The 55404-nt window shown below is 67.3% G+C and carries 53 protein-coding genes (2 of these 53 only partly in view); 21 read left to right on the plus strand and 32 right to left on the minus strand.

Annotated elements, in window-relative coordinates; all coding sequences use genetic code 11:
- The 3 genes from ACF8O7_RS00435 to ACF8O7_RS00445 form a co-directional block, all read left to right on the plus strand.
- Window positions 1-242: the 3' portion of a hypothetical protein gene (locus tag ACF8O7_RS00435; RefSeq protein WP_392441973.1), read on the plus strand. The gene continues 592 nt to the left of window position 1, outside the view; only the last 242 of its 834 coding nucleotides appear in the window; its start codon lies off the left edge, out of view; the stop codon is at window positions 240-242.
- Window positions 227-1270, plus strand: coding sequence for a right-handed parallel beta-helix repeat-containing protein (locus tag ACF8O7_RS00440; protein WP_250440131.1), 1044 nt, complete (start codon window positions 227-229; stop codon window positions 1268-1270). The genes ACF8O7_RS00435 and ACF8O7_RS00440 overlap by 16 nt, the downstream gene beginning before the upstream one ends.
- Before the next feature lie 661 nt (window positions 1271-1931).
- Window positions 1932-2480, plus strand: coding sequence for a right-handed parallel beta-helix repeat-containing protein (locus ACF8O7_RS00445; protein ID WP_392442027.1), 549 nt, complete (start codon window positions 1932-1934; stop codon window positions 2478-2480).
- A gap of 29 nt (window positions 2481-2509) precedes the next feature.
- Here ACF8O7_RS00445 and ACF8O7_RS00450 read toward each other — a convergent pair whose 3' ends face one another.
- Both ACF8O7_RS00450 and hrpA read right to left on the minus strand, forming a co-directional pair.
- The gene (locus tag ACF8O7_RS00450; protein WP_392441976.1) at window positions 2510-3160 is read right to left on the minus strand and encodes a cysteine hydrolase family protein; all 651 of its coding nucleotides are present in this window, start codon (window positions 3158-3160) and stop codon (window positions 2510-2512) included.
- A 266-nt stretch (window positions 3161-3426) separates the two neighbouring features.
- Window positions 3427-7515: an ATP-dependent RNA helicase HrpA gene (gene hrpA, locus ACF8O7_RS00455; protein ID WP_392441979.1), complete on the minus strand. Its 4089-nt coding sequence runs from the start codon at window positions 7513-7515 to the stop codon at window positions 3427-3429.
- Window positions 7516-7729: 214 nt separating this feature from the next.
- Here hrpA and ACF8O7_RS00460 point away from each other — a divergent pair, with 214 nt between their 5' ends.
- The gene (locus ACF8O7_RS00460) at window positions 7730-8896 is read left to right on the plus strand and encodes a metallophosphoesterase (RefSeq protein ID WP_284466137.1); all 1167 of its coding nucleotides are present in this window, start codon (window positions 7730-7732) and stop codon (window positions 8894-8896) included.
- 3 nt (window positions 8897-8899) lie between these two features.
- On the opposite strand, the gene ACF8O7_RS00465 is transcribed toward ACF8O7_RS00460, so the two are convergent.
- Window positions 8900-9631: an ABC transporter substrate-binding protein gene (locus ACF8O7_RS00465; RefSeq protein WP_016453259.1), complete on the minus strand. Its 732-nt coding sequence runs from the start codon at window positions 9629-9631 to the stop codon at window positions 8900-8902.
- Between the two features lie 279 nt (window positions 9632-9910).
- On the opposite strand from ACF8O7_RS00465, the gene ACF8O7_RS00470 reads away from it, so the two are divergent.
- Entirely contained in the window at window positions 9911-10618 is a 708-nt protein-coding gene (locus tag ACF8O7_RS00470) for a hypothetical protein (protein WP_034367446.1), read from the plus strand.
- The gene (locus ACF8O7_RS00475) at window positions 10566-11312 is read left to right on the plus strand and encodes a Fic family protein (RefSeq protein ID WP_280047947.1); all 747 of its coding nucleotides are present in this window, start codon (window positions 10566-10568) and stop codon (window positions 11310-11312) included. Before ACF8O7_RS00470 ends, ACF8O7_RS00475 begins: the two co-directional genes overlap by 53 nt.
- Window positions 11313-11347: 35 nt before the next feature.
- Here the strand turns inward: ACF8O7_RS00475 and ACF8O7_RS00480 are convergent, their stop codons facing one another.
- The 3 genes from ACF8O7_RS00480 to ACF8O7_RS00490 form a co-directional block, all read right to left on the minus strand.
- Window positions 11348-12493 (minus strand): AAA family ATPase, encoded by a 1146-nt coding sequence (locus ACF8O7_RS00480; RefSeq protein WP_280047948.1) that lies wholly within the window; start codon window positions 12491-12493, stop codon window positions 11348-11350.
- 35 nt (window positions 12494-12528) lie between these two features.
- Window positions 12529-13383, minus strand: a complete 855-nt coding sequence (locus ACF8O7_RS00485; RefSeq protein ID WP_280047949.1) for an RNA ligase family protein — start codon at window positions 13381-13383, stop codon at window positions 12529-12531.
- 411 nt (window positions 13384-13794) lie between these two features.
- Window positions 13795-14652, minus strand: a complete 858-nt coding sequence (locus ACF8O7_RS00490) for a LysR family transcriptional regulator (protein WP_016448234.1) — start codon at window positions 14650-14652, stop codon at window positions 13795-13797.
- 120 nt (window positions 14653-14772) lie between these two features.
- On the opposite strand from ACF8O7_RS00490, the gene ACF8O7_RS00495 reads away from it, so the two are divergent.
- Window positions 14773-15156: a tautomerase family protein gene (locus tag ACF8O7_RS00495; protein WP_016448235.1), complete on the plus strand. Its 384-nt coding sequence runs from the start codon at window positions 14773-14775 to the stop codon at window positions 15154-15156.
- A 50-nt stretch (window positions 15157-15206) separates the two neighbouring features.
- Here the strand turns inward: ACF8O7_RS00495 and ACF8O7_RS00500 are convergent, their stop codons facing one another.
- Entirely contained in the window at window positions 15207-16091 is an 885-nt protein-coding gene (locus ACF8O7_RS00500) for a LysR family transcriptional regulator (RefSeq protein WP_016448236.1), read from the minus strand.
- A gap of 132 nt (window positions 16092-16223) precedes the next feature.
- Here ACF8O7_RS00500 and ACF8O7_RS00505 point away from each other — a divergent pair, with 132 nt between their 5' ends.
- The gene (locus tag ACF8O7_RS00505; protein ID WP_280047950.1) at window positions 16224-17213 is read left to right on the plus strand and encodes a tripartite tricarboxylate transporter substrate binding protein; all 990 of its coding nucleotides are present in this window, start codon (window positions 16224-16226) and stop codon (window positions 17211-17213) included.
- Between the two features lie 13 nt (window positions 17214-17226).
- Entirely contained in the window at window positions 17227-18858 is a 1632-nt protein-coding gene (locus ACF8O7_RS00510) for a gamma-glutamyltransferase family protein (RefSeq protein WP_288898576.1), read from the plus strand.
- Window positions 18859-18881: 23 nt separating this feature from the next.
- On the opposite strand, the gene ACF8O7_RS00515 is transcribed toward ACF8O7_RS00510, so the two are convergent.
- Together ACF8O7_RS00515 and ACF8O7_RS00520 are read right to left on the minus strand one after the other, a co-directional pair.
- Window positions 18882-19877, minus strand: a complete 996-nt coding sequence (locus tag ACF8O7_RS00515; protein WP_063325725.1) for a tripartite tricarboxylate transporter substrate binding protein — start codon at window positions 19875-19877, stop codon at window positions 18882-18884.
- A 26-nt stretch (window positions 19878-19903) separates the two neighbouring features.
- Window positions 19904-20794 (minus strand): amidohydrolase family protein, encoded by an 891-nt coding sequence (locus ACF8O7_RS00520; RefSeq protein ID WP_392441986.1) that lies wholly within the window; start codon window positions 20792-20794, stop codon window positions 19904-19906.
- 70 nt (window positions 20795-20864) lie between these two features.
- Here ACF8O7_RS00520 and ACF8O7_RS00525 point away from each other — a divergent pair, with 70 nt between their 5' ends.
- The 5 genes from ACF8O7_RS00525 to ACF8O7_RS00545 all read left to right on the plus strand — a co-directional run bounded on the left by ACF8O7_RS00525 (window position 20865) and on the right by ACF8O7_RS00545 (window position 24547).
- Window positions 20865-21836: a LysR family transcriptional regulator gene (locus ACF8O7_RS00525; protein WP_392441988.1), complete on the plus strand. Its 972-nt coding sequence runs from the start codon at window positions 20865-20867 to the stop codon at window positions 21834-21836.
- A gap of 24 nt (window positions 21837-21860) precedes the next feature.
- Entirely contained in the window at window positions 21861-22127 is a 267-nt protein-coding gene (locus ACF8O7_RS00530) for an antitoxin (protein ID WP_043790233.1), read from the plus strand.
- Entirely contained in the window at window positions 22124-22570 is a 447-nt protein-coding gene (locus ACF8O7_RS00535; RefSeq protein WP_392441991.1) for a type II toxin-antitoxin system VapC family toxin, read from the plus strand. Before ACF8O7_RS00530 ends, ACF8O7_RS00535 begins: the two co-directional genes overlap by 4 nt.
- Window positions 22571-22633: 63 nt before the next feature.
- Window positions 22634-23839, plus strand: coding sequence for an MFS transporter (locus ACF8O7_RS00540; protein WP_016448243.1), 1206 nt, complete (start codon window positions 22634-22636; stop codon window positions 23837-23839).
- Window positions 23840-23917: 78 nt separating this feature from the next.
- Complete coding sequence (locus ACF8O7_RS00545; protein WP_034367434.1) at window positions 23918-24547, plus strand: DUF4124 domain-containing protein; 630 nt, start codon at window positions 23918-23920, stop codon at window positions 24545-24547.
- 63 nt (window positions 24548-24610) lie between these two features.
- On the opposite strand, the gene ACF8O7_RS00550 is transcribed toward ACF8O7_RS00545, so the two are convergent.
- Genes ACF8O7_RS00550 through ACF8O7_RS00565 form a run of 4 tightly spaced genes read right to left on the minus strand, consistent with a single transcriptional unit; the run spans window position 24611 to window position 29483 of the window.
- A complete protein-coding gene (locus tag ACF8O7_RS00550; RefSeq protein WP_349335624.1) occupies window positions 24611-25756 on the minus strand; it encodes an ABC transporter permease in 1146 nt (381 codons plus the stop codon).
- 1 nt (window position 25757) lies between these two features.
- Entirely contained in the window at window positions 25758-26972 is a 1215-nt protein-coding gene (locus ACF8O7_RS00555) for an ABC transporter permease (RefSeq protein WP_034399486.1), read from the minus strand.
- Between the two features lie 13 nt (window positions 26973-26985).
- Window positions 26986-28035, minus strand: coding sequence for an HlyD family secretion protein (locus ACF8O7_RS00560; RefSeq protein ID WP_016448246.1), 1050 nt, complete (start codon window positions 28033-28035; stop codon window positions 26986-26988).
- Window positions 28032-29483 carry a TolC family protein gene (locus tag ACF8O7_RS00565; protein WP_392441995.1) on the minus strand — a complete coding sequence of 484 codons (1452 nt, stop codon included), beginning with the start codon at window positions 29481-29483 and terminating at the stop codon, window positions 28032-28034. The genes ACF8O7_RS00560 and ACF8O7_RS00565 overlap by 4 nt, the downstream gene beginning before the upstream one ends.
- 283 nt (window positions 29484-29766) lie before the next feature.
- Between ACF8O7_RS00565 and argA the strand changes: the two genes are divergently transcribed.
- Window positions 29767-31113, plus strand: coding sequence for an amino-acid N-acetyltransferase (gene argA / locus ACF8O7_RS00570; RefSeq protein WP_392442030.1), 1347 nt, complete (start codon window positions 29767-29769; stop codon window positions 31111-31113).
- 172 nt (window positions 31114-31285) lie between these two features.
- Here the strand turns inward: argA and bla are convergent, their stop codons facing one another.
- Complete coding sequence (bla, locus tag ACF8O7_RS00575) at window positions 31286-32197, minus strand: class A beta-lactamase (RefSeq protein ID WP_034367430.1); 912 nt, start codon at window positions 32195-32197, stop codon at window positions 31286-31288.
- Between the two features lie 109 nt (window positions 32198-32306).
- Between bla and ACF8O7_RS00580 the strand changes: the two genes are divergently transcribed.
- From ACF8O7_RS00580 to ACF8O7_RS00590, 3 genes are all read left to right on the plus strand, one after another.
- Complete coding sequence (locus ACF8O7_RS00580) at window positions 32307-33164, plus strand: LysR family transcriptional regulator (protein ID WP_012206374.1); 858 nt, start codon at window positions 32307-32309, stop codon at window positions 33162-33164.
- 93 nt (window positions 33165-33257) lie between these two features.
- Window positions 33258-33929, plus strand: a complete 672-nt coding sequence (locus ACF8O7_RS00585) for a glutathione S-transferase (RefSeq protein ID WP_392441997.1) — start codon at window positions 33258-33260, stop codon at window positions 33927-33929.
- 106 nt (window positions 33930-34035) lie between these two features.
- Window positions 34036-34683, plus strand: a complete 648-nt coding sequence (locus ACF8O7_RS00590; RefSeq protein ID WP_013801705.1) for a LysE family translocator — start codon at window positions 34036-34038, stop codon at window positions 34681-34683.
- 35 nt (window positions 34684-34718) lie between these two features.
- Here ACF8O7_RS00590 and ACF8O7_RS00595 read toward each other — a convergent pair whose 3' ends face one another.
- The 7 genes from ACF8O7_RS00595 to rpiB form a co-directional block, all read right to left on the minus strand.
- Window positions 34719-35675 carry a sugar-binding transcriptional regulator gene (locus ACF8O7_RS00595; RefSeq protein ID WP_043822792.1) on the minus strand — a complete coding sequence of 319 codons (957 nt, stop codon included), beginning with the start codon at window positions 35673-35675 and terminating at the stop codon, window positions 34719-34721.
- Between the two features lie 45 nt (window positions 35676-35720).
- The gene (locus ACF8O7_RS00600; RefSeq protein WP_180319177.1) at window positions 35721-36842 is read right to left on the minus strand and encodes an alcohol dehydrogenase catalytic domain-containing protein; all 1122 of its coding nucleotides are present in this window, start codon (window positions 36840-36842) and stop codon (window positions 35721-35723) included.
- A 48-nt stretch (window positions 36843-36890) separates the two neighbouring features.
- On the minus strand, window positions 36891-37871 hold the full coding sequence (locus ACF8O7_RS00605) for an ABC transporter permease (protein WP_180319176.1): 981 nt from the start codon (window positions 37869-37871) through the stop codon (window positions 36891-36893).
- 48 nt (window positions 37872-37919) lie between these two features.
- Window positions 37920-38684 carry a GolD/DthD family dehydrogenase gene (locus tag ACF8O7_RS00610; RefSeq protein ID WP_180319175.1) on the minus strand — a complete coding sequence of 255 codons (765 nt, stop codon included), beginning with the start codon at window positions 38682-38684 and terminating at the stop codon, window positions 37920-37922.
- On the minus strand, window positions 38681-39736 hold the full coding sequence (locus ACF8O7_RS00615) for a substrate-binding domain-containing protein (RefSeq protein WP_272206797.1): 1056 nt from the start codon (window positions 39734-39736) through the stop codon (window positions 38681-38683). The genes ACF8O7_RS00610 and ACF8O7_RS00615 overlap by 4 nt, the downstream gene beginning before the upstream one ends.
- 62 nt (window positions 39737-39798) lie before the next feature.
- A complete protein-coding gene (locus ACF8O7_RS00620) occupies window positions 39799-41307 on the minus strand; it encodes a sugar ABC transporter ATP-binding protein (protein ID WP_046238525.1) in 1509 nt (502 codons plus the stop codon).
- 2 nt (window positions 41308-41309) lie between these two features.
- Window positions 41310-41783, minus strand: a complete 474-nt coding sequence (rpiB, locus tag ACF8O7_RS00625) for a ribose 5-phosphate isomerase B (protein WP_012206383.1) — start codon at window positions 41781-41783, stop codon at window positions 41310-41312.
- A gap of 294 nt (window positions 41784-42077) precedes the next feature.
- Between rpiB and dhaL the strand changes: the two genes are divergently transcribed.
- Window positions 42078-43874 carry a dihydroxyacetone kinase subunit DhaL gene (gene dhaL, locus ACF8O7_RS00630; RefSeq protein ID WP_392442004.1) on the plus strand — a complete coding sequence of 599 codons (1797 nt, stop codon included), beginning with the start codon at window positions 42078-42080 and terminating at the stop codon, window positions 43872-43874.
- Between the two features lie 3 nt (window positions 43875-43877).
- On the opposite strand, the gene ACF8O7_RS00635 is transcribed toward dhaL, so the two are convergent.
- From ACF8O7_RS00635 to ACF8O7_RS00665, 7 genes are all read right to left on the minus strand, one after another.
- Window positions 43878-44384, minus strand: a complete 507-nt coding sequence (locus tag ACF8O7_RS00635) for a disulfide bond formation protein B (RefSeq protein WP_392442007.1) — start codon at window positions 44382-44384, stop codon at window positions 43878-43880.
- 98 nt (window positions 44385-44482) lie between these two features.
- On the minus strand, window positions 44483-45610 hold the full coding sequence (locus ACF8O7_RS00640) for a sulfate/molybdate ABC transporter ATP-binding protein (RefSeq protein ID WP_016448258.1): 1128 nt from the start codon (window positions 45608-45610) through the stop codon (window positions 44483-44485).
- Window positions 45611-45646: 36 nt separating this feature from the next.
- Window positions 45647-46645 carry a sulfate ABC transporter permease subunit CysW gene (gene cysW, locus ACF8O7_RS00645; RefSeq protein ID WP_016453281.1) on the minus strand — a complete coding sequence of 333 codons (999 nt, stop codon included), beginning with the start codon at window positions 46643-46645 and terminating at the stop codon, window positions 45647-45649.
- A gap of 1 nt (window position 46646) precedes the next feature.
- On the minus strand, window positions 46647-47552 hold the full coding sequence (gene cysT, locus ACF8O7_RS00650) for a sulfate ABC transporter permease subunit CysT (RefSeq protein ID WP_013801696.1): 906 nt from the start codon (window positions 47550-47552) through the stop codon (window positions 46647-46649).
- A 74-nt stretch (window positions 47553-47626) separates the two neighbouring features.
- Window positions 47627-48628, minus strand: coding sequence for a sulfate ABC transporter substrate-binding protein (locus tag ACF8O7_RS00655; RefSeq protein ID WP_013801695.1), 1002 nt, complete (start codon window positions 48626-48628; stop codon window positions 47627-47629).
- A 157-nt stretch (window positions 48629-48785) separates the two neighbouring features.
- A complete protein-coding gene (locus tag ACF8O7_RS00660; RefSeq protein WP_047326869.1) occupies window positions 48786-49421 on the minus strand; it encodes an alpha/beta hydrolase in 636 nt (211 codons plus the stop codon).
- Window positions 49422-49531: 110 nt separating this feature from the next.
- On the minus strand, window positions 49532-50461 hold the full coding sequence (locus tag ACF8O7_RS00665) for a LysR family transcriptional regulator (RefSeq protein WP_016448262.1): 930 nt from the start codon (window positions 50459-50461) through the stop codon (window positions 49532-49534).
- 175 nt (window positions 50462-50636) lie between these two features.
- Here ACF8O7_RS00665 and ACF8O7_RS00670 point away from each other — a divergent pair, with 175 nt between their 5' ends.
- The gene (locus ACF8O7_RS00670; RefSeq protein ID WP_016448263.1) at window positions 50637-51275 is read left to right on the plus strand and encodes an FMN-dependent NADH-azoreductase; all 639 of its coding nucleotides are present in this window, start codon (window positions 50637-50639) and stop codon (window positions 51273-51275) included.
- 87 nt (window positions 51276-51362) lie between these two features.
- Here ACF8O7_RS00670 and ACF8O7_RS00675 read toward each other — a convergent pair whose 3' ends face one another.
- Window positions 51363-52478, minus strand: a complete 1116-nt coding sequence (locus ACF8O7_RS00675) for a hypothetical protein (protein ID WP_267178933.1) — start codon at window positions 52476-52478, stop codon at window positions 51363-51365.
- A gap of 341 nt (window positions 52479-52819) precedes the next feature.
- Here ACF8O7_RS00675 and ACF8O7_RS00680 point away from each other — a divergent pair, with 341 nt between their 5' ends.
- Window positions 52820-53224: a hypothetical protein gene (locus ACF8O7_RS00680; RefSeq protein ID WP_017407339.1), complete on the plus strand. Its 405-nt coding sequence runs from the start codon at window positions 52820-52822 to the stop codon at window positions 53222-53224.
- A gap of 89 nt (window positions 53225-53313) precedes the next feature.
- Here the strand turns inward: ACF8O7_RS00680 and ACF8O7_RS00685 are convergent, their stop codons facing one another.
- From ACF8O7_RS00685 to ACF8O7_RS00695, 3 genes are all read right to left on the minus strand, one after another.
- Window positions 53314-53862 carry an NADPH-dependent FMN reductase gene (locus ACF8O7_RS00685; protein WP_012206394.1) on the minus strand — a complete coding sequence of 183 codons (549 nt, stop codon included), beginning with the start codon at window positions 53860-53862 and terminating at the stop codon, window positions 53314-53316.
- A gap of 84 nt (window positions 53863-53946) precedes the next feature.
- On the minus strand, window positions 53947-54777 hold the full coding sequence (locus tag ACF8O7_RS00690) for a MetQ/NlpA family ABC transporter substrate-binding protein (protein ID WP_017407338.1): 831 nt from the start codon (window positions 54775-54777) through the stop codon (window positions 53947-53949).
- 62 nt (window positions 54778-54839) lie between these two features.
- Window positions 54840-55404, minus strand: the 3' portion of a protein-coding gene (locus ACF8O7_RS00695; protein WP_012206396.1) for a methionine ABC transporter permease. It continues 101 nt past the right edge of the window; only the last 565 of its 666 coding nucleotides appear in the window; its start codon lies off the right edge, out of view; its stop codon occupies window positions 54840-54842.

The raw sequence follows: 55404 nt of genomic DNA on the forward strand, positions 1-55404 counted from the left end.
GATTTTTGAAAGAGACCATTAATAAACTGATTAAGGATGGAAAACTTAAACTAACCAAAAACACAGAAAATAGCGAAAAAACCAGAATTGTGGAAATAAATATAGAAAAGGGAGGTAGCGATGAATATAAAATAAAAGAGGCAGAGAAAAATAGAGGTAAATACTTAGAAAACCTTGCAGGTCAAGAACATAAATATCCAGGCGTTTGCTTGCCAGGCAGTAAAATATGCAAAGAAGTATAGTTTTTCTCTATTTTTCTGCTTTTGCTTGCATTGTCTTTGCAAGCTGCCAAGCTTTCCCCAAGAAACCACTCACGACGGAAGAATGGGCAGCGCGCCGCCATCCACCTAGCGACAAGGGCCCGCTGCCTGAGGGGTGCAAGCCCGTCAAGTATAGAGGTGGCTACTACCCTATCACGGAAGCTTTTGAAGGTTCTGGCCGTCACTGCGTCATTCATGACTTTGTGCAGCGTAAAGCGCGTGACTGGATCGAAGGGGGAATAGAACGTGGTAACCCACGAGGTGCAATTTTAGATTTCTACCACAGTAATAATGCTGACCTTGATTTGCGAGGACATCTTGTTACAGGAAGACCATTTAATAATAATAGCGGCATTGGAATATTATCTGGTGGAGAGGTAGTTTTCAATCTAAGAGTTCATAATGGAATAATAGAAACTCCAGGTCTATCGGGTATTGGCGTAGAACTTTCTCCTAAATTGGGTGCACGCAATAGAATTGAGAAACTGGAGGAAGACTTTCCTGTAATAGAAAATTCCAGATGGAACATCGAAACCCAAAAATTCAATAAAATCCCTTGGGATTATTTCCCTCCCACCTTCTACACCGCAGAAAACCTCCAAATCAAATCCGGCGGCCGCGCCGTCATCATGGCCGGCTCCGACAACGTGGTGCGCAACAACACCATCGAGGTCGATGGCCGCACCGCCGTCTACCTGTACGGCCCGCGCTCGCTGGTGGAGGGCAACACCTTCATCGTGCACATGGATCTGCGCGATAAGGCGCCGCTGCCCGCCATCCTCAAGCTGCGCGATGCCGATGGTTCCATCATCCGCAACAACCGCTTCATCGTGAAGCGCAGCGGGCTGTTCAGGAAGAAGGAAGAGGAACCCCAGGCCGGCATCAACCTGCTGGAGTCCAAGGACGTAGTGATCGAAGGCAATGTTTTTGAAGAGGTCACATTGCCGGTGCGCAAGGATGCGGCCAGTACCACAACGGAAAGTGGAAACATTTCAAAAGGCAGCCCCTGACGGAATGAAGGTATTCGACGGCCATATGCGGCAACCCACTCAACCGGATCGATCCCACCGGGCTGTACCAGGAGGACATGCACTACTACATTGAGAGACAAGCCAACTCTAATCGGGAAAAATTTCTTGGAGGGCTCGTTGGGCAAGAAGAAAAATATCCAGGCGTCTGCTTACCCAGTAGTATCATATGCAAACCAGTATAAAAATTAAATCACTGACATTCATCTTGGCAATTTTATCTTCCGGACTCTCCCAAGGCATGACTTGGGAAGAATGGGCGGAAAGTCGCCATCCCCCCAGCGACAAAGGTCCATTGCCAAATGGCTGCAGTCCCGTCAAATATCGAGGTGGCTTTCATCCTATTGTTGAGTATGTCAGAGGGAGGGGGAATCACTGTGTAGTTCACGACTTTGTACAAAGAAAATTAAGAGATTTCATTAATGGCAGAGTACGCGGGTCACCAACAGACGAGGCTGGTCAGGGCAGTGTAATTAGTTTCTCGGAAGACAGCCATTCCAACATTGATCTAAGGAAACATCTTATATCTGGCAAGCCGTTTGAAAATACCCGCGGCATAGGCATGAATAGCAAATCACTGACTCACTTGGCAGTTCACAACGGAAAAATCGAAACGCCCGGTCCACTAGGTATTGGAATAGATATGGCACCTTATATAGAAGGTCGTCATAGGCTACAGGAGTTGACAGAAGATCGTCCAGCAATCAAAGAAGTCGGCTACAGCCGTACATTCGCGGGTATTTGGGATTACACCCCACCCACCTTCTACACAGCAGAAAACCTCCAAATCAAATCCGGCGGCCGCGCCATCATCATGGCCGGCTCCGACAACGTGGTGCGCAACAACACCATCGAGGTCGATGGCCGCACCGCCGTCTACCTGTACGGCCCGCGCTCGCTGGTGGAGGGCAACACCTTCATCGTGCACATGGACCCGCGCGACAAGGCGCCGCTGCCCGCCATCCTCAAGCTGCGCGATGCCGATGGCTCCATCATCCGCAACAACCGCTTCATCGTGAAGCGCAGCGGGCTGTTCAGGAAGAAGGAAGAGGAACCCCAGGCCGGCATCAACCTGCTGGAGTCCAAAGGCGTTGTGATCGAAGGCAATGTGTTCGAGCAGATCGCCGTGCCGGTGCGCAAGGATGCGGCCAGTACCGCGACGGAGTACGGCAACGCCGTGGATTCTCGCTAGGAGACGATGCGCGGGCCCTGCCTGCAGGCTCAGCGCAGGGGCAGCTGCACCACATGCGCGGTGGGCATGACATCGCCGAACACATCCTCGATCTCGGCCAGCGCGGCACGGTGCAGGCTGTCGGCGTCCACGGATTCGCCATTGCTGCGCGTGATGGCACGTGTGGCCACGGCGTCGCTGGCCACGACGACCTCGAAGCCCAGCGGCGCGGCATCGCGTGCGGCGCCGGCCACGCAGGCGTGCGTCATGAGGCCGCAGATCACCACGGTGGTGATGCCGCGCGCACGCAGCTGGTCGGCCAGGTCGGTGCCGACGAAGGCGCTGACGCTGCGCTTTTGCACCACGGTGTCGCCCGCGCGCGGCTGCAGGCCGGGGTGGAACTGGACGGCGCTGCCATTGACGGCGAATACGGGCGCACCTTCGGGGGCAATGTGCTGGATGTGGAACACGGCAACCTGCCCGGCATCGGCCCATTGCAGCAGGCGCCGGGCCTGCTCCAAGGCCTGCGGGCCGCGCGGGATGGGCAGGCGGCCGCTGAAGTACTCGTTCTGGAAGTCGATGACCAGCAGCGCCGTGGCACCCCGTGGCAACTGGCTGCGCCCCGGCGCGCCTGACAGGGCGCGGAGGGTGGGATGGCTGGTGGATTGGGTGGCCTGGCTGGCCTGTTCTGCGAGGGACATGCAGTGCTCCTGAAAACGGGAAGTGGTTGATGCCTGCAGTCTAGAAACGCAAAGGGCCCACCACAACGCCATGGGGCGGCCAGCATCTGTGCAGGTTCTGCACAGATCGCCCGTGCTTTGAAAAATGCCCCATCTCTGTGATGGCGCAAACGGCCTTGGGCCTTGCATCGCTCCAACCGGCTGCGTGCCGGTGAAGGTAGCGATGCCGCGTTGAACCATGGCCTGCGGCCCTCCCGATCACGGAAGGGCCGCAGGCCGGCACGGCGCTAGTTCTGCAGCTGCTGCCAGACCTTGTCCAGCCGCTTGATGCTGACCGGGTACGGCGTGCGCAGCTCCTGGGCGAAGAAGCTCACGCGCAGCTCCTCCAGCATCCAGCGGTACTCCTGCATGCGCGCATCGATGTGGCCCTTGCGCTCGGCCACCAGGCGCCAGTAGCGCTGCTCCAGCGGGCGCAGCTCGGCCAGGCGGCTGGCGTCGCGCGCAGGGTCGGCGCGGTACTTGTCCAGCCGGCTGGTGATGGCCTTGAGGTAGCGCGCGTAGTGCTGCAGCTGGGTCCAGGGCGCGGCCGCGATGAAGTTCTTGGGCACCAGGCGCTGCAGTTGCTGGGCGGCGTCGGCCGTGGCGTCGGGCGCGTTCTTGGTGTCCTTGATCTTGCGCTGGGCCGCCGCGTACTCGACCAGGATGGTGGAGGCCATGCGCGCCACCTCGTTGGCGATCAGCGTCAGCCGGCCGCGTCCGTCCTGCACGCGCTGCTTGAACTGCGCGTCGTTGGTGGGCAGCGGCTCCTGCAGGAAGGCGCGGTCTATGGCCACGTCGATGATCTGCTCGCGCAGTTCCTCCTGCGTGCCCAGCGGCATGTAGGCGACGGCCATCTTCTGCAGGTCTGGAATGTTCTTTTCCAGGTACTTGAGCGCATCGCGGATCTGCAGCGCGAACAGGCGGCGCAGGCCCACGCGGTGGCGCGCGGCCGCGACCTCGGGTTCGTCGAAGACCTCGATGCCGACGGCATCGCCATGGTCGATCAGCGCCGGAAAGCCGATCAGCGTCTGCCCGCCCCGGCCGATCTCCATCAGCTCGGGCAGCTCGCCAAAGCTCCATTCCTTGTAGCGGCTGTCGGCGGGCTGGCTGGGCTTGGCGTTGCTGGCGGGCTTGGCCTGGTCCGCCTTTTCAGGCTTTGCTGTCTTGTCCGGCCTGGCGCCAGATTCCGCCTTCTTGCCGGCTTCGGACGCGGCGGCAGGTGGGGCCGCAGCCTCGGTGACCGAAGCCACCTTCAGCGCGGCCAGCGCCTGGAAGGCGCCGCGCGCCTTGGCGCCCAGTTCGGCCTTGAGCGCGCCCAGGTTGCGGCCCTGGCCCAGTTGGCGTCCATGCTCGTCCGTGATGCGGAAGTTCATGAACAGGTGAGGGCTGAGCATGTCCAGCTTGAAGTCGGCGCGCTTGACGTCCAGCGAGGTCTCGTCGCGCACCTGCTTGAGCAGGGCATCGATCAGCGATCCCTGGCCCCAGCGCTCGGGCGTGGTGAAGAGTTCGGCCAGGCGCTGGGCGCTTTCGGGCAGGGGCACGAAGCGGCTGCGCGGGCGCTGCGGCAGGCTCTTGAGCAGGGCCTGGAGCTTGTCCTTGAGCATGCCGGGCACCAGCCATTCCACGCGCTCGTCGCTGACCTGGTTGAGCACGAACAGCGGCACGGTGACGGTGATGCCGTCACGCGCGTCGCCCGGGCTGTGCAGGTAGCTGGCCGTGCAGTCCACGCCGCCGAGCTTGACCACCTTGGGAAAGGCCTGGGTGGTGATGCCGGCAGCCTCGTGGCGCATCAGTTCGTCGCGCGACAGGCGCAGCAGGTCGGCGTTTTCCTTGGCCGCCTCGCGGAACCAATGGTCGAAGGTGGCGCCGCTGAACACGTCCTTGGGGATCTGCTGGTCGTAGAAGGCGTAGATCAGCTCGTCATCGACCAGCACGTCCTGGCGGCGGCTCTTGTGCTCCAGCTCCTCGACCTTGCGCACCAGCTTGAGGTTGGCGGGCAGGAAGTGCCAGCGCGTATCCCACTGCCCCTCCACCAGGGCCTGGCGGATGAAGATCTCGCGCGCGGACTGCGGGTCGATGCGGCCATAGCTCATGCGCCGGCCGTTGTAGACCACCAGGCCGTAGAGCGTGGCGCGCTCCAGCGCCACCACGTCGGCCTGGTTCTTGGACCAGTGCGGATCGAGCAGCTGCTTCTTGAGCAGGTGGGCGCCGACTTCTTCCAGCCACTGCGGATCGATGGCGGCGATGCCCCGGCCGTACAGGCGCGAGGTTTCCACCAGCTCGGCCGCAACGATCCAGCGCCCCGGCTTCTTGGACAGGTGGGCGCCCGGGTGCGGATGGAAGCGGATGCCGCGCGCGCCCAGGTAGGCGTCGCTTTCATCGCCCTTGTAGCCCAGGTTGCCCAGCAGGCCGGACAGCATGGACAAGTGCACGGCGTCGTAGCCCGCGGGCTCGGTGTTGACCTTCCACTTGTGCTCGTTGACCACGGTCAGCAGCTGCGAGTGGATGTCGCGCCATTCGCGCACGCGGCGGATGTTGATGAAGTTCTGGCGCAGCAGCTGCTCCCACTGGCGGTTGCTGAGCTTGTGCGAGGGCTCGTCATCCGTGCCAGGACCGGTGTCCTGCGGATGGAAGGCCGCCAACGCCTCGGCCGCCGGGGCGGCCACGCTCTGCCCGCCGCTGCGCTGGGCCACGGGCAGGAAGGCGGCATTGCGCGCCGACGGCTTGGCGGCCGGTGCCTGGGCCGTGGCCATTTCCTTGCGGTTCTTGGCCACCACCTTGCCACCGCGCGCATCCTGCAGCCATTTCCACAGGCGCAGGTAGCCGCTGAATTCGCTTTTCTCGTCGTCGAACTTGGCGTGCTGCTGGTCGGCCTGCTGCTGGGCCTCCAGCGGCCGGTCGCGCACGTCCTGCACGGACAGGGCCGAGGCGATGACCAGCACCTCGGCCACGGCGCCGCGCGTGCGCGCCTCCAGGATCATGCGGCCCACGCGCGGGTCCAGCGGCAGGCGCGACAGCTCGCGGCCCATGGGCAGCAGCTCGCCGCGCTCGTCCACGGCACCCAGCTCGCCCAGCAGCTGGTAGCCGTCGGCAATGGCGCGGCCCGAGGGCGCTTCGAGGAAGGGAAAGTTCACCACGTCGCCCAGGCCCAGCGACTTCATGCGCAGGATGACGCCGGCCAGCGAGGAGCGCAGGATTTCAGGGTCGGTGAAGCGCGCGCGCGTGCCGAAGTCGGCCTCGTCGTACAGGCGGATGCAGATGCCGTTGGCCACGCGGCCGCAACGGCCGGCGCGCTGGTTGGCCGCTGCCTGGCTGATGGGCTCGACCAGCAGCTGCTCGACCTTGCTGCGGAAGGAATAGCGCTTGACGCGCGCCGTGCCCGCATCGATCACATAGCGGATGCCGGGCACGGTCAGCGAGGTCTCGGCCACGTTGGTGGCCAGCACGATGCGCCGGCCCGTGTGGCTGTCGAAGATGCGGTCCTGCTCGGCCTGCGACAGGCGCGAGAACAGCGGCAGCACCTCGGCATGGCGCAGCACGGGCTGCTGTGCCAGGTGCTTGCGCAGGTGGTCGGCCGCCTCGCGGATCTCGCGCTCGCCGGGCAGGAAGACCAGGATGTCGCCACCCGCGCCGCCGGCCCACAGCTCGTCCACGCCTTCGGCGATGGCGTCGTTGAGGTCATGGTCGCGCTTTTCCTCGAACGGGCGCCAGCGCATCTCCACGGGGTAGGTGCGGCCCGAGACCATGATCACCGGCGCAGGCCCCTTGGGTCCTTCGAAGTGCCTGGCAAATCGCTCGGCATCGATGGTGGCCGATGTCACCACCACCTTGAGGTCGGGGCGCCGGGGCAGGATCTGCTTGATGTAGCCCAGCAGGAAGTCGATGTTGAGGCTGCGCTCGTGGGCCTCGTCGATGATCAGCGTGTCGTAGGCCTTGAGCAGCGGATCGGTCTGCGTCTCGGCCAGCAGGATGCCGTCCGTCATCAGCTTGACCGAGGCGTCCTTGGACAGCCGGTCCTGGAAGCGCACCTTGTAGCCCACCACATCGCCCAGCGGCGTGTTCAGCTCCTCGGCAATGCGCTTGGCCACCGAGCTGGCGGCAATGCGGCGCGGCTGCGTGTGGCCGATCAGGTGGCCGCGCACCTGGCCCTTGTCGTCGGGCGTGGCGTTGACCTTGCCCCGGCCCAGCGCCAGCGCGATCTTGGGCAGCTGCGTGGTCTTGCCCGAGCCCGTCTCGCCGCACACGATGATGACCTGGTGCCGGTCCATGGCCTCCATGATTTCCTCACGGCGGGCGGATACGGGCAGGGATTCAGGGAAGCTGATCTTCAAAGGCATAAGGGGCTGGATTATCCCCGCGCCATGCCGGCGGCGCCACGCGGCTGCAGATTTCCATACGCCGGCCCTGTGCCGCCCGCATGAAAACCCCCGCATGCCAGGGCCTTCGCCAAGTCAGGCCAGCGGCATGCAAGGCATTGCGCACAATCGGCGCTCGCCTTGCCGCCCGCTCCCGGCGCTGGCCGCCTCACCCGCCTTCCTCGATCTGCTCCCCATGGTTACTCTTGCCGCCCTCGTCATTCCGCTACTGGCCCTGTGGCTGTGGTGGCCCGTCCGCCTGATGCCGCGCCGCGCCCGCCTGATGGCGGCCGTCGCCACGGCGGCCCTGGGCTGCACGCCCGCCCTGCTGCTGGTGCTGCTGCGCGAGGGCACGGTCGAGTACCGCACGCTGGCCTATCTGCAGGTGCCGGGCGGCTGGGTGCTGGCCCTGCTGCTGATGCTGGCCGTCTTCATCGTGCTGCGCGACGGCCTCTGGGCGCTGGCCGCCGTGGCCCGGCGCGAGGACTGGAAGCAGCGCCTGCACGCACCGCTGCTCACGGCCGGCGCACTGGCCCTGGCGGGCCTGCTGTCGGCCTGGGGCGTGGCCAATGCGCTGCGCCCGCCCGAGGTGCACGAACGCACGCTGCGCCTGCCCGGCCTGCCCGCCGGCCTGGAAGGCCTGCGCGTGGCCGTGCTGGCCGACATCCACGCCAGCCCCATCAACGACGCACGCTATGTGCAGACCATCGTGGACCGCACGCTGGAGGCGCGCCCCGACCTCATCGTGCTGCCGGGCGACATGGTGGACGGCGACGTGGACAGCGGCCGCGCCAACGTCGCGCCGCTGGCGCAGCTCAAGGCACGCCACGGCGTCTGGGCGGCGCCCGGCAACCATGAGTACTACAGCGGCTACGACGCCTGGATGGCCGAATTCCGCCGCCTGGGCCTGAACCTGCTGGAAAACCGCATGCAGCTGATCGATGTGCAGGGCGCGCGCCTGGCGCTGTCGGGCATCGGCGATCCGGCCTATGGCCGCCTGTCGCGCCAGAACACCGACCCGTCCGTGGCCGAAGGCGTGCCGCCCGACATCGACACCGTGGCCCGCCAAGCCAAAGAGGCTGGTGCGCAATACCACCTGCTGCTGGCCCACCAGCCCAAGACCGCCCGCGACAACGCGGCCCACGGCGTGGGCCTGCAGCTGTCGGGCCATACGCACGGCGGCCTGATCCTGGGAATGGACCAATGGCTGGTGGCGCCCGCCAATGACGGCTTTGTGCGCGGCGAGTACGAGGTCGGCGCCATGAAGCTCTTCGTCAGCGCCGGCGCAGGCCTGTGGGCCGGCTTTGCCGTGCGCCTGGGCGTGCCGGCCAGCATCGACCTGCTGGTGCTGCGCGGCGCCTGACCTTCAGGCCGCAGGCGCAACCGCTGCGCCCTGGATGCCGTGGCGCTGCAGTGCCTCGGCCACAAAGCCCGAGGCCTTGGCCTCTTCCACAAAGGCCGCCAGCACGCGCAGGGCCTCATCGCCCCGCCCCTTGGGCAGGCCCATGGCCTGCTGGATCACCATGAAGCGGCCTGGCAGCAGGCGCAGGCCGGGCAGGCGGGCGGCATCGGCCTCCAATTGCTGCTTGACGCCGGCGGCCACGTCGGCCGTCGATTCCACAAAGGTCTGCACCACGGCGGGCGAGGACACGGCGCGCTCTATCTGCGCATGCTTGAGCTCGCGGCTCAGGTACAGGTCATAGGCGCTGCCCTTGCCGACCACGACTGTGTGCCCGGCCCGGTCCACCTGGGCGTTGTCGGTCAGCGGCGAATCCTGGCGCACCAGGTAGCTGCCCTCGATCAGCACATAGGGTGCCGTGAAGCCGATGCCCGCGCCGCGCACGGGGTCCACGGCAAAGAAGCCGAAGTCGGCCTCCTCGCGCGTGACGGCATCCACCGACTTGGCGGCCGTGTCGAAGACCACCAGTTCCAGCTCCAACCCCAGCTGCTGCGCAAAGCGCCGGGCCAGGTCGATGGACACGCCCGCAGGCCGGCCGTCGGCATCCAGCCGCGCAAGAATGGGATTGCCGGTGTTGATGGAGGCGCGGATGCGGCCAAGCGGCGCGAGGGTGGACAGCAGCTGGGAGGAATGGTTCATGGATGGCTTTCGAAGTGGCAGACAGAAGGGGCGGCGGTCTTCAAACCTTCATTGTCTGCGCACACGGCCGGTGCAAGGTCCGGGTGTCATCTCACCAGCGAGCATGGCTTGCCGGTATCGGGTCTTGGATTGCCATTGAGTCCAGCACTGGAATTGGGGTTGGACTTCATCGCAATCCCTGCTGGTCAAGCGGCATGAAATCCGCACACAACCCATTGTTATAAAAGGAAAAAACAACACCTTAGAATCAGACCATGTAGAGATCGTCTGAGGCAGAGAATGAACCTGGACAGCAAACTTCAGATATCGCTGAGCAAGCGCTCCGGCAACATCGTGCTCCGGCGTGATCTGAGCAGATTGGCAAGCGCTTCCCACCTCAGCGAGGCCTTGCATGACTTGGTCTCGGACGGCCGCCTGATCCGCCTGGGCGCCGGCATCTATGCCAAGGCAAGGCCCGACGCCAGCGGCGATCCGCAGTTGCTCGCCCCCAGCGATGAGCTGGTCAGGGAGGTGCTGGACAGACTGGGAATCAGGTTTCGCAGCGTGGATCTGATCAACGAGGCGGGTCAGGCCACGCTGCTGATCGATGCAGGCAGCCAGCGCATCTCACGCAGGCTGAATCTGGGCGATGTCGCCGTGCGCTATGTCCGCAATCCCTCGGCACCTGATGAACCCGGCGAAACCTTGCCCGCAGACGTGAACGCCCTGCCCACCAAAGGTGTACGCCAGTTTGTCGAGCGGCTGGCCCGCACGCACCACATCCAGCACCAGCGTACCGGACTGGACGACTATGCACAGGCAGTCACACGCGCTGCAGGAGATGAAGTGGAGCTCGACAGCACGGGCAAGCTGCTCGTGGCCTTGAAGAAAAAACATGTCATCAATGGCCGGCAGCTTGCCAGGCTGATGACCAATCACATGAGGGAGGTGCAGGATGTTCGATCCGTTCGGGGACTTCGAAAGCGCGGGCTACCTGCGCAACATTGAAGGACTGAAAGACGCCCGTGAGGTCAAGATCCAGGAACACCTCTTTTTCGAGGCCAACCTGGAAGAAGCACTTGCCTTTCTGGCAAGCATCCGGGGCCGGATTGGCTACCGCGATTTTTTGCGCGTTCACGCCATCCTGTTTTCCGACTTCTACCCCTGGGCCGGCCAGGACAGGCGTGCGCTGGGCGTGGGCCGGCTCGTCGGCAGGGGTGCAGGCCTGCAATTCGAAGTGTCAGAGCTGTGCCAGCGCGCCGTCGAATGGGGCCTGGACATGGGCAACGATGCAGGCACCCTGCGCGACAAACCTGGTGCTGTCATGGGCGCGTTTGCCTGGGGTCATCCCTTTCTCGACGGAAATGGACGCAGCATGCTGCTGATCCATGCCGAGCTGTGCCACCGCGCGGGCTTTGCCATCGACTGGCTGGCCTCCAACAAGGAGGCTTATCTGAAGGCACTGACCCAGGAGATCCAGAACCCGCAAGGCAGACACCTCGATGCCTATCTGCGCCCCTTGATCACCCCTGCCAACACGCAGACCACCTTGCTTGATCATCTGCGGGCATTGCCAGGGCTGAAGGGTCCGGGCGATGACGTGCATCGCCCGGACATGAACGTGGCATACCGGGCCGACGACCAGGAAGCAGCCCAGTCCTATCTGGAGATGAAGCGGGCACGCGGCGAACACGCCGCTTGACAGCGGTACAGCACCCCTCCCCCCCTCCCCCTCCCCTACCCCTCATTGACCAGCAACGACAGCGCATGCGCCTCGGTAGGCAAAGGCACATCCCAGCGCTGCAGCAGGCAGAGCAGGGCCGCGTTGGTCAGTGTGGTGTCACGCGCGCGGTTGCGGGCCAGCAGGGTCGGGCGGCTGGCTTCCAGGTGCACGAGTTCCACGCGGGCGCCGTAGGCCAGGCACAGGTCCACGGTCTTGCCGCGCATCTGGCGCGACAGGTGGGTGGCGTTCCAGACGAAGGGCTGGCCCGCGCGCAGCAGGGCCTTGGCCTTGTCCACGGCATGGTGGGCGGCCGCGCCCTCGTTCTGGCCGTGGCGCAGGCCCAGCTCCGTACGCGCATCATCGAAGGAGACCACGGGCAGGTCGCCATGGTGGGCGGCCACCCAGGTGTTCTTGCCGCTGGCCGGCAGGCCGCACATGACGATGGCGCGCGAGCCTTCCTGTGCGTGCAGCGCATAGTCGGGATGCAGCTGCGCGCCGCGGAAGTAGCGCACCGCCGTCTCGTCCGAGGCAAAGCGGCGCGGCGTGCGCAGGCAGCCTTCTTCCAGCGCGAACTCGCGCACCAGCTCGATGTTGACCAGCACGGACGCAATGTCCGGGCAGATGCGACCGCGCATGTCGGCCCGCGCCAGCAGGGTGAGCAGGTGCAGGTCCACCTGCCAGGACAACTCGCGCACGATGAACTCGGGCGAGAGGCCGCGCCGCGAATCGGCAAAGGCGAAGAACGGCACCTGGTGCACGGCGATCAGCCGGCAGATGGCTTCGCGCTGGTACACGGGCGCGCCGGCTTCCCAGAGCATGAGCCGCGCATCCAGCGCACCGCGGCGCGAATGGCCGGGCTGGCCGATGCGGCCGTCCTCGCCCACCACGGTGGTCGAGCACTTGGCCACGTCGTGCAGCAGCGCGGCCAGGAAGACCGTCTCGCGCTCGGTGGCGGTGAGCGCCGCATGGCCGGGATCGGCCAGCAGCTCGCGCACCACCATCTGCGTGTGTGTCCAGACATCGCCTTCGGCGTGATAGACGGGGTCCTGCGGCGTGGTTTTGGCCTGCTCCAGCTGGGGGAAGGCGGCCAGGCAGGCCGCGAAGTCGGGGTCGGCGCCGGGCTGCGGCACCAGGGACTGGATCTGTTTCCAGTTCGTCATGGCAATCTCCTTGCGATGGGTCTGCGCTGCAGGCCTCACCAGCTTTTTGAAATATCGGCCGCAAAGATGTCTGCGCCCTCGCGCAGCCCGTTGGGGACGATGGGCCGCTCGCTGTGGTGCGAGCCCGAGTCGAGGATGACCTGCACGAAGTCCGGCCGCACGAACTTGTAGCGCGCCACGGTCTGGCCGTCCTCCTCCACCTTGAGGTAGAGGCCTTCGGCCAACTCGGAGCCGTCGGTCTGCCGCCAGCACAGCGGCAGGTCCAGCTTCTGGCGGGCCACCACCTGCTCGAAGGCCTGGCGCCAGCGCGCGCTGCGGCCCAGCGAGGGGGCCAGCAGCGTCAGCAGGTCCTGCATGCGCCGGGGCGCCACCCCGCTGTAGAGCACAGGCACCGAGACCACGGGCACGCCGGCCAGCAGGGCATGGCGGCGCGGCGTGTCCAGGAAGCACTGCGCCGAGCGGTCCCAGATGTCGAACTCGCAGAACCAGTGCGGCAGCGCGTCGTAGAACAGCGAGTGCTTGGCATACATCCACTCGCCGAACACCTGGTAGCGGTCGTCCAGCAGGGACAGCAGCGCGCCCTCGTGGGCCTGGGCCCATTGCTTGAAGAGGTTGAACTGGCGCTCGCGCCCGCCGGGCCGCTCGCTGTCCAGGTAGTGGCCGCGCGACTGCAGCAGCAACTGGCCGTCGCCGGCAAAGCTCAGCGCGGCGTTGGCGCCGTCGAGCTTTTCCTCGACGACGATGTGCCGGCCGGCCAGCCGCTCATAGGGCACGGCGTCGTCCTGGTCGCCGGCCTGCAGGCGCGAGCCGCGCAGGTGCGGCGTACGGGGGTACTTGAGGATCTCGATGTTCGAAAGAAAACGAGGGCCTGGAGAAATGGATGGGGTCATGTCGTGCTTTCCAAAAGCGATGCAGCACCCCACGGCGACATGCCGTGGAGCGGGAAAAGCCGACGACGACGCCAGGCGCCGCAATGCAGGGGATACAGCGACAGCGCGGCCTGGCCCGTGGTGGCCGGGCCGGCAGGCTGTCGAAGGGGAAGATGGCAGGACTGTCGGGGCCGTCCGCAAAAAGGACGGTCAGCCGCAAGCCCTCAAAAGGCCACGCACCGCAGCGCACACGCAAAAGACATCCGGGGCAAGGCCAGGATCAGCGTGTGACGAAGTCGTTCAGCAGGAAGCTGTGCGGCGGGGCATGGTGCACCTCGAAAGGGTGAGGGTGGATGGGAGGGGTGCGAGTCTATCGCCCGTTGCCCCGCAGGCACAAGCGGCTGCGCGCCATGCCGGGCCGATTGTTGGCTGCTAGCCACGCACGGCGGACTTGAAGGCGGCGCCCAGCGCATCCAGCGCCGCGCGCGGCCGGCCTTCGCGCACGCGGGTGTGCAGCAGCACGGGCAGGCGCGGCAGCGTGGGCAGGCCCAGGCGCGGGCCCACGTCCACGGCGCCCAGGGCCAGCATGCGCGGCGCCAGCGCAGCCACGCCCAGCCCCGCCATGACGGCGGCCGAGACAGCGGCCACGCCGCCGCCCACGAACACCTCGGTCCACGGCATGCGCGCCGTATCCAGCAGCTGCCCGGCCATGGCGCGCACGCCGCAGGGTTCGGCCAGCGTGGCCAGCGGCAGGGGCTCGCCCGCGCGGTGCTGCCAGCCGGGCGCGGCAAACCAGCCGAAGGGCTCCTCGGCCAGCAGCTCGCCGTCGTCACGCCCGGCATGCGTGCGAACGATCACCGTGTCGTACTCGCGCCGGTCGAACCCCTGCAGCAGCGGGCCGGACGATGCGATGCGGATGTCGATCAGCAGTTGCGGGTCCTGCGCATTCATGCGGGCGATCAGGGCCGGCAGCTCCGGCCCGGCCACGTGGTCGCTGATGCCGATGGTCAGCCGCTGGCGCGTGCTGACGGCCAGCGCCAGTGCGCGCTCATGGGCCTGCAGCAGTTCGCGCGCATGGGGCAGGAAGTCGGCGCCCAGCGCCGACAGCTGCACATGGCGCGGCGTGCGCTCGACCAGCCGGCAGCCCAGCCGCTGCTCCAGCCGCTTGAGCTTGAGGCTGACTGCGGCCTGCGTGGTCTGCATGGCTTCGGCCGCGCGCGTGAAGCTGCCCAGGTCCGCGATGTGCACGAAGCCTTGCACGGCATCCAGGTCCAGAGGTCGTTGAATCATTTCAATCCATTATTACTGATATCAGCAATCATAGCTTTTCAAAATATCTGGCGCAGCCTACCTTCGAGGCTCCCACAACGCAAAGCAACGCAACTCAACTCAACGCAAAGGAGCCACACCATGCCCATGACCCGGATCAACATGCGCGCCGGCAAGTCCCCCGCCTACCGCCAGGCCATCTGCGACAGCCTCTACCGCGCCATGCGCGAGACCTTCAACGTGCCGGAGGACGACCAGTTCATGACCATCACCGAGCATGACGGCGACAACTTCCGCTACAGCGCCTCCTACCTGGGCGTGGCGCGCAGCGACGATCTGGTGCTGGTGCAGCTCACGGTCAGCAACACCCGCAGCCTGGAGCAGAAGATGGCGCTGTTCAGCCGCATCGCCGAGCTGCTGGTCGAAAGCCCCGGCCTGCGGCCCGAGGACGTGTTCGTCAACCTGGTCGAGGTGGACAAGGAGAACTGGTCCATGGGCCATGGGCTCGCGCAATACGCAACTTAAGACACGCGGATCGGCGCAACACCCACAGCGGCGCGCTCAGTCCGGCACACTCAGTCCGGCACAGCCAGCGCCGCCACGAATTGCTGGCCCACGGCGGTGATGATCTCGGCGCGCGCCGCCGTGCGCAGCTGCACCAGGGCGATCTGCCGGCTCTCGGCAGTCTGGGCAAGGGGCAGCACGCGCAGGCGCGGGTCGCCCTCCCAGCCATGCCGCGCCAGGTTGGGCAGCATGGCCACGCCCATGCCGTCGCGCACCAGCTCCACGATGGTCTCGATGGAGTTGAGCTCCAGGAACTCCTGGGGCTTGGCGCGCAGACGGCGCAGCGTGCGCTCCACCAGCTCGCCCGTGTGCTCGGTGCGGTCGAAGCGGATGAAGGGATAGCGCTCCACCATGTCGGCAGGCGCCGCGGGCCGGGCGGCGCGCGGCGCCAGCAGCACCATGGGCTCGGCGTACAGCGGCGTCCAGACCAGCGAGGGGCGCTTGATGGCCGGGTTGTAGACCACCACGGCCGCGTCCAGCTCATGGTTCTCCACCTGGGCGATCAGCCGGTTGGACTTGCCCGAGACCACATGCAGGTCCACCGCCGGATGGTGGCGCTTGAGCTCCAGCGTGGCGCGCACCAGCTGGCTCAGCGCCGAGACGATGGAGCCGAACTGCACGGTGCCGGCCAGCGGTGCGTCGGCCCGCGTGCCGTGCTTGGCCTGCTCGTACAGCGCCACCAGCTGGGTGGCAATGGGCACCAGCGCCCGGCCCTGCTCGTTGAGCGTGACCAGCTTGCCCTGGCGCGCGAACAGCTTGCGCTTGAGGTCGTTTTCCAGCGTGCGCATCTGCAGCCCCACGGCCACCTGGGTCAGCGCCACGCGCTGTCCGGCGGCGGTGAAGGAGCCCTCGGCCGCCACGGCGAGGAAAGTGCGAAGAATGCGCAGGCTTGGCATAAAAGTTTTGCTTTCAAGATTCGTAAGAAATTCCAGCTTTCACCAAACAGTTTCTATCATCAAAATCGCTGGCAACCGATAGCCGATCGTCCTGATCGCACCCTCCCACTTCCCGGATTTCTGGAGATCTCCATGCCTGCACCCGTGTCCCGCCGCCTGCTCGTCTGCTGCGCCGCCCTGTTGACCTGCGCCACGCCCGGCTGGGCCGCGCCCGCCGCCGATGCCTGGCCCTCGCAGCCGCTGAAGATCATGGTGGGCTTTGCCGCCGGCGGCGCCAACGACATCGTGGCCCGCATCCTGGCCAAGGAGCTGCAGCAGCGCCTGGGCCAGAGCGTGGTGGTGGAGAACCGCGGCGGCGCGGGCGGCCTGATCGCCAGCGAAGTGGTGGCCAAGGCGCCCAAGAACGGCTACACGCTGCTGCTGGGCTCCATCGGCAGCAACACCGTGGCGCCCGTGCTGGCCAAGAAGCTGTCGTTCGACCCGCGCAAGGACCTGGAGCCCATCACCCTGGTGGCCGAGTCCGGCAACGCGCTGCTGGTGAACGCCGCCCTGCCCTACAAGACGGTGCAGGAAATGATCGAGGCCGCGCGCAAGGCGCCGGGCAGCATCAACTACGCATCGTCGGGCAACGGCTCCACCCTGCACCTGGCCGGCGCGCTGTTCGCGCAGCAGGCCGGCGTGAACCTGGTGCACGTGCCCTACCGCGGCAACGGCCCGGCCATCACCGATGTGTCGGGCGGCCAGGTGCAGGCCATTTTCTCGGGCATTCCGCCCGCCATCACCTCGGCCAAGACCGGCCAGACCCGCATCCTGGCCGTGACCACGAAGCAGCGCGTCAAGAACCTGCCCAGCGTGCCCACCGTCGCCGAGGCCGGCCTGCCAGGCTATGCCTTCACGTCCTGGTACGGCCTGTTCACCACGGGCGGCACGGACCCGGCCATCGTCGAGCGGCTGGCCCAGGAAGTGCGCAAGATCATGGAGCGCCCCGAAGTGCAGGCCCAGTTCGAGGCCCAGGGTCTGGACCCCGAGACCAGCGACCCCAAGTCCTTCAAGCAGCAGATCGACCGCGAGCTGACGCGCTGGAGCCGCGACGTGAAGACCATGGGCATCACCGCCGACTGAGGCAGGTTCTTTCATGCACGCCTCTTCCTCTCCCTTCACTCCCGGCAATCCCTACGACTCCAGGCGGGTGCCCGTGTTCGCGCGCAATGCCGTGTCCACCTCCCACCCGCTGGCGGCGCAGGCCGGCCTGCGCATGCTGTGGGCAGGCGGCAACGCGGTGGACGCGGCCATTGCGGCGGCGGCGGCCATGACCATCGTCGAGCCGGTGAGCAACGGCCTGGGCTCGGACGCCTTCTGCATCCTCTGGGATGGCAAGGAGCTGCACGGGCTCAACGCCAGCGGCCGCGCACCGCAGGGCTGGGCGCCCGAGTACTTCCACCAGCGCTATGGTCGCCAGGACAAGCCGCCGCGCCGGGGCGTGGACTCCATCACCGTGCCGGGCGCCGTCAGCGCCTGGGTGGCCCTGCACGAGCGCTTCGGCAAGCTGCCCTTTGACGCGCTGATGGAGCCGGCCGCCGAGATCGCAGAGCGCGGCTACCTGGTGCCGCCCGTGGTCCAGCAGAAATGGGCCGCAGGCGCGCCCGAGCTGCAATCGCAGCCGGGGTTCAGGGAAAGCTTCCTGCCCCGGGGCCGCGCGCCTGAGGTGGGCGAGCTGTTTTGCTTTCCCGCTGCAGCGCGCGCCCTGCGCGCCATTGGCGCCACGCGCGGCAAGGCCTTCTATGAGGGCGAGATTGCCCGGGCCGTGACCTCGTTCGTGCAGCAGCACGGCGGCTGCCTGGGCATGGCCGACATGGCCGCGCACGAGGTGCAATGGGTGCAGCCGCTGGCCAAGGACTACCGCGGCCACACGCTGCACGAGATACCGCCGGGCGGGCAAGGCATTGCCGCGCAGATTGCGCTGGGCATTCTGTCCAACTTCGACCTGGCCAGCCTGCCCGTGGATGGCGTGGCCTCCCAGCATCTGCAGATCGAGGCCATGAAGCTGGCCTTTGCCGACATCTACCGCTACGTGGCCGATGCGGACATGGAGGTGACGCCCGCACAGATGCTCGACGACGCCTACCTGGCCTCGCGCGCCAGGCTCATCGATCCGCGCCGTGCGCAGGACTTCAAGGCCGGCAACCCCGTGCGCGGCGGCACCATCTACCTGACGGCAGCCGACGAGAACGGCATGATGGTCAGCTTCATCCAGAGCAACTTCTCGGGCTTTGGCTCGGGCGTGGTGGAGCCGAGCTTCGGCATCAGCCTGCAAAACCGCGGCCACGGCTTCGGCACCGACCCCCAGCACCCCAACCGCGCCAACCTGGTGGGCCCGGGCAAGCGCCCCTTCCACACCATCATTCCGGCCTTCCTGACCCGCGACGGCCAGCCCGTGATGAGCTTCGGCGTCATGGGCGGCAACATGCAGCCCCAGGGCCACATGCAGACTGTGGTGCGCATGCTGGACTACCGCCAGTCGCCCCAGGCGGCCTGCGATGCGCCGCGCTGGCGCGTCAACGAAGGCCTGTCCATCAACGTGGAAGGCGGCATGGACCCGTCCACCATCGCCGGCCTGCAGGCGCTGGGCCACCAGGTGGAGGTCATCCACGACCCCTACCAGGACTTCGGCGCCGGCCAGTTCATCTGGCGCATGGGCGATCCCGCCGTGGAGGGCTACCAGATCGCCAGCGACCCGCGCCGCGACGGGCTGGCGGCCGGGTTCTGAAGCGTGCTCCAACCCGCCTGTGGCTACTCCGCGCGCAGACGCCCCTGCCGGGTCAGCCGCGCCGCCAGCGCGGCTTCTTCGCTGACCAGGCGCTGCAGCACGGCCGCGCTGGCCGGGAAGGGCTCGCTGCCCAGCTCGCGGATCAGGCGGCTGAACTCCGGGTCGGCCACAGACTGGGAGATCCAGCCATACAGGCTGTCCACGCTGGCCGTGGGCACACCCTTGGGCGCGAACACGCCCACGAAGGTGGTGGCATCGAACACCGGCAGGCCCAGCTGGGCCAGGTCGGGCACATCGGCCAGCCCGCCCCCGGCGCGCGGCCCCAGCACGAACAGCGCGCGCAGGGCGCCGCTCTTGATATGCGGCGTGGAGCTGGTGATCTGGTCCACCACGGCGTCGATCTGCCCGCCGATCAGATCGACCAGGGCCGGCCCCGATCCCTTGTAGGGCACGGGATTGACGCGCACCTTCACGGCATCTTCCAGCTGCAGCACGGCCAGGTGATTGGGCGAGCCCGGGCCGGCATGGCCCACGGTCACGCTGCCATCCCTGGCCTTCATCGCCTTGATGAAATCGGCAGCGGTCTTGAAGCGCGCGTCGTTGGCGCGCACCACCACGACCACGGGCGTGCGGCTGACCACGGCAATGGGCGCAAAGCTGTCGGCGCGGTAGGGCAGCTTGATCATCTCGGGCAAGGTGCCCAACTGGCCCGGCGTGGCCACCAGCAGCGTATGCCCGTCCGGCTCGGCGCGCGCCACCCAGCCCGAGCCCACGGCACCACCGCCGCCCGCACGGTTGTCCACGATCACGGACTGCCCCGCATGCCGGGCCAGCGGAATGCCCAGCGTGCGGGCCACGATGTCCACGTTGCCGCCCGGCGCAAAGGGCACGACCAGCGTGAGCGGCTTGGCGGGAAATGCGCGCGCCTGCACTGCCGATGCAGCCGATGCCGCAGCCAGCGCCGCGAAAGATACCGCCGTGCGGATAAAGCCTCTGCGGCCCGATGTGATTCGATTCATTTTCTCTGTCTCCTGCTATTTGAAAATCAATGACCCCAATACAGGCGCGCGGGGTTATCGACCAATACCGTGTGCCTGTATTCCTCTGGAACCCAATCCACCAATGCCTGCGCCAATTCTCCAGCGGAATTCGAACGGGCCTTTATTCCGGGATGCGGCCAGTCCGACCCCCATACGATCCGGTGCGGATTGGCCTGCACCAGGGCATGTGCAATCGGAACCACGGCCGGGTCCACGGCCGATGCCGTTGCCGATATCCGGTAGGCGCCCGAGAACTTCACCCAGGCCCGGCCTTCCTTCATCAGCGCCTGCAGGTTGCGGCTGCCCGGCCCGCCGGCGCCCAGCTGGCGCGACGGGTGGCCGAAGTGATCCACCACCACGGCCACGCCCATGTCGGCCACGCGCTGCGCCAGGCCAGGGTCGTCATCCACATTCACCAGCAACTGCATGTGCCAGCCCAGGCCCCGGATGCGGTCGGCCACGGCCCGCAGGCAGGAGACGGAGACCCCGCCCGAAAACAGCGCATTGCACCGAGCGCCCCGCACGCCCAGGGCGTGCAGCGCTTCGATCTCTGTATCCGGCGTGTCTTCGTAGATCACGGCCACGCCACGCATGCGGCCCGCTTCGGCATGGCGCAGCGTCTGCTTGAGCAGGCCGTGGTCGCGGCCATACACGCTGGGCTGGACCAGAACGCAGCGGGCCACGCCCAATGGGCGAAAGGCTTTCCAATAATCGTCCATGGACGCAACGGCCGGTGTATAGGCGCTTTCCGCAATCAACGGAAAATCATCGGAACGACCAAATACATGGAAATGGGTATCGCAGGAATTTTCTGGAAACAGATATTGTTCCGCTGGATTTTCGACTGCGTCGCAATCAACGGCACAGCGGTTGAAACTGGGTGAATTCATGGGCATTCATTTCAAAGCTGGTGCATTGTCGTGACGCACGTAAAATTCAGTCAAGCTCATCTTTGTCATCATCAAAATGAACAGCATTCAACATGCAGACGGCACGCCCCGGGCCCCGGTCAACCTGCGCAGCATCGACCTCAACCTGCTGGTGATCTTCGAGGCCCTGGTGGAAGAACGCAGCGTGGGCAAGGCCGCCGCGCGGCTTGGCATCACCTCCTCGGCCGTCAGCCATGCGCTGCGCCGGCTGCGCACCCAGTTCAACGACCCGCTGCTTCTGCGCACGGCCGAAGGCATGGCGCCCACGCCCGAGGCCGTGCGCCTGGCGCGCAGCTTCCGCAAGGCCTTCAGCGAGATCGAAAGCGCCATCGAAGTCAGCGGCGCCTTCGACCCCGCCACGGCGCGGCGCAACTTCCATCTGCGCCTGTCCGACTACGTGGGCGTGCTGCTGCTGCCGCAGCTGTGCATCCATCTGCGCGCCGTGGCGCCGGGCATCAGCCTGTCGGTGCAGTCCTTCGACGGCCGCCAGCCCTCGGACCGTGTCGAGTACGAAGGCGTGGAGATACGGCTGTCCGTCTCGCGCGGTCGCTCGGTGCTGTCGGCGTCACGGCGCCTGCTGGACGACCAGTGGATGGTGCTGATGCGCAAGGACCATCCGGCCGCCGCCTCCCCGCTCACGCTGGAAAAATACCTGGAGCAGGGCCACCTGAAGGTCACGGGCGTGGGCAGCAGCATCGTGGACGAACTCCTGGCCGAGCGCGGGCTGGCGCGGCGCGTGATGTTCCAGGTGCCCACCTGGCTGGGCATGGTGCCCGTCATCGAATCCACCGACCTGGTGGCCGCCATGCCCGCGCACTGGATGCACAGCGTGCTGTCCGGCTCCAACTGCGTGGCGCGCCCCATGCCCCTGCCCGAGCTGGCCCTGTCCATCGACGCCGTCTGGCATCCGCGCAACGACCATGACGCGGGGCACAAATGGTTCAGGGAGCTGATCCACCAGATCTTCCAGGAGGCGTACAGCAAGTCACAGCGCGGATATATACTTTGATACATACCAGCAGGAGGAATCACCGTGACGCAGACTGCCAAGCTTTTCACCACCGGTCGCAGCCAGGCCGTGCGCCTTCCCTATGAATTCCGGTTCGAGGAAAAAGAGGTCTACATACGTCGCGACCCCATCACGGGCGACGTGATCCTGTCGCGCCGTCCCGACTCATGGCAAGAGTTCTTTGCGCTCGACGCCACCACCGACGTGCCGGCCGATTTCATGGACACCGCTGACCGAGCGCAGCCAGAGTCAGGCCGCGATCCGTTTGCCGACGAAGGCAGTGCGCGATGACACGCTACCTGCTGGACACCAACATCGCCAGCCACATCATCAAAGGCGATATCCCTGCCGTGCGCGAACAGCTGGTTCGCGTACCCATGCACCAGATCGCAGTGTCGGCGGTCACGCAGGCCGAACTGATGTACGGGGTCGCCAAGCGCGGCCACCCTGCCGGGCTGTCGCTGCGGGTGACAGGGTTCCTGGCCCGCGTCGAGGTGCTGCCCTGGACGGCCCAGGTGGCCGATGCCTACGGCCACCTGCGCGCCGCTTGCGAGGCGGCCGGCATCACGCTGGCCTCCATGGACATGATGATTGCCGCGCACGCCCTGCTCCTGCAGCAGCAGGCCGCGCAGACCGGCGAGCGCTCGGTGCTGGTCACAAGAGACCGGGTTTTCAGCCGCATTCCCGAACCCGGACTGGCCATCGCGGACTGGACGACCGGCCCGGTTGGCTGAATCGGCGCTTAACCCAGCCCTCATGCTTTTCGGTGAAGATGCGGTCTTTCCGCCGCACAAGCCATGACACCAGAACAACACACTCCAGCGCTGCAGCGCCGCAACCTCGGCCTGCTCGTGGCCGCGCAATCGCTGGGGGGCGCGTCGCCGCCCATCATCATTTCGCTGGGCGGCCTGGTGGGGCAGCAGCTGTCCACCAATCCCACGGCCACCACGCTGCCGGTCAGCATCTACCAGCTGGGCCTGGCGCTGTCCACGCTGCCCGCGGCCTGGCTGATGCAGCGCATGGGGCGGCGCACGGCCTATGTGCTGGGCGCCATCCTGGGCGTGGTCTCGGGCGTGATCGCCGCCCAGGGCATTGCGCACTCCGATTTCGTGACCTTCTGCATCGGCACGGCGCTGGCGGGCTTTTACGCGGCCTGCGTGCAGAGCTACCGCTTCGCGGCCACCGACGCCATGACCGACCCCGCCGAGCAGGCGCGCGCCATCTCGCGCGTGATGATCGGCGGGCTGATCGCGGCCATCATCGGCCCGCAGGTGGTGATCTGGACGCGCGACGCCCTGCCCATGACGCCGTTCGCCGGCAGCTTCTACAGCCAGGCCGTGCTCGCCCTGCTGGCCCTGCCGCTGCTGCTGGGCCTGAAGCTGCCGCCGCCCCAGGCCCGCGCCGTGGCGGGCGAGGCCCGGCCGCTGGCCGAGATTGCGCGCACGCCGCAGTTCATCGTGGCGGCTTCGGCCGGCGTGGTCAGCTACGGTCTCATGGCCTTTCTGATGACGGCCGCGCCCATGGCCATGGTGGGCTGCGGCCACACGGTGGGCGAGGCGGCGCTGGGCATCCAGTGGCATGTGCTGGCCATGTTCGCGCCCAGCTTCTTCACGGGCCGGCTGATCGCGCGCTTCGGCAAGCGCCGCATCACGGCGCTGGGGCTGGTGATGATCGCGGCCTCGGCCCTGATGGCGCTGATGGGGCTGGAGTTGCTGCACTTCTGGGGCTCCCTGGTGCTGCTGGGCGTGGGCTGGAACTTCGGCTTCATCGGCGCCACGGCCATGGTGACCGAGTGCTACCGCCCTGCCGAGCGCGCCAAGGTGCAGGCGCTCAATGACTTCCTGGTCTTCGGCACCGTGGCCGTGGCCTCGTTCGGCTCGGGCCAGTTGCTGCACACGGCCGGCTGGGACGGCATCAACACCTGGCTGCTGCCCATCGTGGGCGTGGTGCTGCTGATGCTGGCCATGCAGGGACGGGGTCGCGGCGCGGGCGCGCCGGCCTGAAGTGTGAAGCGCATGTCGGAACGGACGCCATGCCAGGCCATCGGAAATCGTGGTCCAGACCTCTTGTGGAGAGAATCCATGCGTGAAGCCATTGCACTGTTGTGCGGCCTGACATTCGCAGTTCCAGCCATGGCGCAGATCTATCAATGCAAGGATCCATCCGGAGAAATGAATTTCTCCGACCGTCCATGCAGCAGCGCGCAAGTCGGCGGCATGATCGAGCGCCGAAAGACGGATGCGGAGATTCTCCAGGAGCGCGCCGAGGCCGCGCAGGCCAACGAGCGCAAATACCGCCAGCAGGCCGTCGACGCACAGCGGCGCCAGATCGATAGCCAGCAGCGCATGATCGACCAGCAGGCGCAGCAGCCCACGCCTGCATCAGCCTCCCCGGGCTGCAGCCAGGCTCGCAAGGAGCTGGAATTCGTCTCCAGCATCCGCAGCCTCTCCGAAGGCGAAAAGCGCATGCGCATGAATGCGCAGATCTCCAACGTGAACGCATCCTGCGGCACGAATATGCCCTTGCTCCAGGAGCCACCCAAGATTGTCCTGACCCCTCCAGCCGGCACCCGCACCGTAAAGCTCGACCGGTGCAAGGCAGACAGCTGCTTCGACATCAAAGGCAACCTCTATCGCCGGTATCGCGACACCTTGACCGCCTACAACGGGCTGATCTGCGTGCTGGAAGGCGACACGATTCGCTGCGACTGAGCGGCGCCGTCCAACCCATGATGGGATCCGCCAAGGCGGACCTGTGCTGGACGCAGCATCGGTCTACTTGCGGCCATCCCCGGGCAGGTCTGCACGGCGGCTGCCCAGCCAGAGCACGGCCACCCAGCCCAGCAGCGCCAGGGCCAGCAGCACGGACAGATGCCATAGCGCCGCCTCCAGCGGGGCGCCGGCCTGGTTCAGTCGCAGCGAGGCCTGGATGGCGGCAGTGCTTGGCGACAGCCAGCGCAGCGCCTGCAGCAGTTGCGGCAGGGCCTCGGCCGGCCAGCTGAAGCCGCCGACGAAGGCCAGCGGGATGGAGGTGAACAGCACCACCTGCATGGCGCGCTCGCGGTTGGCCAGCCACCAGCCCAGCAGCGCCGCCGCTCCCGCCACGGCCGGGACGAAGACGGCCAGCAGCGCCAGCGCGCCCCAGGGATTGCCGCCACGCGGATAGTCGTGCCAGACGAAGATCCAGCCGAAGTAGTACAGGCCCGAGAGCCAGCCCAGCGTGCACAGCGCCAGCAGCCGCGCCAGCCAGGTGCGTGCCGGCGCCCGGTCCAATCCCTGCTCGCGCCAGGTTCCCACCAGCAGCGCGCCGCCCATGAGCAGCGTCTGCTGCAGGATGATGATGGCCACGGCGGCGACGACGAAGCTGCCGTAGCCTTCCGTCGGATTGAACAGGGCCTGCATCTGCAGGTTGACGGGCGAGCGGCTGGCCTGGGCCTGCAATGCGCTCTGTCCGCCGGCCGTCAGCCGCCGCAGCTCCACGCCTGCCGAGACCGTGCCAAAGGCCTCGGCAAAGCCGTACTGCACCTGCTTGGCGGCCAGCGGGTAGGCACCGTTGGCATAGACGGGGACCACGGCCTCTTCGCTGCGCACCACGCGGCGCTTGAGGTCGCGCGGCAGCAGCGCGTAGCCCATGACGCGGCCATCCAGCAGGGCCTGCTGCGCCTGGGCCTCGTCGCCCGTGACCAGGGTCACCTCGATGCGCGGGCTGGCCTGGGCAAAGCGCAGCATCTGGCGCGCCAGGCCGCTGCCGTCGTGCTGCACCACGGCCACGGGCACGCGCTGCACGACCTCCTGCCCATAGAACCAGGGATAGAAGAAGCCGTAGAGCACGGGTGCGCCCACCAGCAGCATGAGCACGCCCACGTCGCCGAACACGGCACGCAGGGCGCTGATGAAGTCTTGCGCAAAGCCCCTGGCCATCTCAACGCCCTCCCCATTTGTCGGGGCGGGAAAGGCCGCGCGCCAGGCCTGCCGTGGCCAGCAGCAGCAACACCAGCGCGGCCAGCAGCAGTCCGGCCACCACGGGCAGGCTCTGCACGATGGGCGCGCCCATCTGCAGCTGCTCTATCTGCAGCCGCGCATAGTGGGTATAGGGCATGGACAGGGCCCAGGCACGTGCCGAATCCGGCATGGCCAGCAGCGGAAAGCCCACGCCGCTGAACGCAAAGGCCGGCGCCGACAGCAGGCCCGCCCCCGAAAGCGCCGTGCGCAGCGACAGCGTGAGCGCCGCCAGCAGCGCCCCCGCCGCCAGGCTCACGGCGATCAGCAGCAGCAGGGCCAGCGCCACCCAGGCCAGGCTGGCAGCGCCCTGCCCCGGATGCCAGCCCCGTCCGGCCGTGAGCCACAGCATGGCCAGCGTACCGCCCAGGCCCAGGCTGGCCCAGGACAGCGCCAGCTTGCCCGCCAAGGCGCCCGCAATAGCGCTCCAGCCGGGCTTTGCCGGGCCCGCAGCCTCGGCCATCCACTGGCCCAGCGTGCGGTCGCGCAGCTCGCGCCCCACGGACCAGGCGCCGGCCGTCATGCCCAGGATGTGCAGCAGCGCGGGAATCAGCGCCGCCGCCAGGAACTGCTCGTAATTGGTGGAGATGTTGAACAGCGACACCAGGTTGGTGCGTATGGGCTCCATGCGCACGCGCAGCGCCTGGGCCGGGTCGCCGCGCTTGGCACGGGCCTGCATTTCCACGCCGGCCGACAGCGTTCCCACCACCTGGCGCAGGTCGCGCTGGATCAGGCTGGAATGCGTGGCCAGCTGGGCGTTGTGCATGAGCACCACGTCGGCCCCCTGGCCCCGCTTGATGTCGCGCGCAAAGCCGGGCGGGATCTGCACCACGGCGTAGGCATTCATGGACTGCAGCGCCCATTGCGCCTCGGAGGCATTGAGCGCCTGCGACTGCACGGCCAGGCCCGGCGTGGCGCCAAGCATGCGCACCAGCTGGCGCGACAGGGCGCTGTGGTCCTGGTCCCAGACGGCGACGGGCAGACGCTGGACCAGGCCTGCCGAGAAGATCCAGACCATGAGCAGCAGCGCCAGCAGCGGCACCCAGCTGACCATGGCCAGGTCCCAGGGCCGCCCGCGCAGCAGCCGCCATTCGCGCCGCAGGCTGGCGGCAAAGGCCGTGGGCGGGTTCGCGCTCACTGCCGCCGGCCGCTCAACGGCCGCCTTCCACGACCACGCTCATGCCGGGCCGCGCGCCTGCAATGGGCTGCTGCGGCCGCGCGCGGACCTCGAAGGTGCGCGCATCGAAGCCTTGGCCGGCGCGCGTGGCGCGCCAGGTGGCGAAGTCGGGCAGCACACCCAGGTAGTAGACCTCGAAGCCGGCCTCGCGGTTGTCCAGGCCCGGAAGGCGGCCGGTGAAGCGGCTGCCCTGGGCAAAGCGTGCAAGCTGGTCCTCGCGCACATTGAGCACCACCCACTGGTCGGCCAGGTCCACCACGGTGACCACGGCCACGCCCTGCGGGGACAGCTCGCCCTGGCGGGCCAGCACCTGGACCACCTCGCCGCCCACGGGGCTGCGCAGCTCAGTCTCGGCACGCGCGGCCTCCACCTCGGCGACCACGCCCTGCACCTGGCGTGCCTGGGCCTGGGCGGCACTGCGATCCTCCTGGCGCGCGCCCGAAGCCGCCATTTCATATTGCGCGCGCGCAGCCAGCGCCTGGTCGCGCGAGGCGCGCCAGTTGGCATCGGCTTCATCGCGCTTCTGGGCCGCAACCAGTCCCTGGTCGAACAGGCTTTGCACGCGGCGCAGCGAGGTCTGGGCCAGGTCGGCGGCCGTCTGGGCGCGCTGCCAGTTCAAGCGCGCCATCTGCACTTCCTGCGGGCGGGCGCCGGCCTGCGCCTTGTCGGCCTGGGCCTGGGCGGCATCGCGCGCGGCCTCGGCCTGGGCCAGCTTGGCGCGCACCTCGGGGCTGTCCATCTCCACCAGCAGATCGCCGGGCTGGATCTTCTGGCCTTCGGTGACCCGCACCTTGGCGATGCGCGCCGTGACCTTGGGCGCGATGTCGGTCTCGCGTGCCTCCATCTGGCCCTGGAAATACAGGGGGGCGGGCTGCGCCGCACGCCAAAAGCCCCAGGCCACGAGCAGCAGCACGGCCAGCACGATGGCCAGGGCCAGCCAGGGGCGCCTGCGCCCCGGCGGCACGGGCGCGGGGCCGGGTGCTTCGGTGGCGCTGCGGGGATGGTCGGGCGTGGCTGTGCTCATGGTGCGTCGGGTGGGATCTGTATGTCGGCCTGGGCCATGAATCGGTCGAATTCCTCGCTCTGGCCCGTGCTCTCCAGCAGTGCGGCCAGGGCCTGCACATACTGGTTGGCCAGTTCGGCACGCTGGGTCTGGACCTTGGCGAGATTGAGGCTGGCATCGATCAGGTCCAGCGTGGTGCTGGTGCCTTCCCGCAGGCCGGCCTCGCGCAGCCGCAGCAGCTCGCGCGCAAGATCCTCCTGGGCCTGCTGGGCCTGGTACTGGCGGCGTGCCTGCTCCACGCCCAGCCAGTTCTTCTCGACCAGCAGCGCGATGTCGCTGAGCGCCTGGGCTTCGGTCAGCTCGGCCTGCTCGATCTTGCGCTGCGAGGAGGCGGCCAGCGCATCGCGGTCGATGCTGTCCCACAGCGTCCAGCGCACGGCCACGCCTGCCACCCAGTTGGGCTTGCCGCTGGTGTTGACCTCGCGCGAACCGAAGGCCAGCAGCTGCGGCCGGCGCAGCGCCTCCTGGGCGTCGTGCAGGGACTCGGCCTGGCGCTTCTTGGCCTGCACCTTGTCCAGACCCGGATGGTGCGACTGGGCCGCGGCGACGAAGCCGTCCAGCGGCGGCAGGGGCCGGCTGCTGACGAACAGCGGCGTGCTGGGCAGCACCTGCCGCTGCGCCTTGACCGTGCGCGCCAGCGCCGCTGCGGCCAGGTCTGCGTCGTCGCGCGATTTGCGCGCCTGCTGCTCGGCGTCGGCCAGCGCGGCACGGGCCTGCAGGCGCTCCAGCCGGGAGATCACGCCCGCCTTGAGCATGCTTTGCGCCGCCGTGTCATGCACGCGCACGCCTTCAAGCGCACGCTCGCGCAGCCGTGCGGCCCGCTCGGCCAGCTGGGCGCCGAAGTAGCGCTGCACCAGCAGCGAATGCAGGGCGTGGCTGCTGCTGGCGGCATCGGCCAGGGCTTCGTCGGTGGCAGCGTCCAGGCCACTGCGCACCGCATCGGACAGGCCGCCCAGGTACAGCGGCCAGACCAGGGACAGGCTGGCCGAGGCATTCGTGCTCTTGCGCTGCAAGGCATAGGAAGTGGGCAGTTGCGGCAGCGAGGGAATGGCCGGCCCCACCGAGGGCGGCAGCTGGCCGAGGACGCCGTCCAGGGTGCGCCGCGCAGGATCGAGATCGATGTCGGCATTGGCCGAGTAGCGGTAGCCCAGGCCCGTGATGGCCACGGAAGGCCCGCCCAGCCCCTGCGTACCCTGGCGTCTGAGCCGCGCGCTTTCCACGGCCTTGGCCGAGGCGGCCAGTTGGTCGGAGCCCTGCAGCAGCGCCTGGCGGGCCTGCACGAAGCTCATCGCGGCGGCGGCCTGGGAGGCCGAAGCCTCCCCTGCAGCCTGGGCCGCCCCTGCGACCATGCCCAGCGCCGCCAGCCACGGCACAAGGCGCGCGGGCCGCGCAAGCAACGGAAAAAACATGGAAGCGCTCAATGGCATGAATGGGGGCGCCTTGCGTGGTTCACCGATGGTGGCGAAGCTTACACGGGCTTGCAGGCGGGCCCCCGTCGGACAAGGTCCTGTGCCTTGTGCCCCCGGCACTGTGCAGCAGGGCCGATTTGCGTGGCGTTCCATTCCATTTCTGTGCGCAGGTGCCGCGCCATGCCGCTACACTGGCGCCTGCCTGCGCGAGCATGTCCTGGCGGACCTGTCCGCAGGCCTTTTTTTTCTGCCCGGCATCGGCCCGATGCCCCGACTGACCACCATGTCCACCGTCTTCAACTTCACCTTCGTCCCCTGGTTCCGGTCCGTGGCTCCCTATATCCACAAGTTCCGACACCAGACCTTTGTGGTGGGACTGACGGGCGAGGCCATCGCATCGGGCAAGCTCAGCTCCATCGTCCAGGACCTGGCCATGATCCAGGCCATGGGCGTGAAGATCGTGCTGGTCCATGGCTTCCGTCCCCAGGTCAACGAGCAGCTTGCCGCCAAGGGCCATGAGGCCCAGTACTCGCGCGGCGTGCGCATCACCGACTCCGTGGCGCTGGACTGCGCCCAGGAAGCCGCCGGCCAGTTGCGCTATGAGATCGAGGCCGCCTTCAGCCAGGGCCTGCCCAATACGCCCATGGCCGGCGCGCGGGTGCGGGTGATCTCGGGCAACTTCCTCACGGCGCGGCCCGTGGGCATCGTGGACGGCGTGGATTTCAAGCATTCGGGCCTGGTGCGCAAGGTCGATGTGAGCGGCATCCGCAGCGCACTGGACATGGATGCCATGGTGCTGATGTCGCCCTTCGGCTTCTCGCCCACCGGCGAGGCCTTCAACCTGAGCATGGAAGAGGTGGCCACGCGCGTGGCCATCGAGCTGAAGGCCGACAAGCTGATCTTCATGACCGAGGTGCCGGGCATCCGCATGGACCCCACGGGCCCGGCCGACGAGACCAACCCCATCGACACCGAGCTGCCGCTTGCCACGGCCCGCCGCATACTGGCCGAGCTGCCCACGCCCGAGCAGCCCACGGACACGGGCTTTTACCTGCAGCACTGCGTGCATGCCTGCGAGCACGGCGTGGAGCGCAGCCACATCCTGCCCTTTGCGATCGACGGCGCCCTGCTGCTGGAGATCTATGTGCACGATGGCATCGGCACCATGATCATCGACGAGAAGCTGGAAGAGCTGCGCGAGGCCACGCCCGACGACGTGGCCGGCATCATCCAGCTGATCGAGCCCTTCGAGAAGGACGGCACCCTGGTCAAGCGCAGCCGCACCGAGATCGAGCGCGACATCGCCCACTACACCATCATCGAACACGATGGCGTGATCTTCGGCTGCGCCGCGCTCTACCCCTATCCCAGCGCCAGGACGGCCGAGATGGCGGCCGTCACCGTCTCGCCCAAGAGCCAGGGCACGGGCGACGGCGAGAAGCTGCTCAAGCGCATAGAGCAGCGCGCCAAGGCCCAGGGCCTGGACAGCCTGTTCGTGCTGACCACGCGCACCATGCACTGGTTCATCAAGCGCGGCTTCCAGCCCGTGGACCCCGACTGGCTGCCCGAGGCGCGCAAGGCCAAGTACAACTGGGACCGCAAAAGTCAGGTCCTGGTCAAGAAGTTGTAATCCCCTGAGGCGCTGTGCGCCTTCCCCCTCACGAGGGGAGGCATACGGGCGGCCGGCGACACCCTCGGTGCGGGGGCGGCGCGGCCGGCCCAGGCCCTTCCTCGGTGTCTCTCGTCTTCAGGCCGCGCCAGTTTTCTGAAATCACCCAAATCAAGCGACATGGTGGCGCAACTCAGCCTTGCACTGCTGCCTGCCAGCGTGCGGCCGCCTTGCCGGCCGCTGCCAGCGCCGCATCGCGCTGCGGCGCGTCGGCCGGGCATTCGGTGAGGTAGCCGGTCACCAGCAGCGGTGCGCTTTGCGGCGTGGGCCAGGCGATGACGGCATCGTTGGCCGTGCCGCGATCGCCGGTGCCCGTCTTTCCACCCACACGCCAGCCGGCCGGCATGCCCGCGCGCAGGCGCTTGTCGCCCGTGCGGCTGGCCACCAGCCACTGCTGCAGCAGCGCGCGGCCATGGCCGTCCAGCACCGATCCCAGCAGCAGGCGCTGCATGCTTTGCACCATGGCCAGGGGCGTGGTGGTGTCGCGCTCGTCACCGGGCAGGCCTTCGTTGAGCTCGGGCTCCATGCGGTCCAGGCGCGTGGTCTCGTCGCCGCTGGCGCGCAGCCACTGCGTCAGCGCCTGCGGGCCGCCACTGGCGTCCAGCAGCAGGTTGGCGGCCGTGTTGTCGCTGAGCACCACGGCGGCCTCGCACAGCTCGGAGATGGTCATGCCGCCGCCGTCACCGGCACGCGGGCCGCTGGCCGGCGAGTAGGGAACCAGCCGGGAGCTGGCGTAGTGCACGCGGCGCGACAGGCGCTCATCGCCCTGCTGCACGCGGTCCAGCACCTGGGCGGCCAGCAGCAGCTTGAAGGTGCTGCACATGACAAAGCGCTCATCGCCGCGGTGGTCCACGCTGGCGCCCGACTCCACCTCCAGCACGGCCACGCCTAGCCGGCCGCCCACACTTTTCTCGATGCGCGCCAGCTCCGTCCTGAAGGCCTGGTCGGCAGCCCCCTGTTTTTTTGATGGCAGGGCGCAGCCCGCCAGCCCGGCCGCCATCCAGGCGGCCGCGCCGCCCGTCATCAGAAAATCGCGTCTTTGCATTGTTTTTCCTTTTCAGTTGCAGATCGACAAACGCAACGATAGCGCCGCGCCCAATCTGCGACCAGCGTGAATAATTGGCAGCATCCCTTAGAAAAACTTTTGGCTCACCATGCAACTGCCCCTCAATGCCCTGCGCATGTTCGATGCGGCCGCGCGCCATCTCAACCTGACGCGGGCGGCCGACGAGCTGTGCGTGACCCAGGCCGCCGTCAGCCAGCACATCCGCAACCTGGAGGAGCGCCTGGGCAAGCCGCTGTTCCGGCGCCTGCCGCGCGGCCTGGCGCTGACCGACGAGGGCCATGCGCTGTGGCCTGCCGTGGCCGAGAGCTTTGCGCGCATAGAGCATTCGCTGCAGCAGGTGGCCGAACCGCGCCCGCGCGAGGTCCTCACCGTGGGCGTGGTCGGCACCTTCGCCATCGGCTGGCTGATTCCCAGGCTGGGCCAGTTCCAGCAGCAGCACCCCTACATCGACCTGCGACTGCTCACGCACAACAACCGCGTGGACCTGGCCGGCGAAGGGCTGGATGCGGCCGTGCGCTTCGGCGACGGCGCCTGGCAGGGCACGCGCGCCGAGCTGCTGCTGCGCGCGCCGCTGACGCCCATGTGCACCCCCGCCCTGGCCCAGCGCCTGCGCCAGCCGGCCGACCTGGCCGGGCAGACGCTGCTGCGCTCGTACCGCCTGCAGGAGTGGGAGAGCTGGTTTGCCACGCTGGACCAGAGCGCGCCGCTGGCGCGCGGGGCCATGTTCGACTCCTCGCTGACGCTGGCCGAGGCGGCGGCCCAGGGCGCGGGCGTGGCCCTGCTGCCGGCGCGCATGTTCCAGCACCTGCTGCAGCAGGGCCGGCTGGTGCGCCCCTTCGAGCAGGAGGTGGACACGGGCGCCTACTGGCTGACCCACCTGCGCTCGCGCGCACCCAGCGCGGCGCTCAAGACCTTCAGGCAATGGCTGCTGGCGCAGCTGCAATAGCCACGGACGCCCGCGGCAAGACCCGCAGGCCGCCTGACTTTGGCCCCGGCGCTATCATCTGCCGCTTTTGGCCCCTAGCCCCGTTCCCGCTCCATGACCCAGACCCTGCCGGTTCTCTACTCGTTTCGCCGCTGCCCCTACGCCATCCGCGCCCGCCTGGCGCTGGCCCATGCCGGCCTGGCCTGCGAGCTGCGCGAAATCAACCTGCGCAACAAGCCGCAGGCGCTGCTCGACGCATCGCCCAAGGGCACGGTGCCCGTGCTGGTGCTGGAGGACGGCCGCGTGATCGAGCAGAGCCTGGATGTCATGCTGCACGCGCTGCACGCCAATGACCCGGACGGCTGGCTGGCACCGACCAGCGGTTCGCTGCCGGACATGCTGGCGCTGATCGAGCGCAACGACGGCTTTTTCAAGCACGCCCTGGACCGCTGCAAGTACCCCGAGCGCTACACGGCCGAAGAGGTCAACCACGCCCAGGCCGATGCCCTGACCTGGCTGGCCGAGCTGGACGACCAGCTGGAGGCCACCGGCTACCTGTTCGGCCAGAACCCCAGCCTGGCCGACATGGCGCTGCGCCCCTTCGTGCGCCAGTACGCGCGCATCGACGAGTCGCAATGGAACGAGCAGCCCTGGCCGCACCTGCAGGCCTGGCTGCAGCGCTGGATCGATTCGGCCCTGTTCGCCGAAGTGATGGAAACCTACCCGGGCTGGGTGCCCGGCACGCGCGGCCCGGTCTTTGCCGCCGGCGGCGTGGGCAGCGACTGACGCCTGCCCGCCCCGTGTGCCCTGCCCCGGGTCGGCAGGGGCTGCGCAAGGCAGGCAAAGCTGGCACAGTGGCAGGCTGTTGCCAACCGCATGAGCCTTCGCCGACATGACCCTCGCCACCCTGCTCGTCTTCTCCCTGGTCGCGCTGATCGCGATCATCACCCCCGGTCCCACCGTGCTGCTGGCCCTGGCCAATGGCTCGCGCCACGGCGTGCGCCGCGCCCTGCCGGGCATGCTGGGCGCCGTGCTGTCGGACTTCGTGCTGGTCGGCGCGGTCGCGCTGGGCCTGGGCGCCCTGCTGGCGGCCTCGGAGTTCTGGTTCTCGGTGGTCAAGTGGGCGGGAGCGGCCTACCTGGCCTGGCTGGGCCTGCGCATGCTGCGCAGCCAGGGCGGATCGCTGTCGGCACCCCAGGGTGACGGCAAGGCAGAGGCCGGCGCCGACGGCTACAGCGCCCGCACCGTGCTGTTCAAATCGTTCCTGGTCGCCGTGACCAATCCCAAGGGCTACCTGTTCTGCTCGGCCCTGCTGCCGCAGTTCATCGACCCGGCGGCCGCCCAGGCGCCGCAGTACATCGCCATTGCGCTGGTGTTCGCGCTCATCGATTTCCTGGTGATGCTGGCCTATGCCTTCGCCGGATCACGCGCCGCGCGGCTGCTGCGCGGGCGGGCCGTGATGTGGCTGGACCGCCTGTGCGGCGGCATGCTGCTGGCGCTGGCAGGCTCGCTGGCCTTCTACCGCCGCGCGTCGAACTAGGCGCGCCGCCCAAGAGCCGCGCCTCCCCCACTGCGTCAGCGCGTCGCTCCCATGACATCGTCCAGCTGCAGCACGGCAGCGGCGTTGGCCGTGGTGGTGGCCAGCGTGTCGATGGCGCCGGTGCGCAGGGCTCCCAGGATGGCCGTGACCTTGCTGGATTCGGCCGCCACGGCAATGACGTTGGGTATGCGCAGCAGGTCCTCGCGGCTCAGGCCGATGACGCGGTCCTGCATGGGGGTTGCGGCCGGCTGGCCGTGGATGTCGATGAAGTCGTAGCCCATCATGTCGCCCACCGTGCCCGCGCGGCGGGCGTCCGAGATCTCCTGCGCGGAAAACCAGCCCATGCGGGCCATGTTGCTGTCCACGCTGACATCGCCCACGCCGATGAGGGCGATGTCGGCGCGGCGCGCCTTGTCCAGGGTGTGCCTGACGGTGTCGTTGTCCAGCAGCGCCTTGCGCAGTTGCGGATCGCCCACCAGGGCCGGCGCATAGAGCGATTCGGACTTGCCGCCAAAGCGCGCTGCCAGGCGGCGCGCGATGTGGTCGGCGTTCATCGCCTCCCCGCCACGGTAGGAGCCGCCGATGGCGCTGACGAAGTGGCATTCCCGCCGTGTGGCGGACAGGGCGTGCTCGGAGACCGAGGACACGTTGCGCCCCATGCCCACGGCCACGATGGAGCCATCGACCAGGATGCGCTCCAGCTCGCTGGCCACCAGCCCTGCCAGCAGTTCGCGCTGCCGGTCGGCATCCTTGTGGTCCACCGCGATCAGTGCGCGCTTGATGTGAAAGCGCTCGGTCAGCTGCCGCTCCAGGTCGGCGGAAACCAGCGAATGCGGCCGCACGCGGATCTCGACAATGCCCTCTTCCTGCGCGCGGCGCAGCAGCCGCCCGACGGTGGCGCGCGAGATGCCGAACTCCTTGGACAGTTGGTCCTGCGTGCATCCATCGACGTAGTACAGGGTCGCCAGTCGCGTCAGGTCGCTTTCAGTCAAGGGTGCCTCCAAGGGTGCCGGGAAAGGCGCGCAGTGTAGCGCCGCTCACCGGGCCTCGCCAGCGTGGGGCAGCAGCAGGACCTTGACCGAGTCCATGGAATCGGCCACCCGGATGGCGCTCTCCCACTCCGACAGCGCATAGCGGTGGGTGACGATGCCCTCGGAGGTGACCAGCCCGCGCGCCAGCAGGTCGATGGCAATGGGGTAGCAATGGGCGCTCAGGTGGGCGCCGCGCAGGTCCAGCTCCTTTTCCTCGCCGATGATGGACCAGTCCACCGTGGTCTCGCGCCCGAAGACGCTGAACTCCACGAAGCGGCCGAGCTTGCGCACCAGGTCCAGCCCCTGCGTCACGCCCGAGGGCGCGCCCGTGGTCTCTATGTACACATCGCAGCCATAGCCGTCGGTCAGCGCGTGCACGATGGCGCGGGCATCCTCGCGCGCGGGGTTGATGGTCACGTCGGCGCCGCAGCGGCGTGCCAGCGCCAAGCGCTGGTCCGACAGGTCCATGACCACCAGCCGGCGCGGCGTCTTCAGGCGCGCCACCTGGGCCATGAGCAGGCCCAGCGTGCCCGCACCGGCGATGACCACCACATCATCGAGCTGGATGTCGCCGCGGTTGACGGCATGGATGGCGCAGGACAGCGGCTCGGTGATGGCCGCATCCTCGAAGGCCACGCTCTCGGGAATCCGGTGCACCACGGCGCGGGCGGACAGGCGCATGTACTCGGCCATGCCGCCATCGGCCACCTGGCCCTGGAAGCCGTAGACATCGTGCACCTCGCACATCCAGCGAAAGCCGGTCTTGCAATAGCGGCAGGCATGGCAGGGCACGATCTGCTCGGCGATCACCCGGTCACCCAGCTGCACGCCGTGGTGCTCCTGGGCACCCTCGCCCACCTGCACCACATGGCCCCAGAACTCGTGGCCCGCGATCACCGGCGGGCGCACATAGGCGGGGCGGCCTTTTTCCGGATCTCCCCAGAAGCGCGGCGCGCCAGCCCAGCATTTGCAGTCGCCCGCGCAAATGCCGCAGGAAGCCACGCGGATGACCAGCTCGCGCGGCCCGGCCTGCGGACGCGCGACGCGTTCGAGCCGGTAATCCCTGGGGCCGTGGCAGACCACGGCCAGCATGTTCGTATCGGCGGCGTCAGGCAGGGTGTTTTGCATGGAACTCTCCCGGATTGCAGATGGTGGACAGGACGTGGGCGCAGCGCTTCATGCCCTGCGGCGCGAACTGTCGAGCAGCACGGCGCCGACGATGATCACGCCCTTGATCAGCTGCTGGTAGTACGAGGACACGCCCAGCAGGTTCAGCCCGTTGTTGATCACGCCGATGAGCAGGGCTCCGACGACCGTGCCGCCCAGGCTGCCCGTGCCGCCCGACAGGCTGGTGCCGCCGATCACCACGGCCGCGATGGCGTCCAGCTCGTAGGACACGCCGGCCTGCGGCAGCGCCGCCGTGGTGCGCGACGCCAGCAAAATGCCGGCCAGCCCCGCGAGCAGGCCGCTGACCACATAGACCAGCAGCACGATGGCGCGGGTGTTGATGCCGCTGGTCTTGGCGCTGCGCAGGTTGCCGCCCACGGCGTAGATATAGCGGCCATACACGGTGTAGCGCAGCACGAAGGCGAACACTGCGACGGCAACGGCAAAGATCACGATGGGCATGGGCACGGGGCCCAGCTGGCCGGCGCCGATGGCAAGAAAGCCGTCGGGCAGCTCGGACACCGGCATGCCGTCGTTGTAGATGTAGGTCAGGCCGCGCGCCGCACTGAGCATGCCCAGCGTGGCCACGAAGGGCGGCACCGCGAACCAGGCCACCAGCAGGCCGTTGACGCCGCCCAGCAGCATGCCCACGCCCAGCCCGGCGCCCACGCTCACCGCCAGCCCCTGGCCATCGGCCGCCAGCCAGGCGCCGACCATGCCGGCCAGCGCCAGGATGGCGCCCACCGACAGGTCGATGCCCGCCGTCAGCACCACGCACGTCATGCCGATGGCCAGGATGCCGTTGATGGAGGTCTGGCGCAGGATGTCGGCCCAGTTGCCCCAGGTCATGAAATGGGGGTTGGCCAGCGCCAGCGCCGCGCACAGTGCAACCAGCGCGATGACCACGCCGTAGCGCTCGCGCAGGCTGCGCAGGTCCAGCGTGCGCCGCCCCAAGAGCGGCGGCGAAGATGCGGCTTGAAGATTCGTCATGGAGGACTCCCGCGTTGATGGAAGAAAGGCGTGGGGCCGGCAGGCCGCTCACTGGATGGAGTAGCCCCCGTCGATGACGATGTTCTCGCCCGTCAGCATGCCGGCGTGCGTACCGGCCAGGAACACGGCCAGCCGCGCCACCTCCTCGGGCTGCGCAAAGCGGCCCGTGGGAATGAGTGCCCGCATGGCCTCCCCCATCTGCCCGGCCCAGGCCTTGCGGCCCAGCGGCGTGTCCACCACGGTCGGCGAGATGGCGTTGACGGTAATGCCGTCCGTCGCCCATTCCAGCGCCAGCACGCGCGTCAGTCCCACCAGGCCCGCCTTGCTGGCGCAATAGGCGGCATGGCGCCTGAGCGCGACCACGCTGGCCTGCGAGGCCAGGTTGATGATGCGTCCGTGGCGCTGGCGGCGCATGGCCGGGGCCACTGCCTGGGCCAGCAGCAGCGGCGCCGTGAGGTTGACCGCCAGCGTGCGCTCCCACGCCGCCTCGCTTATTTCGCCGGCCGGCTCCAGCAGCGCCACGCCGGCGCTGTTGACCAGAATGTCGATGCGGCCCGTGGCCTCCAGCACCGTGGCCACCGCCTGCTCCACGCCCTCGGGCCTGGTCACATCCACCGCCAGCGCCAGGTGGCGCCGGGGCTCGGCCAGGCTGGCAGCGGCCACGTCCAGTGCCTGCCGCTCCAGGTCCACCAGAACGACACGCGCACCGCCTTGGGCGAGCTGCCGGGCAATCGCCAGGCCGATGCCGCCCGCGCCGCCGGTGACCAGGGCCGTGCGGCCGTCGAAGTCCCGCTCCAGGCCGGCGGCGCTCATTTGCGCACCTTCTGCAAGAAGGCGTCGGCATTGGCGGGCACGATGGCTGTCCAGGGCACCTCGTAGGATTTGGCCGTGCCATCGCCCCAGGGCATGGCCTGGGCATACTCGCTCCATACCACCGAGCGCGGCCGGTAGGACGGGCCGACAAGCTGGCGCAGCAGCACATCCAGCGCGCCCTGCGCCTGGGCCTGGGCATCCTGGAAATTGGTGGTCATCTCGCCGCGCTTGACGGCCGTGATGGCGGCGGCCACGCCGTCCACGCCCACCACCGGGATGGTCTTGATATCGATGCCCTTGGTCTTGATGGCCTGCACCGCGCCCAGGGCCTCGTCGTCGTTCTGGGCGATCACGCCCTGGATCTGGCCCGGGAATGCGGTCAGCCAGTTCTCCATCAGTCCCATGGATTCGGCACGCGACCAGTTGGCGGTCTTGCGCGCCAGCACCTTCACGTCCTTGTGGCGGGCCAGCACCTCGTCATTGCCGCGCGCCCGCTCGATCTGTGCCGACTGGCCTATGGGCCCCTCGATGACGACAATATTGCCCTTGCCGCCGATGGCCTTCATCAACGCCTCGGCCTGCATGCGGCCGGCCACCACATCGTCATTGCCCACGTAGGAGGTCAGCACATCGCCCTGCACGCGCGTGTTGGAGCCCACCACGGGAATGCCGGCCTTCACCGCCTTGTGCACGGGCGCCGCGCCCGCCTTCAGGTCGATGGGCACGAAGAGGATGCCGTCGTACTTCTGCGTGATCATGGTGTCGAACTGGTTGCTCTGCGTCAGCGCGTCGTAGTTGCCGTCGAACACGGTGATCTGCACCGTGCCGTCCTTCACGGCCGGATGCGCCTTCAGCTCCTTGGTCCACATCTGCATGAACTCGCCCTTGAGCCCATAGACGGCCGCGCCTATGCGGTAGGGCTTGGCCGGCGCTGGTGCTGGTACTGGTGCCGCCAGCGGGGCCGGAGCCTGGGCCCGGACCTGCGCTGCGGCCAGGAACAGCCCACCGGCAAGCGCGGCTGCAAGCACGGTGGTGAAGCGGAAAAACGGCATGGTCATGTCTCCTGTGTGTTGTGAAAGGCAAGGGGAAAACGCAGCACGGGCATCGCCCGGGCTCAGGACGCGAGGTGCATCAGCGCCTCCTGCGTGATGCCGTGGCCGGCCACCACGCGGTCAAGCCGGCCTTTGCGGAAGATGGCAATGCGGTCGCTCAGCTCCAGCAGCTCCGGCGCCTCGGAGGACACCACCACCACGGCATGGCCCTGCGCGGCCAGCGAGGCCAGGAAGGCGTACACCTCGCGCTTGGCGCCTTCGTCGATGCCGCGCGTGGGCTCGTCGCACAGCAGGCAGACGGGGTTGGTGGCCATGCAGCGGGCCAGCACCACCTTCTGCTGGTTGCCGCCGCTCAGGCCCGACACCGGCATGGCCGGGCTGGCCAGCTTCACGCGCAGGCGCTGCAGCAGACCGCCCACCAGCACGCGCTCTGCCGCGCCATCCACCACCCCGGCGCGCTGCAGGCCCGGCAGTGCGGGCAAGCTGGTGTTGAAGCGCACCGAGGAGCTCATCACCAGCCCCGTGGCCTTGCGGTCCTCGGTCACCAGGGCCAGGCCCGCCTTGATCGACGCCGCCGGATTGCCGCGCGGCAGGGGCCGTCCGTCCAGGCTCGCCTGCCCCTGGTCGGCGCGCGTGAGGCCGTACAGGCAGTTGAGGAATTCGCTGCGGCCCGATCCCATCAGTCCGTAGATGCCCAGCACCTCGCCGGGGGCGACGTCCAGGCTGATGTCCTCGAACTCGCCCCGGCGCGTGAGCCCCTGCACCGACAGCAGCGGCTCGCCCGGCGCCGCAGCCCTGCGCTCGCTGGCGGCAGCGCGGACTTCCCGGCCCACGATGAGCTTCACCAACTGCCGCCGGTCGATATCGGCCAGCGCGCCGGTCTGCACGAAGCCGCCATCGCGGAACACCGTGTAGCTGTCGGCAATGGTGAAGATCTCCGTCAGGCGGTGCGACACGTAGAGGATGCCGGCGCCCTGCGCGGTCACGCGGCGTATCGCGTCGAAGAGGATGGCGGTCTCGCTTTCGCCAATGGCCGAGGTGGGCTCGTCCATGATGATCAGCTCGCTTTGCCGGCTCAGGGCCTTGGCAATCTCCACCAGCTGGGTCTGCGCCAGGCTCAGGCGGCCCATCTGCGCGCGCGGATCGATATCGAAGCCCAGCTGCCTGAGCAGCGCATCCGCCTGCTCCAGCAGCGCGGCATGGCGGACCACCACGCCGGCGCGCCGGGGCTCGCGGCCCAGGAAGATGTTCTCGGCCACGCTCATGCCCGGGATGGGCGACAGCTCCTGCGTGATGATGGACAGGCGGTGCGCCAGCGCCTCGTGCGGCGTGGCGAAATCCACCGGCCGGCCCTTGAGCAATATCTCGCCGGCATCGCGCCGCAACAGGCCCATCACGATGTTCAGGAAGGTGGATTTGCCTGCGCCATTGCCGCCGCACAGCGCGTGCACGCTGCCCGCCTGCAGCTCAAGGCAGCCGTTGCGTAGCGCAGGCACGCCGCCGAAGCTCTTGGCCACCCCGCGAGCCTGCAGCAGTGCGGTGCCGGTGCCGGTGCTGGTGCCGGTGTCCATGGTCACGCGCCCTGCCCGCGCCCGGCCGCAGCGGCCTGCGAGCGTTCGAAGCCGGTGATGGCATCCACCTTCAGGGCCGAGCTGCCGCCATCGAAGCGCGATGCGAGGAAGCGGTCCACGATGGCCTTGGCCAGCTCCACCCCGATCACGCGCGAGCCCAGCGTGATGATCTGCGCGTCGTTGCTGCGGCTGGCGCGCTCGGCCGAATAGGTGTCATGGGCCTGCGCGGCGCGGATGCCTGCCACCTTGTTGGCGGCAATGGCCATGCCTATGCCCGTGCCGCACAGGAGAACGCCGCGCTCATGGCGGCCCTGGACGATGGCCTGCGCCACCGCGATGCCGATGTCGGGGTAGAGCACCGGCTCGCCGTCATGCGTGCCGAAGTCGGCCACTTCGTGGCCCTGGGCCAGCAGATGCTGCTTCACGGCGTTCTTGAGGTCGCAGGCGGCTTCGTCGCAGCCGATGGCCAGCTTCATGGCATCCCCTTCATTACAAAAGACCATCACATGATCATTTGATCAATGTTTTACGAGAGTCTTCTCAATCGAAGAGCAGTTGTCAAACAACGATAGCTATGTGAGTCGGCAAGATGAATACGTAACCCGTTGAATTTTCTACAAAATTCATCAAATCCTATCGTTTTCCCTTGGCTATTGAATAGCCAAAAGGCATTGACATGCCAATTTCAACAAATCAAAAATGACCACTCAATGATCATATGAACAGTCTTCGGCACACCCGCCGGGACTGCACCTGGAGGAGACAAAGGCATGACGACCAACCGCGTGATCAACGACCCCGACCGGGTGGTGGAGGACATGCTCCAGGGATGGATCGCCGCCCATGGCGACACCCTGCGCATCGACGCCGGCAATGCCCGCGTCGTGCGCCTGCATGGCGCGCCACGCAGGGGCAAGGTGGGCATCGTGACGGGCGGCGGGTCGGGGCACGAGCCGGCCTTTCTGGGCTATGTGGGCGCAGGCCTGTGCGACGCCGCCGCCGTGGGCGAGGTCTTCTCGTCCCCCACGGCCAGAAGCTTCTACGACGCCATGCGCGCGGCCGATGGCGGCGCCGGCGTGGCCTGCCTGTATGGCAACTACGCAGGCGACAACATGAATGTGGCCATGGCCGTGCAGATGGCCGCGGCCGAAGGCATGGCGGTCAGGACCGTGGTGGCCAACGACGACGTGCCTTCTGCCGCGCGGGGCGACGAGGCCAGCCGCCGCGGCGTGGCCGGCGAGATCCTGATGTGGAAGGTGGCGGGCGCCCGGGCGGCCATAGGCGCCAGCCTCGACGAAGTCATCGCCATCGCCCGGCACGCCATGGCCCGCACGCGCAGCATCGGCATCGGCCTGTCGGCATGCACCATTCCCGCCGTGGGCAAGGCCAATTTCCATATCGAGCGCGGCAGCATGGAGGTGGGCATAGGCCACCATGGCGAGCCCGGCATGTCCGTGCACCGCACGGCCACGGCGGCCGGGATGGCCGAGCGCATGCTGGACACCCTGCTGCCCGACCTGCCCTTCTCCCCGGGCGACCGCGTGGCCGTGCTGCTGTCCGGCCTGGGCGCCACGCCGCTGATGGAGCAGTACATTCTCTATGGCGAAGTCGCCCGACGCCTGCAAGAACGCGGCATTCAGGTGGCCTTCCGGCTGGTGGGCAATCTCTTCACGTCGCTGGAGATGATGGGCATCACGCTCACGCTGATGCAGCTGGACGACGAGCTGCTGGCCTGCCTCGAGGCGCCCTGCCAGTCGGTCGCCCTGACCCTGGCCGGCGGGCTGCCGTCCCAGCCGCAGGACGCCATTCCAACGCCGCCCTCTGCTCCGGCACGGACGTCGGCACAGGCCCAGGAACAGGCACAAACCGCCCGCCCCCAAGCCGCAAGGCGCACCAGCCAAGGGCCGGCCATCGCGCTCGATGGCGCGGGCAGCATCGTGCGCGAGCTGATCACGGCCATCGTCGGCCACCGGGAGTTCCTGAGCGAGATCGACGGCCTGATCGGCGATGGCGATCACGGCATCAACATGGCCAAGGGCTTTTCCGGCTGCGGCGCACGGCTCGATGCCATGGACGCCGGCCAGGCGGCGCAGCTGCCTGCGGCGCTGCAGCAGCTGTCCCAGGCGTTGATGGACGATATCGGCGGCTCCATGGGCCCGCTGTACGGCAGCTTCTTCCAGGGCTTCGCCGATGTTCTTGGGCCGGAGCAGGAGATGGATGCCGCCCTGTTCGGCCAGGCGCTGGCGCGGGCCGTCGCCGATGTGCAGGGGATGGGCAAGGCCCGGGTGGGCGACAAGACCCTCATCGATACGCTGGCCCCGGCCCTGCAGGCCTACCGGCAATCGCTGCAGGCCGGCGCCGGTTTCCGCGAGGCGCTGCAGGCCATGGAGGCCGCGGCCGAGGCAGGCAAGGAATCCACGCGCCACCTGCAGGCCCGCATCGGGCGCTCGGCCCGGCTGGGGCCGCGCTCCATCGGCGTGCTGGACGCGGGCGCCACGTCCTGCTGGCTGATTCTGAGCACCCTGGCGCAGTCGCTGCAGCGGCGACTGGCGCAAGCCTCAGCCTAGGGCTCAGCGCCTGCGGGCAGCGCCGTGCACCAGCAGCACCAAAACGGCCACGCTCATGATGGCGAAGCAGATGAAGGACCAGTTGGCGATGGAGCCGCCCAGGAAGCTCCAGTCCACGGCAACGCAATCGCCCGAGCCACGGAAGATCATGGGCACGGCACGGCTGATGGAGTAGTTCTCGATCATTCCGTAGAAGTCGCGCCCGCAGGTGGCGAACTCGGGCGGATACCACTGCAGCCAGCTCTGGCGCGCGGCGACGAAGGCGCCAAAGCCTGCGGCGACCAGCGCCGCGATGCCCCAACCCATCAGCCAGCCGCGCCCGCCGCGTGCGCTGCCCAGGCCCGCGAAGATGGCCACGCCGATCAGCGCGTAGCGCTGCACGATGCACATCGGGCAGGGCTCCAGCCCGACCACATGCTGCAGATACATGCCGAAGGCCAGCATGGCCACGCAGGCCAGGCTGATGAGCGCCAGGATGCGGCGCGGAGCGTTGTCAAACCATTGAAGCATTCTTGTCTTTCGTCACCCGGTTGAATGAAATCAGGGCTGCGGCGCCGGCCCGGCGCTGCAGCCCTGTTCAGCGGGTGCAGGAAACCGTTGCCGCGGCGTCAGATGCCAGCCGCCTCGTCCAGGAACACCTTGGCGCGGCGCGGTGTCACCACCAGGGTTTCCCCCTCGCGCAGCGCCATGTCCCTGAACTGCTGCGCAGGAATCTGCGCCTCGATCAGGCCACCCTCTTCGGCATTGTCCGTGCTTTCGGTGCTCTCCGATGGAATAAGTTCCAGGCGCGCAATGGGCCCCACGACGATGGCGCGGGCCAGCTGCACGACGATGCCCGTGGGCCGTCCCTGGACGTCCAGGTTCTGGCCGGGCGAGTAGCGCTCCACCTCCAGATCGTGCGGGCGCACATAGGCGAAAGCCTTGCTGTCGCTGGCGCCCTTGGCGTCGTGGCTGTCCAGCTGGGTGCCGTCGTCCAGGTAGACGCGGCCATCGCTGGCACGGCCCTTGAACAGGTTGACATCGCCCAGGAAGCCGTAGACGAAGGGCGTGGCCGGGTTGTCCCAGACCTGCTGGGGCGTGCCTTCCTGCTCGATGCGGCCCTGGTTGATGACGACCACGCGGTCGGCCACTTCCAGTGCCTCTTCCTGGTCGTGGGTCACGAAGATGGAGGTCACATGCAGCTCGTCATGCAGGTGGCGCAACCAGCGGCGCAACTCCTTGCGCACCTTGGCATCCAAGGCGCCGAAGGGCTCGTCGAGCAGCAGCACCTTGGGCTCCACCGCCAGGGCGCGGGCCAGCGCGATGCGCTGGCGCTGGCCACCCGACAGCTGGGACGGAAAGCGGTCCGCGATCCAGTCCAGCTGCACCAGCTTGAGCAGGCTCATCACCTTGTCGCGGATCTGGGCTTCGCTGGGGCGCTGGCTGCGGGGCTTCACGCGCAGGCCGAAGGCCACGTTCTCGAACACCGTCATGTGGCGGAACAGCGCGTAGTGCTGGAACACGAATCCAACGTTGCGCTCGCGCACATGGACGTCGGTCGTGTCTTCGCCGCTGAAGTGGATGCTGCCCACGTCGGGCGTCTCCAGGCCCGCGATGATGCGCAGCAGCGTGGTCTTGCCGCAGCCCGAAGGGCCGAGCAGCGCGATGAGTTCGCCGGACTGGATGTCCAGGCTCACATCGCGCAGGGCCTGGAAATCGCCGAACTGCTTGCTGACGTTGCGTATTTCAATGCTCATGGTCTTGCTCTTGCTCTTTTCTGGTCGGGGCGGGCCTCAGGACACCTGCGGCACACGGGATGCCTGGGAAGCCGGCGTGGGGCGCTCGGGAGGCAGCTCGGCTGCGGCCTTGGCCTGGTGCTCGGCACGCCACTCGGCCACCGACTTGATGACCAGGGTCACCAGGGCCAGCAGAGCCAGCAGCGATGCGGCAGCGAATGCGGCAACGGACTGGTACTCGTTGTAGAGGATCTCCACATGCAGCGGAATGGTGTTGGTTTGGCCACGGATGTGGCCCGAGACCACCGACACCGCTCCGAACTCGCCCATGGCACGCGCATTGCACAGGATCACGCCGTACAGCAGGCCCCACTTGATGTTGGGCACGGTGACCTTCCAGAAGGTCTGCCAGCCCGTGGCGCCCAGCACGATGGCGGCCTGCTCCTCGTCGCTGCCCTGCGCCTGCATCAGCGGGATCAGCTCGCGCGCGATGAAGGGGAAGGTCACGAAGATGGTGGCCAGCACGATGCCGGGCACGGCGAAGATGATCTTGATGTCATGCTCGGCCAGCCAGGGGCCGAACCAGCCGTGGGCGCCGAACACCAGCACGTACATCAGGCCCGCCACCACGGGCGAGATCGAGAACGGCAGGTCGATCAGCGTGATCAGGAAGGCCTTGCCACGGAACTGGAACTTGGCAATGCACCAGGCCGCCGCCACGCCGAACACCAGGTTCACCGGCACGGCGATCAGCGCCGTGATCAGGGTCAGCTTGATGGCCGACCAGGCATCGGGCTCCTGCAGGCCGGCGACATAGGCATCCCAGCCCTTGCGCAGCGCCTCGGTGAACACGGCCGCCAGTGGCAGCACCAGGAACAGGCCGATGAAGGTCAGCGCAATGCCCGTGAGAATCCAGCGCACAGCGCGCGGCTCGGTGGTGGAGAGCTTTTCACGCCGGCCCTTCGGGGGCGCCGTGAGCCTGTACAGCACCAACACGGCGACCAGCACCGCGCCAATGATCTTGAGAAGCAATGCTTCCTGTGGAGACAACGCCATCTCAAGCCCCTCCCGAATGCTTGCGCTGCCATGCCTGCAGCGCGTTGATGACCAGCAGCATCACGAAGGAGAACAGCAGCATCACCACGGCCACGGCCGTGGCGCCTGCGTAGTCGTATTGCTCCAGCTTGCCGATGATGATCAGCGGTGTGATCTCGGAAATCATGGGCATGTTGCCCGCGATGAAGATGACCGATCCGTATTCGCCGATGGCGCGTGCAAACGCCATGGCAAAGCCCGTGAGCAGCGCGGGCGTGATGGCAGGCAGGATCACCTTGTAGAAGATCTGCCAGCGCGAGGCGCCCAGGCTGGTGGCCGCCTCTTCCAGCTCCTTCTCCGAATCCTCCAGCACCGGCTGCACCGTGCGCACGACAAAGGGCAGGCCGATGAAGATCAGCGCAATGACCACGCCGTTCGGGTTGAAGGCCAACTGGATGCCGTAGGGCTCCAGGTACTGGCCCACCCAGCCGTTGCCGGCCAGCAAAGCGGTCAGCGAAATGCCGGCCACGGCCGTGGGCAGGGCAAAGGGCAGATCGACGAGCGCATCGACGATCTTCTTGCCCGGGAACTTGTAGCGCACCAGCACCCAGGCGATCAGCAGGCCGAACACCAGGTTCACGCAGGCCGCCGCAAACGAGGCGCCAAACGTCAGCCGGTACGAGGCCAGCACGCGCGGCGAGGCCACGGCCTCCCAGAACTGGGGCCAGGTGAGCGAGAAGGTCTTGAACAGCAGTGCCGACAACGGGATCAGCACGATCAGGCTCAGATAAAACAGCGTATAGCCCAAGGTCAGCCCGAAGCCGGGCAAAACGCGCTTGGCGCCGCGCCCTTTGCGCGCCGCACCGGACGGTGCGGGCACAGGAGCGTCGGCGCCAGGCCTTGGGCTGGTCGGAACGGCAGACACCATGTTGGATTCCAAATCAGCCAGTGTGGGGAGGGGGCCTCAGGCGGACTGCGCCGCCTTCATGCCTGCTTGCGTGCTTACTTGCCGGGGACGTAGATCTTGTCGAACTGTCCGCCGTCGTTGAAGTGCACCTTCTGGGCTTCGGACAGCGAGCCGAAATACTTGGCCACGGTGAACTGCTTGATGGGCTTGAACACATCGGCATGCTTCTTGAGCACGGCCTCGGAGCGGGGGCGCAGCGCGTGCTGTGCGGCGATTTCCTGGGCCTCGTCGGAGTACAGCCAGGCCAGGTAGTCGTGCGCCAGCTGGCCCGTGCCCTTCTTGGCCACGGTGCGCTCGACCACGGCCACGGGGTTCTCGGCCACGATGGACACCGAGGGATGGACGGCATCGACCTTACCCTTGCCGAATTCGCGGTCCACGGAGACCACTTCGGATTCGAAGGTGATCAGCACGTCGCCGATGTTGCGCTGCAGGAAGATGCTGGTCGCGTCGCGACCGCCCTTGCCCAGCACGGGCACGTTCTTGTAGAGCTGCTGCACGAACTCGGCCGCCTGCGCATCGGTGCCGCCCTTCTCGCGCACCGAACCCCAGGCCGCCAGGTAGGCGTAGCGGCCATTGCCGCCGGTCTTGGGATTGACCACCACGACCTTCACGTCGGGACGGATCAGGTCGCTCCAGTCCTTGATGTTCTTGGGATTGCCGTTGCGCACCAGGAACAGCATGGTCGATGTGGTGGGCGAGGCGTCATTGGGGAATTTCTTGGCCCAGTCCTTGGCGACCACGCCGCTGTCGGCCAGGAACTGCACGTCGGTCGTGGTGTTGAAGGTCACCACATCGGCAGCCAGGCCGTCGTTGACGGCGCGCGCCTGGGCGCTGGAGCCGCCGTGCGACTGGTCCACCTTGATGTCCACGCCCTTGGTCTTCTTGTAGTGGGCGACGAAGGCGGCGTTGTAGTCCTTGTAGAACTCGCGCGCCACGTCGTAGGAGACGTTGAGCAGCTGGTTCTGCGCCGATACGGTTCCTGCGGCGGCCAGCGCCAGGGTGGCCAACAAAGTCTTGAGCTTCAAAGAATGCATGGTTCGCTGCCTTTTATTAGTGGACATCTCTGCGGTGGATTCACAGACAGTCACATTGTGCGAACGCTGGCTTAAAACTCAAAAGAATATATTTTTGTTTGTTAATGGCCTGCTTCCATATAAGAAGCCTGGCCCACCGTCTTCGCCAGCCGCCACCTCACAGCCCGGCGGCCCAGGGGGCGCCCGCGCCTGCCGGCACCGCTGCCCGTGCACCGGCAACGCGCGGCGCACGCACGGCAGGCCGGGGTTGCGCGGGCTGCCAGCTGTCACCCTGCATCAACGACTGCAGCAGCGCCAGGCCCAGGGGCCAGTCGCCGAAACCCGATTCGACATTGATGTGCCCCGCGTTCTGCAGCCGCACGAACTCGCTTCCCCAGGCCCGCGCATAGGCACCGGCCCGGCGGATCGGACAGTAGGGGTCGTTGCTGCTGGCCACCAGCACGCTGCGGTACGGCAGCGGCGCATAGGGCACGGGCGCAAAGTCGGCCAGTTGGGCACGGCGCTCGGGATCGGCCGGCGCCACCAACAGCGCACCCTGCACGCGGGCGCTGGCCTCGGGCCCCATGTGCGCGGCCGTGATGCAGCCCAGGCTGTGGGCGGCCAGCACCACGGGCTCGGGCCGGGACAGCACCAGTTGCTCCAGCGCGGCCACCCAGGGTTCGCGGTGCGGCACGAGCCAGTCGTCCTGCTCCACCCGCTCGGCATGCGGCAGCTGCTGTGCCCACAGGCTTTGCCAGTGGTCAGGGCCGGAGTTGCGCCAGCCGGGCACGATGATGATGCGGTGGGGATTCATGGGTTCTCCTGGACTGTCCATTGCTGGACATGGGCCCCGATTGTGGAGAACGCCGCCGACGATCCCAACGAACGATTTGTTGTTTTCTTATGGCGTGGCGGGGTGCAGCCTCAGCGCGCCACCGGCTCGCGCGTGGCGTGGCTGTTTCGCCCCGGCACGGTCTCTCCCAGGAAGTCCAGGAAATGCCGCACGGCCGGCGCCAGGCCGCGCCGCGAGGGGAAGACCGCATGCACGATGCCCTGCGGCGGCTCCCAGCCCGGCAGCAGATGGACCAGCCGGCCTTCGGCCAGTTCCTCATGGCACATGTAGTCGGGCAGCCAGCACATGCCGCTGCCGGCCAGCGCCGCGAATTTCAGCGTCAGCAGGTCATCCACCACATAGCGCGGCTGCAGCTGCAGGCGTTGCTCGCGGCCTTCGGGGCCGACCAGCAGCAGGCTGGACTGGCCATCCACCGCCGACATGGACATGCTGTCCAGGTGCTGCAGGTCGGCCAGTGCACGCGGCGTGCCCTGGCGCTCCAGCAGCTCCGGGCTGGCCACGAGGATCTGGCGCGCCACATCCAGCCGCTTGACGACCATGGAGCCGCTGTCCTCCAGGCTGGGGCGTACGCGCAGCGCCACGTCGATGCCCTCCTCCACCAGGTTCACGGGCCGGTTGGTCACCTGCATTTCCACATGCACCAGCGGGCAACGCTGCAGGAACTGGGGCATGAGCTCGCCCAGCACGGTCTGGGCCAGGGTGACGGGACAGCTCACGCGGATGGTGCCGCGCGGCTCGGTCTGCACCTCGGCCACGGTGTCGGCGGCGGCCAGGGCCGCATCGCGCATGGCCTGGCAATGGCGCAGATAGGCCTCGCCCACCTGGGTCAGCGAGAGCTTGCGCGTGGTGCGCTGCAGCAGGCGCACGCCCAGCCGGGCCTCCAGCTCCGCCACGCGCCGCGACAGCCGCGACTTGGGTATACCCAGCGCCCGCCCGGCAGAGGCAAAGCCGCCGCGCTCCACCACCTCGGCGAAGTACAGCATGTCGTTGAGATCCATCATGTCGCTCGTCCCTCCCTGTGCTCATTGGCTGCAAATTCAGGACAATCTATCGCAATTTCTGCGACTTATCAAAGACTCTGTCCAAATTCACAATTGATCCCATCGTCGGCCCTACAAGCTTTCCCGAATGGCCGATCCCAACCGCGATCCCAACCGACATCCCAGGAGCTTTTCCATGCAAGTGCTGCACATCGACTCTTCCATCACCGGCGCCGCTTCGGTGTCCCGCCAGCTGACCGCCCAGACCGTGGCCGCCCTGGTGGCCGCCAATCCCGGCGCCAAGGTCGAGTACCTGGATCTGGCCGTGAACGCCCCCGACCACCTGAACGCAGTGTCCATGGGCTTCCGCACCGGCCAGGCCGCCACGACGGAAGCCGAGCGCGCACAGAACGCCATCTCCGAAGCCCTGGTGAGCCAGTTCCTGGCGGCCGATGTGGTCGTGGTCGGCGCTCCGTTCTACAACTTCACCATCTCCAGCCAGCTCAAGGCCTGGATCGACCGCATCGCCCAGGGCGGCCGCACCTTCCGCTACACCGCAGCCGGCCCCGAAGGCCTGGCCAAGGGCAAGAAGGTCATCGTGGCCTCCACGCGCGGCGGTGTGTACTCCACCAGCGAAATGGGCCAGGCCCTGGAGCACCAGGAAAGCTACCTGAAGACGGTGTTCGGCTTCCTGGGCATCACCGATGTGAGCATCGTGCGCGCAGAAGGCGTGGCCATGGGCGATGAGTCCAAGGCCAAGGCCCTGGAATCGGCCCGCAACGACATCGTGCGTGCAGCGGCTGCCGCCAATCAGGAAGCGGCCATCGCCGCCTGAGCTCGGTCTTGCGCATAAAAAAGCGCAGGCACCCTGACCGGGGCGCCTGCGCTTTTTGCTGGCCGCCGAGCCTGGCAGCCGTCGCAATCAGCGCACCAGCGGACTGGTGCGAACGACGGCGTACGCGCCGGCGATCAACAAGCGGTCCTGGCGGTCGAAAGCAATGGCTTTGACGTGCAGCAGCTTGCCAGGCAGCGGCCCCAGCTCGTATGCCAGGGGTGCGCTGTCCACACGTCCTGCCACGATGCTGAGCTGCCCGCTATCCGAAAGTTTTTGGACCAGGGTGCTGCGGTTGCTGGTCACAACGTAGATGCCATTCCTGCTGTCCAGGGCCATGGAAGTCACGTTGTCATCCAGCCTAGCCAGCGTTTGGCCTGTCGTGTAGTTGAGGATTTCTCCACCACGGGCCACCAGCAGTTGCCCATTGCTGGCGACGGCGAGCGCGTTGAAACCTTCGCCTGGCAACGTGGTGACCTCACCATCGGCCGTGACCTGACGCAGCCTGTTCCCATCCAGCACGAACAGCCGGCCATCGGGCGTACGTCGCATGGCATGGGGGCCGGAAAAAATCGCTGCAGCGCCAACGCCATCCTTAGGGCCACTTGAATTGGGCCCACCACCGGCCAGCGCCCGCACTGCGCCCGATGCCTGCTGCACCCAGACGCCCATGCCATTGCGGGGCATGCCTCCACTGAAGACAGCGCACTCTGCACAGGTCAGGCCATCCGCAACAAAGACCTCGCCACTGCCACCTGCTGCAATAGCGCGCGGATACAGATAGTTGCGGGGCTCGCCCCAGTCGCGGTCACCCCCTGTGGAGAAGGTGGACACCACACCTTCCCCCGCAATCCGGCGAATGCGAGAGCGCTCGGGCGTGGGGCAAGGCGGCTGCGGTGACACAGGCGGATAAACATCTTCCGACACATAAATGTCGCCAAGCGGCGAAAGGGCGAGATCGGTGATTCTCGAAAACCGCGCCTGCGCGCCCACGCCGTTGACCTGACCACAGTGGTCCTGAGCCAGTGCGTCGGGCTTGCTTGCAAGCGAACCCGCCAGCAGCGACATCTGCACAGGCGCCGGCTGCGGCTCGACAACTGAGCCATTGCCATCGCCTCCCCCACCGCCGCACGCCGCCAAAACGGTCACCAATGCCACGCTCAGCGCGCCGCCCCTGCACAGATTTTTCCAGCCCTTTTTTTGCATCTTGTCTCGCCCTTATGGATGAATGCCGTCATGAACGTCACGCCAGCAGTCTAGTGGGCGTTACCAAACAAAACAGGTATCCGCTTTTTCCGCTTCTTTGAAAAATCCAATGCCTGCCTGGCCTTGCACGACACACGAAGCTGTTAGGCTGACCCATCACCGCCATATTCGCGGCTTTGTCCGACACGAACCGTCTGTATTTCAGAAAGTCGGCGGACCTGCCGATATCCAGGCAGCCTCATTGCATTCACTGCCTTCCATCCATGCCAGCCACAAGTCCCCGCCCCCATGTCCGGCCCCGCGGCCCTGTCCATGCCCGCCCTCCGTCCGATGAAAACCTGGTGATCACGGTGATCGCCGTGTCCCTGCTGGCCATCACCGTGGTGGGCATTGGCGTCTACCAGTTCCTGCAGTACCAGCGCGAGCAGGATCAGGAGCAGCTCAATTCCCGCGTGTACCGCAGCTATGTGCGCAACACCGACGAGGCACCTGCGCCCGAGGAGCCCGATCAGCCCGCCGCAGCGCCCACCCCCGCCAAGCCCAGCCAGCAACAACTGAACCAGGAAATGACGCGCAAGCTGCTGGCCCATCCCGGTGTGACGCCCGGTGCCGGCTTTTCGGCGCCCGGTGTCAAGTCGACCGGCGTGGTGATCATCGACGCCATCGACCAGGCCCAGGCGCGCGAGAAGGCATCGTCCGCCGCGCGCCCTGCTGCGGCGATTGCCAACCCGTCTCCCGCTTCCTGACGCTGCCTGAGCTCTGCGCTCGCAGGCCCCCCAACGCAAAAGCCCGGCATTGCCGGGCATTTGCGTCTTGAGCGGCCTTGCCGCACCGCTCACTGGTGCTTGCGCGCCCAGGCCGCGAACTTCTGCACGAAGCCGTTCACGAAGTCGCGGCTGCCGGCGCCAATGGAGCCGTCTTCGGCAAACAGGCCGTCCTTGGCCTGGATGAAGATTTCGGGCTGGGCCAGCGTGGGCATGTCCAGGTAGGCCAGCACATTGCGCAGGTGCTGCTGCGCCAGCGCCGTGCCGATGGCACCCACGGAGACGCCGGCCACGGCAGCGGGCTTGCCGGCCCAGACGCTCTTGCCGTAGGGGCGCGAGCCCTGGTCCAGCGCGTTCTTGAGCACGCCGGGAATCGAGCGGTTGTACTCGGGCGTCAGGAACAGCACGGCCTGGGCCGACTGGATCTGGGCGCGGAACTGCTTGACCACGTCCACCTCATTGCCGTCATGGTCCTGGTTGTACAGGGGCAGGTTGTCGATGGCGACCTGCTCGAAGACCAGGCCCTCGGGTGCCAGGCGCGCAATGGCGTCGGCGAATTTGCGGTTGAAGGAATCCTTGCGCAGGCTGCCCACGATGACAGCGACCTTGATCTGGCTCATGCATTGCTCCTGGAGGAAGTGGCGAAAAACGGGCGGGAGGCGTACCTCCCGCAGGCAGCCATTATGTGGCTGCCTGCCCGGCGCTTACTGTAGGAAAGTGGGCTTGGCATAGCCCTGGAACTTGCTGTCCACCACGGCCTTGAACTCCGCCGAACGGTAGACCTCGGCCAGGTCCTTGGCCCATGCCGCGCCCTGGTCCTTCTTCTTGATGGCCACCACGTTCAGGTAGTGGTCGGGGGTCTTTTCCAGCGAGACGGCCTCGGTCAGCTTCAGGCCCGAGGAAATGGCGAAGTTGCCGTTGATGATGGCGTATTCGGTATCGCCCAGCGAGCGCGGCAGCTGCGCGGCCTCCAGCGGGATGAACTTGAGCTTGCGCGGGTTCTCGGCCAGGTCCTTTTCGGACACGCGCAGCGGGTCGATGCCGGGCTTGGCCTTGATCAGCCCTGCCTGCTCCAGCAGCACCAGCGCGCGGGCCAGGTTGCTCGGGTCGTTGGGCAGGGTCACGCGGTCGCCTTCCTTGGCTTCGGCCAGGGTCTTGCGGGTCTTGGAATACACGCCCAGGGGGGCAATGGGGCCTTGCACCAGTTCCACCAGGTCCAGCTTCTGGTCGGCCGCGAACTTCTGCAGGTAGACACGGTGCTGGAAGAAGTTGGCATCCAGCGAGCCCTGGGCCAGCGCCAGGTTGGGCTGCACGTAGTCGTTGAACTCCACCAGCTTGACCTGGTAGCCCTTCTTTTGCAGCAGCGGCACGATGCCCTGCTTGAGCTGGTCGATGTTGGAGCCTGCCGTGCCGCCGATCACCAGCTGCTTCTTGTCGGCCTGGGCATGGGCGGGCAGCGCCAGCACGCTGACGGCGGCAAGGGCGGCGGCCGAGGCCAGCAGGTGGCGGCGCACGAAGGAAAGGGATGCGGTCATGTCGGAATCCTTTTTTTGGGAGGGAGCGGGAAGAAAGAAGAAAGCGGGTCTGGACAGCGCGCTCAGCCGCGCTTGTCCAGGCGGCGGGCCGCCGTGTTGCCCACGAACTGGATGACCTGGACCATGGCCACGAGGATGGTCACGGTGAGCACCATCACATCGGTCTGGAAGCGGTAGTAGCCGTAGCGGATGGCCAGATCGCCAATGCCGCCGCCGCCCACCACGCCGGCAATGGCCGAGTACGACAGAAAGCTCACGGCCAGCACGGTCAGCGCCAGCACCAGGCCCGAACGCGCCTCGACGATGAGCACGCGCCAGACGATCTGCAGCTCCGAGGCGCCCATGGCGTGCGCGGCCTCGATCACGCCGCGCGGCACGTCGCGCAGGCACTGGTCCACCAGGCGTGCCAGGTAGGGAATGGCCGCCACGGACAGCGGCACGGCCGCAGCCAGCGGGCCGATGGAGGTGCCGGCCAGCCAGCGCGTGAAGGGCACCAGCGCGACCAGCAAGATGATGAAGGGGAAGGACCGCACGGTATTGACCGTCCAGTTCAGCACGGCAAAGGCCGGGCGGTTGTCCAGCGACTGGCCGGGGCCCAGCAGGAACAGCAGCACGCCCAGCGGGCCG

This window comes from Delftia sp. WSY_16, assembly GCF_043104415.1.
In the GTDB taxonomy this organism is placed as follows: domain Bacteria; phylum Pseudomonadota; class Gammaproteobacteria; order Burkholderiales; family Burkholderiaceae_C; genus Comamonas; species Comamonas tsuruhatensis.

Excerpts from the sequence above, each read along its gene's own strand:
- ACF8O7_RS00485 (WP_280047949.1), bottom strand. The coding sequence starts at position 13,383 with ATGACCCCATCCATTTCTCCAGGCCCTCGTTTTCTTTCGAACATCGAG.
- ACF8O7_RS00635 (WP_392442007.1), bottom strand. The coding sequence starts at position 44,384 with ATGCTTCAATGGTTTGACAACGCTCCGCGCCGCATCCTGGCGCTCATC.
- ACF8O7_RS00440 (WP_250440131.1), top strand. The coding sequence starts at position 227 with ATGCAAAGAAGTATAGTTTTTCTCTATTTTTCTGCTTTTGCTTGCATT.
- ACF8O7_RS00610 (WP_180319175.1), bottom strand. The coding sequence starts at position 38,684 with ATGAGCGCCGCCGGCCTGGAGCGGGACTTCGACGGCCGCACGGCCCTG.
- ACF8O7_RS00605 (WP_180319176.1), bottom strand. The coding sequence starts at position 37,871 with ATGACGAATCTTCAAGCCGCATCTTCGCCGCCGCTCTTGGGGCGGCGC.
- ACF8O7_RS00490 (WP_016448234.1), bottom strand. The coding sequence starts at position 14,652 with ATGATTCAACGACCTCTGGACCTGGATGCCGTGCAAGGCTTCGTGCAC.
- ACF8O7_RS00515 (WP_063325725.1), bottom strand. The coding sequence starts at position 19,877 with ATGAATCGAATCACATCGGGCCGCAGAGGCTTTATCCGCACGGCGGTA.
- ACF8O7_RS00585 (WP_392441997.1), top strand. The coding sequence starts at position 33,258 with ATGACCCAGACCCTGCCGGTTCTCTACTCGTTTCGCCGCTGCCCCTAC.
- ACF8O7_RS00565 (WP_392441995.1), bottom strand. The coding sequence starts at position 29,483 with ATGTTTTTTCCGTTGCTTGCGCGGCCCGCGCGCCTTGTGCCGTGGCTG.
- ACF8O7_RS00655 (WP_013801695.1), bottom strand. The coding sequence starts at position 48,628 with ATGCATTCTTTGAAGCTCAAGACTTTGTTGGCCACCCTGGCGCTGGCC.
- cysT (WP_013801696.1), bottom strand. The coding sequence starts at position 47,552 with ATGGTGTCTGCCGTTCCGACCAGCCCAAGGCCTGGCGCCGACGCTCCT.
- ACF8O7_RS00560 (WP_016448246.1), bottom strand. The coding sequence starts at position 28,035 with ATGAGCACAGCCACGCCCGACCATCCCCGCAGCGCCACCGAAGCACCC.
- ACF8O7_RS00465 (WP_016453259.1), bottom strand. The coding sequence starts at position 9,631 with ATGAACCATTCCTCCCAGCTGCTGTCCACCCTCGCGCCGCTTGGCCGC.
- ACF8O7_RS00600 (WP_180319177.1), bottom strand. The coding sequence starts at position 36,842 with ATGCAAAACACCCTGCCTGACGCCGCCGATACGAACATGCTGGCCGTG.
- ACF8O7_RS00545 (WP_034367434.1), top strand. The coding sequence starts at position 23,918 with ATGCGTGAAGCCATTGCACTGTTGTGCGGCCTGACATTCGCAGTTCCA.
- ACF8O7_RS00675 (WP_267178933.1), bottom strand. The coding sequence starts at position 52,478 with ATGCAAAAAAAGGGCTGGAAAAATCTGTGCAGGGGCGGCGCGCTGAGC.
- ACF8O7_RS00450 (WP_392441976.1), bottom strand. The coding sequence starts at position 3,160 with ATGTCCCTCGCAGAACAGGCCAGCCAGGCCACCCAATCCACCAGCCAT.
- ACF8O7_RS00640 (WP_016448258.1), bottom strand. The coding sequence starts at position 45,610 with ATGAGCATTGAAATACGCAACGTCAGCAAGCAGTTCGGCGATTTCCAG.
- bla (WP_034367430.1), bottom strand. The coding sequence starts at position 32,197 with ATGCAAAGACGCGATTTTCTGATGACGGGCGGCGCGGCCGCCTGGATG.
- ACF8O7_RS00670 (WP_016448263.1), top strand. The coding sequence starts at position 50,637 with ATGCAAGTGCTGCACATCGACTCTTCCATCACCGGCGCCGCTTCGGTG.
- argA (WP_392442030.1), top strand. The coding sequence starts at position 29,767 with ATGTCCACCGTCTTCAACTTCACCTTCGTCCCCTGGTTCCGGTCCGTG.
- ACF8O7_RS00665 (WP_016448262.1), bottom strand. The coding sequence starts at position 50,461 with ATGATGGATCTCAACGACATGCTGTACTTCGCCGAGGTGGTGGAGCGC.
- ACF8O7_RS00540 (WP_016448243.1), top strand. The coding sequence starts at position 22,634 with ATGACACCAGAACAACACACTCCAGCGCTGCAGCGCCGCAACCTCGGC.
- ACF8O7_RS00535 (WP_392441991.1), top strand. The coding sequence starts at position 22,124 with ATGACACGCTACCTGCTGGACACCAACATCGCCAGCCACATCATCAAA.
- ACF8O7_RS00660 (WP_047326869.1), bottom strand. The coding sequence starts at position 49,421 with ATGAATCCCCACCGCATCATCATCGTGCCCGGCTGGCGCAACTCCGGC.
- ACF8O7_RS00580 (WP_012206374.1), top strand. The coding sequence starts at position 32,307 with ATGCAACTGCCCCTCAATGCCCTGCGCATGTTCGATGCGGCCGCGCGC.
- hrpA (WP_392441979.1), bottom strand. The coding sequence starts at position 7,515 with ATGCCTTTGAAGATCAGCTTCCCTGAATCCCTGCCCGTATCCGCCCGC.
- ACF8O7_RS00480 (WP_280047948.1), bottom strand. The coding sequence starts at position 12,493 with ATGACGAACTGGAAACAGATCCAGTCCCTGGTGCCGCAGCCCGGCGCC.
- ACF8O7_RS00620 (WP_046238525.1), bottom strand. The coding sequence starts at position 41,307 with ATGGACACCGGCACCAGCACCGGCACCGGCACCGCACTGCTGCAGGCT.
- ACF8O7_RS00460 (WP_284466137.1), top strand. The coding sequence starts at position 7,730 with ATGGTTACTCTTGCCGCCCTCGTCATTCCGCTACTGGCCCTGTGGCTG.
- dhaL (WP_392442004.1), top strand. The coding sequence starts at position 42,078 with ATGACGACCAACCGCGTGATCAACGACCCCGACCGGGTGGTGGAGGAC.
- ACF8O7_RS00510 (WP_288898576.1), top strand. The coding sequence starts at position 17,227 with ATGCACGCCTCTTCCTCTCCCTTCACTCCCGGCAATCCCTACGACTCC.
- ACF8O7_RS00550 (WP_349335624.1), bottom strand. The coding sequence starts at position 25,756 with ATGGCCAGGGGCTTTGCGCAAGACTTCATCAGCGCCCTGCGTGCCGTG.
- rpiB (WP_012206383.1), bottom strand. The coding sequence starts at position 41,783 with ATGAAGCTGGCCATCGGCTGCGACGAAGCCGCCTGCGACCTCAAGAAC.
- ACF8O7_RS00520 (WP_392441986.1), bottom strand. The coding sequence starts at position 20,794 with ATGCCCATGAATTCACCCAGTTTCAACCGCTGTGCCGTTGATTGCGAC.
- cysW (WP_016453281.1), bottom strand. The coding sequence starts at position 46,645 with ATGGCGTTGTCTCCACAGGAAGCATTGCTTCTCAAGATCATTGGCGCG.
- ACF8O7_RS00590 (WP_013801705.1), top strand. The coding sequence starts at position 34,036 with ATGACCCTCGCCACCCTGCTCGTCTTCTCCCTGGTCGCGCTGATCGCG.
- ACF8O7_RS00690 (WP_017407338.1), bottom strand. The coding sequence starts at position 54,777 with ATGACCGCATCCCTTTCCTTCGTGCGCCGCCACCTGCTGGCCTCGGCC.
- ACF8O7_RS00475 (WP_280047947.1), top strand. The coding sequence starts at position 10,566 with ATGTTCGATCCGTTCGGGGACTTCGAAAGCGCGGGCTACCTGCGCAAC.
- ACF8O7_RS00470 (WP_034367446.1), top strand. The coding sequence starts at position 9,911 with ATGAACCTGGACAGCAAACTTCAGATATCGCTGAGCAAGCGCTCCGGC.
- ACF8O7_RS00445 (WP_392442027.1), top strand. The coding sequence starts at position 1,932 with ATGGCACCTTATATAGAAGGTCGTCATAGGCTACAGGAGTTGACAGAA.
- ACF8O7_RS00615 (WP_272206797.1), bottom strand. The coding sequence starts at position 39,736 with ATGCCGTTTTTCCGCTTCACCACCGTGCTTGCAGCCGCGCTTGCCGGT.
- ACF8O7_RS00500 (WP_016448236.1), bottom strand. The coding sequence starts at position 16,091 with ATGCCAAGCCTGCGCATTCTTCGCACTTTCCTCGCCGTGGCGGCCGAG.
- ACF8O7_RS00525 (WP_392441988.1), top strand. The coding sequence starts at position 20,865 with ATGAACAGCATTCAACATGCAGACGGCACGCCCCGGGCCCCGGTCAAC.
- ACF8O7_RS00495 (WP_016448235.1), top strand. The coding sequence starts at position 14,773 with ATGCCCATGACCCGGATCAACATGCGCGCCGGCAAGTCCCCCGCCTAC.
- ACF8O7_RS00685 (WP_012206394.1), bottom strand. The coding sequence starts at position 53,862 with ATGAGCCAGATCAAGGTCGCTGTCATCGTGGGCAGCCTGCGCAAGGAT.
- ACF8O7_RS00505 (WP_280047950.1), top strand. The coding sequence starts at position 16,224 with ATGCCTGCACCCGTGTCCCGCCGCCTGCTCGTCTGCTGCGCCGCCCTG.